The sequence below is a fragment of the Hominisplanchenecus faecis genome (assembly GCF_020687205.1).
In the GTDB taxonomy this organism is placed as follows: domain Bacteria; phylum Bacillota; class Clostridia; order Lachnospirales; family Lachnospiraceae; genus Hominisplanchenecus; species Hominisplanchenecus faecis.
In genome coordinates, this window is sequence record NZ_JAJEQE010000008.1 from 1 (window position 1) to 57671 (window position 57671).

General features: G+C 45.8%; 49 protein-coding genes, 1 tRNA gene and 2 pseudogenes (1 of these 52 running past the window's edge). 7 read left to right on the top strand and 45 right to left on the bottom strand.

Annotated elements, in window-relative coordinates:
* The 6 genes and pseudogenes from LKD42_RS03815 to thiE all read right to left on the bottom strand — a co-directional run.
* Positions 1-72: pseudogene (locus LKD42_RS03815) on the bottom strand (IS607 family transposase); the annotation flags it as partial.
* A gap of 211 nt (positions 73-283) precedes the next feature.
* Positions 284-1342 (bottom strand): annotated as a pseudogene (locus LKD42_RS03820) (3-deoxy-7-phosphoheptulonate synthase); the annotation flags it as partial.
* 157 nt (positions 1343-1499) lie between these two features.
* The gene (thiM, locus tag LKD42_RS03825; protein ID WP_248834849.1) at positions 1500-2333 is read right to left on the bottom strand and encodes a hydroxyethylthiazole kinase; all 834 of its coding nucleotides are present in this window, start codon (positions 2331-2333) and stop codon (positions 1500-1502) included.
* Positions 2334-2339: 6 nt separating this feature from the next.
* On the bottom strand, positions 2340-2879 hold the full coding sequence (gene thiW, locus LKD42_RS03830; protein WP_173865557.1) for an energy coupling factor transporter S component ThiW: 540 nt from the start codon (positions 2877-2879) through the stop codon (positions 2340-2342).
* A gap of 31 nt (positions 2880-2910) precedes the next feature.
* Complete coding sequence (gene thiD / locus LKD42_RS03835) at positions 2911-3705, bottom strand: bifunctional hydroxymethylpyrimidine kinase/phosphomethylpyrimidine kinase (RefSeq protein WP_248834906.1); 795 nt, start codon at positions 3703-3705, stop codon at positions 2911-2913.
* A gap of 48 nt (positions 3706-3753) precedes the next feature.
* On the bottom strand, positions 3754-4392 hold the full coding sequence (thiE, locus tag LKD42_RS03840) for a thiamine phosphate synthase (RefSeq protein ID WP_147631109.1): 639 nt from the start codon (positions 4390-4392) through the stop codon (positions 3754-3756).
* Between the two features lie 169 nt (positions 4393-4561).
* Between thiE and LKD42_RS03845 the strand changes: the two genes are divergently transcribed.
* Positions 4562-5038 (top strand): precorrin-2 dehydrogenase/sirohydrochlorin ferrochelatase family protein, encoded by a 477-nt coding sequence (locus LKD42_RS03845; protein ID WP_173865542.1) that lies wholly within the window; start codon positions 4562-4564, stop codon positions 5036-5038.
* A 52-nt stretch (positions 5039-5090) separates the two neighbouring features.
* On the opposite strand, the gene xerD is transcribed toward LKD42_RS03845, so the two are convergent.
* The 19 genes from xerD to LKD42_RS03940 form a co-directional block, all read right to left on the bottom strand.
* Entirely contained in the window at positions 5091-5978 is an 888-nt protein-coding gene (gene xerD / locus LKD42_RS03850) for a site-specific tyrosine recombinase XerD (RefSeq protein WP_248834850.1), read from the bottom strand.
* A gap of 300 nt (positions 5979-6278) precedes the next feature.
* Positions 6279-6872: a hypothetical protein gene (locus tag LKD42_RS03855; RefSeq protein WP_147631106.1), complete on the bottom strand. Its 594-nt coding sequence runs from the start codon at positions 6870-6872 to the stop codon at positions 6279-6281.
* 279 nt (positions 6873-7151) lie between these two features.
* On the bottom strand, positions 7152-8705 hold the full coding sequence (rny, locus tag LKD42_RS03860) for a ribonuclease Y (protein WP_022118903.1): 1554 nt from the start codon (positions 8703-8705) through the stop codon (positions 7152-7154).
* A 280-nt stretch (positions 8706-8985) separates the two neighbouring features.
* Positions 8986-9846, bottom strand: coding sequence for a Cof-type HAD-IIB family hydrolase (locus tag LKD42_RS03865; RefSeq protein ID WP_248834851.1), 861 nt, complete (start codon positions 9844-9846; stop codon positions 8986-8988).
* Positions 9847-9935: 89 nt separating this feature from the next.
* Positions 9936-11618 carry a glycoside hydrolase family 13 protein gene (locus LKD42_RS03870; protein WP_248834852.1) on the bottom strand — a complete coding sequence of 561 codons (1683 nt, stop codon included), beginning with the start codon at positions 11616-11618 and terminating at the stop codon, positions 9936-9938.
* Between the two features lie 24 nt (positions 11619-11642).
* A complete protein-coding gene (locus LKD42_RS03875; RefSeq protein WP_248834853.1) occupies positions 11643-12473 on the bottom strand; it encodes a PTS system mannose/fructose/sorbose family transporter subunit IID in 831 nt (276 codons plus the stop codon).
* Positions 12470-13282: a PTS mannose/fructose/sorbose/N-acetylgalactosamine transporter subunit IIC gene (locus tag LKD42_RS03880; RefSeq protein WP_178089145.1), complete on the bottom strand. Its 813-nt coding sequence runs from the start codon at positions 13280-13282 to the stop codon at positions 12470-12472. The genes LKD42_RS03875 and LKD42_RS03880 overlap by 4 nt, the downstream gene beginning before the upstream one ends.
* Positions 13283-13363: 81 nt before the next feature.
* Positions 13364-14362, bottom strand: a complete 999-nt coding sequence (locus tag LKD42_RS03885) for a PTS sugar transporter subunit IIAB (RefSeq protein WP_173865537.1) — start codon at positions 14360-14362, stop codon at positions 13364-13366.
* A 464-nt stretch (positions 14363-14826) separates the two neighbouring features.
* On the bottom strand, positions 14827-15846 hold the full coding sequence (locus LKD42_RS03890; protein ID WP_022118905.1) for a LacI family DNA-binding transcriptional regulator: 1020 nt from the start codon (positions 15844-15846) through the stop codon (positions 14827-14829).
* 14 nt (positions 15847-15860) lie between these two features.
* Complete coding sequence (locus tag LKD42_RS03895) at positions 15861-16463, bottom strand: regulatory protein RecX (protein WP_248834854.1); 603 nt, start codon at positions 16461-16463, stop codon at positions 15861-15863.
* Positions 16460-17578, bottom strand: coding sequence for a recombinase RecA (recA, locus tag LKD42_RS03900; protein WP_147631098.1), 1119 nt, complete (start codon positions 17576-17578; stop codon positions 16460-16462). The genes LKD42_RS03895 and recA overlap by 4 nt, the downstream gene beginning before the upstream one ends.
* 495 nt (positions 17579-18073) lie before the next feature.
* Positions 18074-18757, bottom strand: a complete 684-nt coding sequence (locus LKD42_RS03905; RefSeq protein ID WP_248834855.1) for an acyltransferase — start codon at positions 18755-18757, stop codon at positions 18074-18076.
* A complete protein-coding gene (locus LKD42_RS03910) occupies positions 18744-20780 on the bottom strand; it encodes a DNA topoisomerase (protein ID WP_248834856.1) in 2037 nt (678 codons plus the stop codon). Before LKD42_RS03910 ends, LKD42_RS03905 begins: the two co-directional genes overlap by 14 nt.
* Positions 20781-20795: 15 nt before the next feature.
* On the bottom strand, positions 20796-21599 hold the full coding sequence (locus tag LKD42_RS03915; protein WP_248834857.1) for an ABC transporter permease subunit: 804 nt from the start codon (positions 21597-21599) through the stop codon (positions 20796-20798).
* Positions 21592-22479, bottom strand: a complete 888-nt coding sequence (locus LKD42_RS03920) for an ABC transporter ATP-binding protein (protein ID WP_022118911.1) — start codon at positions 22477-22479, stop codon at positions 21592-21594. Before LKD42_RS03920 ends, LKD42_RS03915 begins: the two co-directional genes overlap by 8 nt.
* Positions 22480-22743: 264 nt before the next feature.
* The gene (asd, locus tag LKD42_RS03925) at positions 22744-23829 is read right to left on the bottom strand and encodes an aspartate-semialdehyde dehydrogenase (RefSeq protein WP_248834858.1); all 1086 of its coding nucleotides are present in this window, start codon (positions 23827-23829) and stop codon (positions 22744-22746) included.
* 124 nt (positions 23830-23953) lie between these two features.
* Positions 23954-25342, bottom strand: a complete 1389-nt coding sequence (gene argH, locus LKD42_RS03930) for an argininosuccinate lyase (protein WP_248834859.1) — start codon at positions 25340-25342, stop codon at positions 23954-23956.
* Positions 25343-25801: 459 nt separating this feature from the next.
* Positions 25802-29284 carry a glycoside hydrolase family 3 N-terminal domain-containing protein gene (locus tag LKD42_RS03935; protein WP_248834860.1) on the bottom strand — a complete coding sequence of 1161 codons (3483 nt, stop codon included), beginning with the start codon at positions 29282-29284 and terminating at the stop codon, positions 25802-25804.
* Between the two features lie 348 nt (positions 29285-29632).
* Positions 29633-31171, bottom strand: a complete 1539-nt coding sequence (locus LKD42_RS03940; RefSeq protein WP_248834861.1) for an ABC transporter substrate-binding protein — start codon at positions 31169-31171, stop codon at positions 29633-29635.
* A gap of 57 nt (positions 31172-31228) precedes the next feature.
* Between LKD42_RS03940 and LKD42_RS03945 the strand changes: the two genes are divergently transcribed.
* Positions 31229-32932: a sensor histidine kinase gene (locus tag LKD42_RS03945; protein ID WP_248834862.1), complete on the top strand. Its 1704-nt coding sequence runs from the start codon at positions 31229-31231 to the stop codon at positions 32930-32932.
* Between the two features lie 92 nt (positions 32933-33024).
* Positions 33025-34257 (top strand): response regulator transcription factor, encoded by a 1233-nt coding sequence (locus tag LKD42_RS03950; protein WP_248834863.1) that lies wholly within the window; start codon positions 33025-33027, stop codon positions 34255-34257.
* Positions 34258-34278: 21 nt separating this feature from the next.
* Here LKD42_RS03950 and LKD42_RS03955 read toward each other — a convergent pair whose 3' ends face one another.
* Complete coding sequence (locus LKD42_RS03955; protein WP_248834907.1) at positions 34279-35076, bottom strand: ABC transporter permease; 798 nt, start codon at positions 35074-35076, stop codon at positions 34279-34281.
* A complete protein-coding gene (locus LKD42_RS03960) occupies positions 35069-35836 on the bottom strand; it encodes an ABC transporter ATP-binding protein (protein ID WP_147631089.1) in 768 nt (255 codons plus the stop codon). The genes LKD42_RS03955 and LKD42_RS03960 overlap by 8 nt, the downstream gene beginning before the upstream one ends.
* Positions 35837-35971: 135 nt before the next feature.
* Here LKD42_RS03960 and LKD42_RS03965 point away from each other — a divergent pair, with 135 nt between their 5' ends.
* Positions 35972-36616 carry an epoxyqueuosine reductase QueH gene (locus LKD42_RS03965; protein WP_248834864.1) on the top strand — a complete coding sequence of 215 codons (645 nt, stop codon included), beginning with the start codon at positions 35972-35974 and terminating at the stop codon, positions 36614-36616.
* 12 nt (positions 36617-36628) lie between these two features.
* Here the strand turns inward: LKD42_RS03965 and LKD42_RS03970 are convergent, their stop codons facing one another.
* Complete coding sequence (locus LKD42_RS03970; protein WP_248834865.1) at positions 36629-38677, bottom strand: HelD family protein; 2049 nt, start codon at positions 38675-38677, stop codon at positions 36629-36631.
* Between the two features lie 288 nt (positions 38678-38965).
* Here LKD42_RS03970 and LKD42_RS03975 point away from each other — a divergent pair, with 288 nt between their 5' ends.
* A complete protein-coding gene (locus tag LKD42_RS03975) occupies positions 38966-39454 on the top strand; it encodes a GNAT family N-acetyltransferase (protein WP_248834866.1) in 489 nt (162 codons plus the stop codon).
* Positions 39455-39582: 128 nt separating this feature from the next.
* Here LKD42_RS03975 and LKD42_RS03980 read toward each other — a convergent pair whose 3' ends face one another.
* From LKD42_RS03980 to LKD42_RS04020, 9 genes are all read right to left on the bottom strand, one after another.
* On the bottom strand, positions 39583-40326 hold the full coding sequence (locus tag LKD42_RS03980) for an amino acid ABC transporter ATP-binding protein (protein ID WP_022118772.1): 744 nt from the start codon (positions 40324-40326) through the stop codon (positions 39583-39585).
* Positions 40323-41156 carry an amino acid ABC transporter permease gene (locus LKD42_RS03985; RefSeq protein ID WP_173865554.1) on the bottom strand — a complete coding sequence of 278 codons (834 nt, stop codon included), beginning with the start codon at positions 41154-41156 and terminating at the stop codon, positions 40323-40325. Before LKD42_RS03985 ends, LKD42_RS03980 begins: the two co-directional genes overlap by 4 nt.
* A 35-nt stretch (positions 41157-41191) precedes the next feature.
* Positions 41192-42091 (bottom strand): transporter substrate-binding domain-containing protein, encoded by a 900-nt coding sequence (locus tag LKD42_RS03990; protein ID WP_022118774.1) that lies wholly within the window; start codon positions 42089-42091, stop codon positions 41192-41194.
* A 156-nt stretch (positions 42092-42247) separates the two neighbouring features.
* Positions 42248-42964, bottom strand: a complete 717-nt coding sequence (locus LKD42_RS03995; protein WP_147631085.1) for an SH3 domain-containing protein — start codon at positions 42962-42964, stop codon at positions 42248-42250.
* A gap of 336 nt (positions 42965-43300) precedes the next feature.
* Positions 43301-44290 carry a 2-hydroxyacid dehydrogenase gene (locus tag LKD42_RS04000; protein ID WP_147631084.1) on the bottom strand — a complete coding sequence of 330 codons (990 nt, stop codon included), beginning with the start codon at positions 44288-44290 and terminating at the stop codon, positions 43301-43303.
* Between the two features lie 165 nt (positions 44291-44455).
* A complete protein-coding gene (locus tag LKD42_RS04005; protein ID WP_022118777.1) occupies positions 44456-45055 on the bottom strand; it encodes a cytidylate kinase-like family protein in 600 nt (199 codons plus the stop codon).
* Positions 45055-47049, bottom strand: a complete 1995-nt coding sequence (locus LKD42_RS04010; RefSeq protein WP_248834867.1) for an ABC transporter ATP-binding protein — start codon at positions 47047-47049, stop codon at positions 45055-45057. Before LKD42_RS04010 ends, LKD42_RS04005 begins: the two co-directional genes overlap by 1 nt.
* A gap of 15 nt (positions 47050-47064) precedes the next feature.
* Positions 47065-48858, bottom strand: coding sequence for an ABC transporter ATP-binding protein (locus LKD42_RS04015; protein WP_248834868.1), 1794 nt, complete (start codon positions 48856-48858; stop codon positions 47065-47067).
* 50 nt (positions 48859-48908) lie between these two features.
* On the bottom strand, positions 48909-49571 hold the full coding sequence (locus LKD42_RS04020; protein WP_022118780.1) for a TetR/AcrR family transcriptional regulator: 663 nt from the start codon (positions 49569-49571) through the stop codon (positions 48909-48911).
* Between the two features lie 364 nt (positions 49572-49935).
* On the opposite strand from LKD42_RS04020, the gene LKD42_RS04025 reads away from it, so the two are divergent.
* Together LKD42_RS04025 and LKD42_RS04030 are read left to right on the top strand one after the other, a co-directional pair.
* Complete coding sequence (locus tag LKD42_RS04025) at positions 49936-50604, top strand: DUF4352 domain-containing protein (RefSeq protein WP_248834869.1); 669 nt, start codon at positions 49936-49938, stop codon at positions 50602-50604.
* Positions 50605-50691: 87 nt separating this feature from the next.
* A complete protein-coding gene (locus tag LKD42_RS04030; RefSeq protein WP_248834870.1) occupies positions 50692-52743 on the top strand; it encodes an aryl-sulfate sulfotransferase in 2052 nt (683 codons plus the stop codon).
* Between the two features lie 113 nt (positions 52744-52856).
* Here LKD42_RS04030 and LKD42_RS04035 read toward each other — a convergent pair whose 3' ends face one another.
* The 8 genes from LKD42_RS04035 to LKD42_RS04070 all read right to left on the bottom strand — a co-directional run.
* Positions 52857-53654, bottom strand: coding sequence for an SDR family oxidoreductase (locus LKD42_RS04035; RefSeq protein ID WP_248834871.1), 798 nt, complete (start codon positions 53652-53654; stop codon positions 52857-52859).
* A gap of 165 nt (positions 53655-53819) precedes the next feature.
* Positions 53820-53892: transfer RNA gene (locus tag LKD42_RS04040), tRNA-Leu, on the bottom strand.
* A gap of 114 nt (positions 53893-54006) precedes the next feature.
* Positions 54007-54885, bottom strand: coding sequence for a peptidoglycan recognition protein family protein (locus LKD42_RS04045; RefSeq protein ID WP_248834872.1), 879 nt, complete (start codon positions 54883-54885; stop codon positions 54007-54009).
* 85 nt (positions 54886-54970) lie between these two features.
* A complete protein-coding gene (locus LKD42_RS04050; RefSeq protein ID WP_248834873.1) occupies positions 54971-55699 on the bottom strand; it encodes an ORF6N domain-containing protein in 729 nt (242 codons plus the stop codon).
* Positions 55700-55821: 122 nt separating this feature from the next.
* Positions 55822-56010 (bottom strand): hypothetical protein, encoded by a 189-nt coding sequence (locus LKD42_RS04055; protein WP_248834874.1) that lies wholly within the window; start codon positions 56008-56010, stop codon positions 55822-55824.
* 92 nt (positions 56011-56102) lie between these two features.
* Positions 56103-56531, bottom strand: a complete 429-nt coding sequence (locus tag LKD42_RS04060; RefSeq protein ID WP_248834875.1) for a phage holin family protein — start codon at positions 56529-56531, stop codon at positions 56103-56105.
* Between the two features lie 21 nt (positions 56532-56552).
* A complete protein-coding gene (locus tag LKD42_RS04065; protein ID WP_248834876.1) occupies positions 56553-57215 on the bottom strand; it encodes a hypothetical protein in 663 nt (220 codons plus the stop codon).
* 10 nt (positions 57216-57225) lie between these two features.
* Positions 57226-57671, bottom strand: the 3' portion of a protein-coding gene (locus LKD42_RS04070; RefSeq protein ID WP_248834877.1) for a hypothetical protein. Its footprint extends 325 nt past the window's final position; the window shows 446 of its 771 coding nt (coding positions 326-771); its start codon lies off the right edge, out of view; the stop codon is at positions 57226-57228.

Here is a 57671-nt window from a genome sequence, read left to right on the forward strand (position 1 = left end):
GTCCCAACGCTGTAATGTTTTCACAGAAACACCTATTAATTCAGCAAAATCTTTTGGTTTATAATTCGTGATATTTGGCGTGTTCATAATAATACCTCCATAGGTATATTTAAACACATTTAACCATATTAAGCAATATATTTAGTCACTTATAAATTCCTCCTACTAAAATACTTTTCTAAGATAAGGTCACAGAAAGCCGCCAATCCCCGGGACGGCGGCTTTCTTTTCAAAGACCTGGGATATCAGGAAGCTATCCTTTCCCAGTCCTCTTACATACTCTTTAGCAAAGATCATAAATAGAGTAGATCAGTTTCTCGGAATCATCCCATCCAAGGCATGGGTCTGTGATGGATTTGCCGTAGATGTGCGGTACACATCCGATCTTCTGATTTCCACCTTCGATGTAACTTTCGATCATCACACCTTTTACCAGTGTTTTGATGTGTGGATTCAGGTTGCGGCTGTGAAGCACTTCGTTCACGATACGAACCTGTTCTGCATACTGTTTGTTGGAGTTGGAGTGGTTTGCATCCACAACAACAGCCGGGTTTTTGAGATTTCTCTCTTTATAGAGACGGTCTACCAGGTTCAGGTCTTCATAGTGGTAGTTCGGGATGCAGTTGCCGTGTTTGTTTACAGCTCCACGTAAAATGGTATGTGCCAGTTCGTTTCCGGTTGTCTTCACTTCCCAGGAACGGTAAATAAAGCTGTGGCTGCACTGTGCTGCAACAACAGAGTTGAGCATAACGCTTAAGTCGCCGCTGGTCGGGTTCTTCATACCGGCCGGTACGTCCATGCCGCTGACTACCAGACGATGCTGCTGGTCTTCTACAGAACGTGCTCCAATCGCTACATAAGAAAGCAGATCAGATAAGTATCTGTAGTTTTCCGGGTACAGCATTTCATCTGCTGCGGTAAGACCGGTCTGCTCGATTGCATGAATATGCATTTTACGTATTGCCAGAAGTCCTGCCAGCAGGTCCGGTTTTTTCTCCGGGTCCGGCTGATGCATCATTCCTTTATATCCTTCACCTGTTGTACGCGGTTTGTTTGTATAAATACGTGGGATCAGGATCAGCTTGTCGCCGACTTTTTCATTTACTTTTGCCAGGCGGCCTGCATAATCCAGAACTGCCTCTTCATTATCTGCAGAACAAGGTCCGATGATCACCAGGAATTTATCGGATTCTCCGGTAAACACCTTGCGGATCTCCTCATCTCTTGCTTTTTTGATTGCTGCCAGTTCTTCTGACAGAGGATATTTTTCTCTGATCTCCTGCGGAGTCGGTAATTTTTTGATAAATTCGAAACTCATGTCATTCTCCTCATCTGTTTCATTCTAAATTCAGCTTTCGTGCCTGCTTTTTAAAAGCAGGAATTCTATTTTCCTCTGATACCGAAAGCAGACTTTTCCACGAAACGATATCCACGAAAACAATTCCAGTCTATTATATCACAACTTGTATAAATATCCACCCTGTTTTATTCGCTAAAAATTATGGAATTATGATCTTATTCTTTAAAAATATTTCGTTTTGTGATGAAATAAGCGAAATTGTGTCTATAAATTGTAGGCGAAAGGTCATCGTTCCACCCTGTGCCTGAGCTGTTTTTTCTGCCGCAAGCTCCCCTGCCAAACCGACAAATGCACAGCACGCCGCCACACTTTCCAGCGAATTTTCGATTGAAAGAAAAGCTCCTAAAAGTGCCGAGGACATACACCCGCTGCCTGTGATCCTTGCCATCAGCGGATCGCCGTTCTTACAGTACCACAGACGTTCGCCGTCCGTCAGAATGTCCGTCTCTCCGGATGCCCACAGAAACAGTCTGTTCTGTCTGGCAAATTCCTGCATTGCCTGTGTATCGATCTGCTGCTGCATGGCATCCACCCCGACAACCGTTCTGTCATTTTTGATCAGTGCCGCAATCTCCGAATAATTCCCTCGGATGCAGTCCGCCCCGGCTTTTTTTATCAGCTCAATACATTTTGTCCTGCGGTAAGTGGAGCCGGATACACCGACCGGATCGATCACGATCGGATGCCCCAGCCTTGTTGCCATAAGTGCCGCACTTTTCATCGCTTCATAATCCGCAATCGCCCCGAAATTGCAGACCAGTGCATCACACCCCGTGGAAATCTCAGCAGCCTCCTGCGGATGATGTGCCATGGTCGGGGACGCACCGGCTGCCAGCAGAATGTTGGCACAGTCATTGACGGTCACCGCATTGGTGATGCACTGCACCAGCGGACGCCTGTTTTGTATTTCCTGATGCAGCGAAGCAATCTTTTCTGCAAAAATTCCGGTATTTTTCTGATCTGAAACCTCCATCCGCATCTACACTTCTCCGTTCTGCAGCTTAGCAAGCACACCCATTTTCGCCATCGAAACGGTGATCACAGCTGCCAGGACCGTACCGCCGCAGGTACTGACAAGGAACGGCACAACAAATGTAAACAGTGCTGCACTTTGATTTCCCATGATCAGAGATGCCACTGGATAAGAAAGCATGCCGCCGATGATGCCCGTTCCAAACACTTCTCCGATGTAGGCAAACGGCAGTTTTTTCCCATAGCGATACAGAAGTCCGCCAAGCAGTGCCCCGCACATGCTTCCAGGGAATGCCAGCGGGCTTCCAAGCCCGGTCAGATTGCGGATCAGTGCCGCTAAAAATGCCTGTCCAAGTCCCCACCACGGTCCGACTGTCACTGCACACAGAACGTTGACCAGATGCTGCACAGGTGCACATTTTGACCCGAATATAGGGAAGGAAAACATACTGCCGACCACTGCGATCGCCGTAAACAGAGCCGTCAGTGTCAGCTTTTCAATCCTGCTCCTGCTGTTGTATTTTTCGTTGTATGAATGATTATTCATCTTATTATTTTTCTTTTTTGCGTTATCCATGTTACCACTCTTCCTTTATCGCAAATCCATGATTCATCGGACCGCTGCCAGCTCCAAGATCCAGCATCGCTGCCAGTGCCCCGGAAATATAGCGTTTTGCCGCCTCGACCGAAGTTTCCAGATCTCTGCCTTTCGCAAGATTGGATGCGATCGCAGAAGAAAGCGTACATCCGGTTCCGTGCGTGTTTGGATTGTCGATCCGCACTCCATGGAACCACACCGGCTTCTTATCCTTCTGCCAGAGCAGATCGCTGGCATCGTTTTTCTGATGACCGCCCTTTAAAAGAACGGAGCATCCATACCGTGTTCCGATCACTTCTGCTGCTTTTTCCATATCCTGCACTGTCTCGATCTCCATATCCGCCAGCACTTCTGCCTCCGGAATGTTCGGCGTGATCACCGTTGCCAGCGGGAACAGCTTTTCTTTTAACGTCTCGATGGCCTCCTCACTGATCAGTCTTGCTCTGCTTGTAGAAACCATGACCGGATCGACCACGATATTTTCCGCCTGATACTCCGTCAGTTTCCCGGCGATCGTCCGGATCAGAGCTGCGGAGGCAACCATGCCGGTCTTTACCGCATCCGGCCGGATATCTGTAAAAATGCAGTCCAGCTGCTCTGCCAGAAACTGCGGTGTCACTTCCATAATATCTGCTACTTTTGTAGTATTCTGTGCCGTCAGTGCCGTGATCGCACTCATCGCATACACACCGTTTGCCATCATTGTCTTGATGTCCGCCTGGATACCGGCTCCGCCGCCAGAATCGCTTCCGGCGATTGTAAGTGCTGTTTTCATTTTCATATGCATTCCTCTTTCTGTTTCAGGTGAATTTGCTTTTATCTTTTATTCACAGATCCTGTCTGCTTTCTCTCGCAGATCTTCTGCCGCTTTTTTGATATCTTCACAGGCAAACAGACCACTCACCACTGCCACACCTGCCATTTTCCTGCCTTTCAGCAAAAGAATGTTGCCGCCGTCAATGCCTCCGATTGCCACCACCGGGATCTTCACGCTCTCGCAGATCTCCTGTAAAAGTGCATGATCCATCGGTTTTGCATCTTTTTTGGTGCTGGTTCCAAACACGGCTCCGCTGCCAAGATAATCTGCCCCGGCTGCTTCCGCTGCCTTTGCCTGCTCCACCGTCTTTGCCGTCACACCGATGGTCTTTTCCTTTCCAAGGATGGCTCTCGCCTTTTCCACCCCCATGTCCGACTGACCGATGTGCACGCCGTCCGCCCCGACTTTTGCCGCCAGTGCCACGTTGTCATTGATGATCAGATTTACGTTGTATTTATGGCAAAGCTCCAGCAGTTCTTTTGCCTCCTGCTCAAAATCCGCTTCCGAAAGTTCCTTTTCCCGCAGCTGCACCAAAGTCACGCCGCCTTTTAATGCCTTTTCCACCTGTTCATACAGGGTTTCTCCATGAAGCCAGCTGCGGTCTGTCACTGCATAGAGTCTTAAACTTTTTTTTGTAAAATTCACGCCATCGCCTCCCGATTTTTCTGCTACTCCGTTTCATTTTATACCGCAGCCCTCCTTTCTGTCCACAGAATTTTCCGCAAAAAACTTTGACCAGTACTTTTTTTTATTATATAATGATGCCAGGGTTAAAAGCTCAAAATGCCCATATTATGTAACACAGGAGTAGAACATGTCAAACGATAAAAAACCTTATTTTCCGCTTTTTGTAGATTTAAATGAGAAACAGATCGTCGTAGTCGGTGCCGGAACGATCGCCAAGAGACGCATCCGCACACTGGTTTCTTTTACCAACCATCTCACAGTCATTGCACCGGAAGTCAACCGGGAGCTTCTGGATATGGAGAAAGCCGGGATGCTCAGGATCAAAAGAAAAAACTACGAACGCGAAGATATTTATGATGCCGATTATGTGATTGCTGCCACAAACGACCATCAGATCAATTCAGACATCTACAGTGCATGCAAATGCATGGGGATCACCGTAAATGTCTGTAGTGATAAAACAAAATGTGATTTTTATTTTCCGGGCATCGTGCAGAACGGCAACGTTGTCATCGGCGTGACCGCCAGCGGCTCCGACCATAAAGAAGCCCGCAAAACCGTCGAAAAGATCCGCAGCCTTTTCCCGGAAGAAGAATTAAAATAATTTCCGATATCCATTACTATCTGTAACTTTCTGTTTATGGCTCATCCAGGCATTAATCTGCCCGCGGATGTGCCTTCTTATAGGAAGCTCTGACTTTTCCTGCTGCCATCTCCATATAGATCTGCGTTGTCGAGATGTCCGAGTGGCCCAGCATCTCCTGCACATCGCGAAGGTCGGCTCCGTTTTCCACCAGATGTGCCGCAAAACTGTGACGGAAGGTGTGCGGCGTAATATCTTCTTCAATCCCAGCTTTCCTTGCATACTCTTTCAGATTTTTCCAGAATCCCTGTCTGCTCATCGAATTTCCCTGACAGTTCACAAACAGATAATTTCCTTTTTTTCCGCAAAGTAGCCTGTCTCTTGCTTCTTTCAGATAAAATTTTAGTGCTTCTTTTGCTTTTCTGCCAAGAGGGATCACCCGCAAACGCTCTGCATCACGGCAGACAACATACTCCAGGCTGAAATTGACATCTTCCATCTGCACTGCGATCAGCTCCGACACCCGCATTCCGGTTGCATATAAAAGCTCCAGCATCGCTTTGTCACGGATGCCTTTGGCTGTGTTTCGTGACGGCTGCTCCAAAAGCCGTGTCACCTGCTCCTGCGTCAGCACGCCCGGCACCCGCTTCTCGATATGCGGTGCCTTGATTGTTCTGGTCGGATCTTTCTCGATCAGCCTGCGTCCAAATGCATAGTGAAAATATGCCTTCATGGATGCCACATTTCTGGATACAGTTGAAATCGAAAACCCCTCTTTCTCCAGATAAAGGATGTAAGAATTCAAACTGATCGGCGTGACATCATCCGTCTTTTTGATGCCTTTTCCGTCGAGAAACTGAAACATTCTTTCCAGATCCCGGCAGTAAGAAGACACAGTACTTTTGGATGCATTCCGCTCATTTGTCAGATATGTAATAAAATCCGGCATTACCTGTTCCATCGTTTCCCTCCCTGTTGCATAAAATCTCTGTTTTTGTGATGTGCTTCTCAAAAAATGCCATTCAGACTGTTCCGTTCTTTGCACTCACATGGCACTCTGCGTTCACATAAACCACAATGCAAGGTCACAAAAACACTAAATTCCAATCTATTCCATATTTCCAAGTATAATCATTTTTTTGTTGCTTGCAAATAGGGAAAAATGCCGAAATTTTGGGTTTTTTTGTTCCTACAACATCCTGATTCTCCCTTTGTTTTTCTACCAGATATAGTGATTATTTTACATAACTTTGCTGTTCTTTTAGTAAACAATTCTTAAAATCATCTGAACAAGCCCGGAGCCTGCGTAACTTTCCGTCAAAATTCCCAAAAAAAGTACCGACAAAGCCACAAAAAAGCACAGAAAATACCGCCTGTTGTTCTTCCCTGCCGTCCCGATCTTCCGAAGATACGCAAACTGTCTGCTTTTTTTGTCTGCTTCTTCCATCATCCACAGGAACAGCGGCACATAAATCAGGATCTGCGGCACCTGAAATAAAAGTCCAAGTCCGATCCCGGCAATCCCCATACTGGCAAACGCCTGTGCCAGAAATAAAGTCCCGATCACGCCCCAGACTGCCGGAAACAGATAAATACAGAATCTTCCAACCGTGCTGAATCCGAGCGCCCACAAAAGTAGCAGCCATTTCCCCCTCTCTTTTGCCACGATCAGCATCAGTTTTCTGCGATCAATATCCAAATAGGCATATTCTTTTAAATAGTACGGACTGAAAATCCCGGCTGCACCGTTGCCGGTTCTGCATTTTACTGCAAGAAAAATCCCCGCCAGAATCCCTGTCAGCATCGATATCGCACACAAAAGAAGAAATTTTTGATCCGGCTTTTTCAATCGCATGATCTGCACCCTGCTTTCACTGTTTTATAGCTTCTCCGTTCCGGTCGATACAAAGCCATTGTCCGTGGAACATTCAAGAATGCCTTCGGCCTCCTTGCGAAGCGTTTATCTTTCCTTCTACTTTATACAGTACGCTGCATGTTTTATGCCTGAAACTGTGCAAAACTGCTTCCTTCATTGCAAAACAACTTCAAGTCAAACACATGCAGAATCTGATGCAATCAGCACAAAAAAATCCCGCAAACCATATCGCTATGGTATGCGGGGTATGTTTAAATGCTATTTTGCGTAATCAACCGCTCGGCTTTCACGGATCACGCTGACTTTAATCTGTCCAGGATATTCCAGCTCTGCCTCGATCTGTTTTGCAACATCTCTTGCCAGAAGAACCATATCAGCATCGCTGACCTGTTCCGGAACTACCATGATACGAATCTCTCGTCCTGCCTGGATAGCAAACGATTTGTCTACTCCCTTGAAGGAGTTGGTAATATCTTCTAACTGTTTCAAACGATTTGTGTAAGTCTCAAGTGTCTCTCTTCTCGCACCCGGTCTTGCTGCTGAAATCGTATCAGCTGCCTGAACGATGCATGCGATCAGACTCTCAGGTTCTACATCTCCGTGATGTGCTTCCACCGCATTGATGACAAGCGGAGATTCTTTGTATTTCTTACAAAGATCTGCACCAATCTGGATATGGGAACCTTCAACCTCATGGTCGATGGATTTTCCGATATCATGCAGAAGTCCGGCACGTTTTGCCATGCGGACATCCACACCGATCTCACCTGCCAGAAGTCCTGAAAGCTGTGCCACCTCGATGGAATGTTTCAGTGCATTCTGTCCATAACTGGTACGGAACTTCATACGTCCAAGGAGACGCACCAGCTCCGGATGGATGCCGTGCACACCAACTTCAAGTGTTGCTGCTTCACCTTCCTCACGGATCATGTTCTCTACTTCTTTCTGTGCTTTCTCAACCATCTCCTCGATCCTTGCCGGATGAATCCTGCCATCTACGATCAGTTTTTCGAGGGCGATACGAGCCACCTCACGGCGGATCGGATCAAAGCCGGATAAGATCACTGCTTCCGGAGTATCATCGATGATCAGATCCACACCCGTCATGGTTTCCAGTGTACGGATGTTTCTGCCTTCTCGTCCGATGATCCTTCCTTTCATTTCGTCATTCGGAAGCTGTACTACAGAGATCGTAGTCTCTGCAACATGATCTGCCGCACATTTCTGAATGGCATTGACCACATATTCTTTGGCTTTCTTGCCGGCTTCCTCTTTTGCTCTGCTCTCAAGCTCTTTATAAAGCTTGGCAGTGTCATGTTTTACTTCATCTTCAACCGTTTTTAAAAGATATTCTTTCGCCTGCTCGGAGGTCAATCCTGAAATTCTTTCAAGTTCCTGTACTCTCTGTTCTGTCAGCTTTTCCACTTCATTGCTTCTCTTTTTGATTTCCTCTTCCTTTGCCGCTAAGCCTGTCTCTCTTCTTTCGATTGCGTCCGCTTTTTTGTCCACTGCTTCTTCTTTGGACAGTACACGTTTTTCGTAACGCTGCAGCTCTGCTCTACGTTCCTTTGTTTCCCTTTCCAGTTCATTCTTGGTTTTCAAGGATTCCTCTTTCACTTCGAGCAGTGCTTCCCGTTTCTTTGTCTCTGCAACCTTTAAGGCGTCATCTACAATCTGTCTTGCCTTCTCGTCGGCATTGCCGATCTTTGTCTCTACCACTTTCTTGCGGTAAGAGATCGCTACGACAGCTGTAACAGGGACGGCGATGATGAGAGTCACCAGAACAGCAATAGCAATTACTACTGGGCCCACAGGAGCACCTCCTTATAGAATTTTCAAGTAACGGACGGATTTAAAGCATCTGTAACTGCTTTATCTTCACAGCTGCAATGTTTCTTTAAATGCCTTTTGTTACTCGCATTGTACAAGTACAACATATTAATTTTACATTGCTTTGTGCATATTGTCAAGTAATTGTGAAGTGCTTTATCCTATTTTGCATCAACAATTCGCTTCTGCATTTACCGGACGATTTTCAGTTTCGCAAGTGCCCGGTAAATGCCCGTCGTGATCGTTGTCCGAGGTGTGCTCTTTATAGTTTCAGAAATTTTTCCAGAAATTCTGCGGCTCCGTCGTGGTCATTATCCGCAGCCACAAAATCTGCCTGCTGTTTTACCGGATCTTTTGCATTTTCCATCGCAACGGAAATCCCTGCTTCTTTGAACATCTCCACATCGTTTTCGTTATCCCCGATCGCAATGATCTGCTCTTTTGGAATCGCAAGACGTTCTTTTAAAATGGCAAGTCCTCTGCCTTTATTTATCCCTTCCGCTGTAAATTCCGCATTTCCGGCTACTGAGGTTGTCGTGTAGATTCCTTTTACTTTCTGCCATTTTTCCCGGATTTTCTTTGAAAGTAAAACATCCTCAAAAAAGATATTGATCTTTTCTGCTTTTTTCAGGATTTCACTCTGGTCTTCTAATCTTTTCACATACGCGTGGTTTGAAAGCATATATTCTGCAAAATTCCCTTCGATTTCTGCCGTAAGGAAATATTCTCTGTCGAGACTGTCCGCATAGACTTTTCCATCTGAGATAACTTCTGCATAATAACGTGATTCTTTCCCTGCTTTTTCCTGATGCACCCGGTACATTTCCCGCACATCCTTTAAGATCTGTTCTGCCGATCCTTCCGGAAGACATTTTTTATATAATGCACATGTCTTTTTCCAGTCCCAGACAACGGATCCGTTTCCAAGAACCGCATACGAAATTCCCGAAAGATTTTTGATTTTTTCCGGAAGAAGCGGCAATGCCCTTCCCGTAGCGGGAAGGACATGGTTCCCCTGATCCAGACATTTTTGCAGAACAGCACAGGTTCGCTCTGAGATCTGTCCCCTGCTGTTCAAAAGTGTGCCGTCCATATCGACGGCGATCCAATATCTGTCTGTCATAGATTTTGTTCCTTTTCCGCCTGTAATCTAAGATGAAATCGTTTCGTTTTTCGTATGTCTTATGTTTTCATCTCTTTACAAGCTGTGTTTCACTGAATTTTCATCATAAATGCTTCGTATGGGCGAAGTGCTTCTGTTAAATCTTTTCGCTCTGCATAGTTTGCGATCTTGACTTCCTGCACTCCTTTCGCATAGGACTTCAAAATTTCTGCCGGAATCGTCTCCTCTGAGAGATTTGCTGCCACCATCCAACATTCATCTGCTGTTTTGCGAAGATAGGCAAAAATGTGTTCCTCTTCAGCAAGGATCAGCTCGTAGCTGCCTTCTGTCAGAAGTGGTTCCTGATGACGCATCTCGATCAGTTTTTTATAATAATAGAAAATGGAGTCTTTGTCTGCAAGTGCTTCTTTGACATTGATTTCCCTGTAACGGTCAGACAGTGCAAACCATGGCTTTCCGGTTGTAAATCCTGCATTTTCACTGTCATCCCACTGCATCGGGGTTCTGGCATTGTCACGGCTCTTGTTCCAGACTGCCTTTTTGAACTCTTCTTCGGAAATGCTTTTTCCATTTTCCACCAGTTCTTTGTATGCATTTCGCACTTCGATATCTTCATACTCATCAAGCGGAAAATGGACATTTGTCATACCGATTTCCTCACCCTGGTACACATACGGTGTTCCCTGCATTCCATGAAGAACGGTTGCATACGCTTTCGCACATTCCCTGCGGTAAGTGGTATCATTTCCCCAGCGGGAAATAATCCTCGGCTGATCATGATTTTCAAAATACAGAGCATTCCATCCCTGGCCGCTGAGTTTGTCCTGCCAGTTGGACATGACACGTTTCAGTTCTCTCAGGTCAAATGGTTTTAATGCCCACTTGCGGTTGACCGATCCCGGAATGCGGTCGATGTTCATATGCTCAAATGTAAAGATCATATTCAGCTCTTTTCGCTTCGGATCGGTGAAAAGTCTTGCCACTTCCGGTGTAGAACCAGGTGCCTCACCGACAGTCATGCAGTTGTATTTTGAGAGGACTTCCTGATTCATCTCCTGGATAAATTCATGAAGTCTTGGCCCGTTGCTGTGATATTTTCCGGTATAATACTTTCTTCCCGGCTCTGTTTCTTCGTAGTCCGAGAAATTCTGGTCTTTTGAAATGGAAGCGATCACGTCCATACGCCAGCCGTCTGCCCCTTTTTCCATCCAGAATTTCATCAGATCATAAACTTCCTTTCGGACAGTCTCGTTTTCCCAGTTCAGATCCGGCTGTTTTTTGCTGTAGAAATGCAGGTAATACTGTCCGCGTTCTTCACAGTACTCCCAGGCACTTCCGCAGAAACTCGAACCCCAGTTGTTCGGCTCGCTGCCGTCTGCTTTTGGATCTTTCCATATGTAATAATCGCTGTATTTGTTATCTTTTGACTTGCGGCTCTCCACAAACCAGGCATGTTCGTCCGAAGTATGGTTTACCACCAGATCCAACACAACTTTGATTTTTCTTTCGTGTGCCTGTCGGATCAGCTCTTCCATATCTTCGTTTGTTCCGAATTTTTCGTAGATGCTGCGATAATCACGGATATCGTATCCGTTGTCATCCTGTGGAGAATCAAATACCGGGCTTAACCAGATCACATCGATTCCCAGTTCTTTCAGATAATCCAGCTTTTCGATGACTCCGCGAAGATCGCCGAAGCCATCTCCGTTCGAGTCCTTAAAGCTTCTTGGATAAATCTGATATACAACAGAATTTTTCCACCAGTCTCTCATTTTTCTTTACTCCTTCTCTTTCCCTTATGCAATTCCAAGTAACGACAATACAATGCCAAGAACGATGACACCGATGATCAGTACGGTGATGCTGACGTTCTTCTTTTTCAGAAGGTAATAGCACAAAAGAGTCAGTCCCAGCGGAACGATTCCAATGAAAATCTGATCCAGCATAGACTGCAGATTCAGAATGGATTCTCCCTGCATACTCAGTTCAAAAGTAGAATTAAAAGTTACCATGCTCGCTGTCATACCGCCAACCATGATCAGACCTACGGTACTTGCAGCTTTTGTAAGAATATTCATCAGACCGCTTGCATAAACTTTCTGGATATATTCGGAACCCAGTTTGTATCCCAGAAAGGTTCCATAATATTTCACAAGAAGGGACGAAATGTTAAACAGCAGTAAGAATACGATCGGTGCCAGAATATTTCCGGTCATACCAAGTCCAACTGCGATACCGGCTGCGATCACGCGAAGAACGCCCCAGAAAATGGAATCTCCGATACCTGCCAGTGGTCCCATCAGACTGGATTTTACTGCGTTGATGGAATTTGCATCAAAATCTTTCTGCTCGCTGTTCTTTTTCTCCATGGAAGCAACCAGCCCCATGATAAAGGTCGAGCAGGTGATCGTGGTATTGAAGTAAGACATACTTCTTACCAGTGCTTCTTTTTTGCCTTCTTCATCATTTTTGTAGAATTTATTGATAAACGGCATCAGTGCGTAACAGAAGCCGGACGCACCCTGTTTTGCCGGGCTTACGGCTGCATATAAGGTAAAGGAACGCCAGAATGCCTTTTTTAACATTTTCCGTTCATCTGCCGGAATGGATTTTGTCAGATTACTCATGAGAAAAATTCCTCCTCTTCTTCATCAAATTCACTGGACTGGTTACCTGCCGGTGCAGCCACACGCTGCATAGACAGCTGATTGATCTTGTAGTCGTTCATGCCAATCGAGATGGCAACGATCACACCGATCACTGCGATTGCGATCAGCGGAAGGTTCATGTATGCAGAAAGGACAAATCCAAGGAAATAGAACATACAGATTTTCTTGTCCCACAGCATTTTCATCAGCATTGCCATGCCGACTGCCGGAAGAAGCCCGCCGCAGACAGTCAGTCCGTTCATAACCACATCCGGGATTGCATCCATCAGAGTACTGACTGCATCGGAACCGAACAGGATTCCAAGGAATGCAACCAGGGAATACAGTATCCAGTTGACCGCCCACAGTCCATAGTGCAGAAAAACGATCTGTTTTTCTTTTCCTTCTGCTGCCAGCTGGTCAAATTTCTTTGCAAACATACCAACCAGAAAGATGTACAGGAATGTTTTGATCTGAAGTCCCAAAATACCGATCGGCAAAGCCAGTGTCAGGGCAACTTCACTTCCCTTACCCAGCATGATTGCAAATGCCGTACCGACTGCTGTTGCAATTCCAGGTTCTGCCGCTGAAGCACCGCCGATATTTACAACTCCCATAAACACGGCTTCCAGTGAAGCACCGATCATAACGCCTGTTTTTACATCTCCCAGGAACAGACCAACCAAAGGTCCGATGACGATCGGTCGGTTTAACATCGTAAAACCAATCAATTCTGCACCGCCGACACAGATAAATACGGCCAGTGCCACTAAAAATGCATTTAACATAATCTCTTTCTCCTTTTCAATGATTTTAGGATCAAACGTCATCAACTACGATACCTACGGATTGTTCCGTGCTTTGCACTCTCACAATCCCTTGGTATCTTTTAACTTGTCCAGCACATCTTTGACAAGTTTCTGCTCATCATTCGGAACCTGCTGCATGCAGGTCTTTGGATCGATTGCCACCAGTTCTCTTAAGTTCTGCACTTCTTCGTCTGTCAGCATGATGGTCGGGGAAAGCAGCTGTTTTTCAGATACATCGATTCCGTCGAATCTTCCGGTGTTTCCGATGTTCAGAAATTCAATCTCACCTACCTGTCTGCGGATCTTCAGTGCATCCTTGACGGTTCTTGTCAGAACGAGGATCCTCATTTTTGATGCACGCGGATCATTCAGAACACGGATGGCTTCATCTACCGGTTTGATCAGTGCCTTGATGCCTCCCGGAACTGCCATTTTCAGTGCCATTTTCTGCGTGTCATCGTTTGCCGCATCATCATTTGCCACCACGATCCCCTGTACACGCAACTGTTTGGTCCAGGTCATCGCCACCTGTCCGTGGATCAGACGGTCATCTACACGCAGTGCGGAAATCTTTGCTGTTGAATTTTCATAGTTTGCAGGCTGTGCGGCTTTTTTCTCCTGAACCGCAGCCGCTTTCTTCTGACTCTGTGCCGCTGCATCTGCTTCCTTTTTCGGTTTTGCATGCATCTGCACCATCTGAAGTTCTCCTCTTGCTTCCTCAATGTAAGTTTCGATCTCTTCTTCGCTCACATCATCATCCGCAAGCATGACCTGCATCAGTACCGGGAGATTTGTTCCGGTCACCAGTGTGACGTTGTCCTGCTTTGCGTACTCCATCAGCTTCTGGTTTACGCTTCCTCCCATCAGGTCGGTAAACACGATGATGCGGTCTTCTTTATGCTTCTCAAAAAATTCTTTAAACTGCTCTTCCACATTGTCTTCCGGTGTTACATAAGCATCAATCGTCGTGATCTCTGCCAGCTGACCGACGATCAGCTCGGCCGTGTAACGGATTCCGGAGGCCATTTTTCCATGTGTGGCAATCAAAATCTGTTTCATGTGATCCTCCTTTGAAGTGTCTGTTCTGCGTCATATTTCGTTAGGTTATGTACATAACTTCTATGTACACACTATAGCATTTGTCGTTTTGTCTGTAAATAGGTTATGTAGATAACCGTCTTTTTGTATAAGTTCAGATGGGGGATTTTTGTGCATTTTGATAGATTATGAAAGGATTTATTGAAAAAGGGAAGGTTCGTATAATAAAAACGCCCTGATTTTGGAAAACAAATGCTCTGACACGCTGCGTTTCCTGTTCGGTGTCCTCTGGCAAGCCAGGAACCTTTGTCAATGTGCAAAATGAACAATTCCCCAGTAGGTACTATCTGATGTACCGCTGCCAATGTGAGGTAGCGAGAGCGTGCCTTCGGGGAATTCGTTCATTTGCACATTTTCATTTTTTTTGTGTGGATGTCATTTTTCTTTATCACGCAAAATCAAACAATATTGCTGAATCTTGCTTTTCAGTCTCTCTCCACCGACTTCCTTTTCACCAGTGTCACGGACAGTTCTACTTCCCGCTGCGGATATTCTTCGCCTTCTTCGATCCATTTCAGAAGGATCTCCACTGCTTTCTGTGCTTTTTTCTGCACGTCCTGCTTTATGGTGGTAAGTCTCGGTGTGGAGTACTGTGCATAGCTGATATCGTCATAGCCTGCCACGCCGATCTGCTGCGGCACGGCTACTTTTTTGTCAGCACAGAAGCGGATTGCTTCCAGTGCATACATATCGGAGAGGAAAAACAGTGCCGTTCCCGGCAATCTTCTCTGTACCAGCCAGTCATAACTTGCTTTTCGTTTTTCATAGTTCATGCCAAGTGCCACAAACTGCAGTTTCTGACCTTCTGCCGCACACTCCTGCATGGCTCTCTGTGCACCGACATAACGCAGATGATCGACACCGTTGTCTCTTCCGGCACAGACTTTGATGTGCTCATATCCGCATTCCAGCAGATATTTCACCATCTGATAGCCGCCACTTTCGTCATCCAGACCGATATTGACCAGATGGCTGTCTTTGGCTGCGTTTCCGTAGGCATCGATCGACACGATCGGTTTTTTGATCAGCTGATAGATTTTTTCACAGTTGTGCCGGCTGAAGGAGATGGCGATCACGCCGTCCACATCCCAGCCTGCCACCATCTGAAAAATCTCTTCGATGTCTTTTGTGGAATACAGCATCAGGTAATAGCCCTGTTTCTGCACATATTCTTCGATAAATCCGATGATCTTCCCATAAAATGGATCTCCGAGAATGGAATCTTTGAATTCTTTATGATAGTTGATGACAACTGCGATCAGCTGAGACTTCTCGTTATTCAGCACTCGCAGTCCTCTTTTCTGCACGTAACCAACTTCTTTGATCAGTGCTTCGATCTTCTGGATCGTTGCAGGTGATACTTTTTTTGTTTTCCCGTGAATGACGTTGGAAACGGTTGTGGTACTGACACCTGCCTTTTCTGCTATTTCTTTGATTGTTGCCAAAAATATTCTCCTAATTATTCGAGCCCCCGCAGAACCTTGCGTACCGCAGCATAGGAAAATCCTTTTCTCATAAAAAACGCATAGTATTTCTGCTGTTCTTCCGCTGTTGGATTCTCCAGGTTCATGCGTTTCTTTTTCGCAAGTGCGAGGATCGTTTCTTCTTCGCTGTTTCCTTCTGCCTGTTCGTATGCCGCTTCAATATCTTCTGAAAAAACGCCTTTTGCTTTTAACTCCTGTACGATCTGGCGTTTGCTCTTTGTCTGGCTGCGGCTCTCGATATAGTATCCGGCATAACGTACATCATCGATATAGTGGAAGCTTCGCACATACTCGATAGCGATATCTTCGATCTCTTTCGGGTATCCTCCCTGACGGAGCTTTGTTCTCAGCTGCCATTCGGTCTTATCTGCACTTTTTAAGATATTCATGCAACGCAGCCTGGCCCGTTTGGGCAGGATCTCCTGCATGATCTCTGCATATGCCTGCTCTGAAAGGGATTCCCCTTCACGGATCCCCATCCGGTAAGCCTCATTCCGATACAGGACAAAAGCTTTTTCTCCGTCTAAAAAGACCTGCACTCTCGTCTTGCCGACCGGCTCTAATGCAGTGACGATCATGCTTCATCCCCGCTGCCGTCCGGATCTGCTGCCGGAGTTTCTTCTTTTACGGCATCCTTTTTCGCAGTACTGCTCTTTGTTGCTTTTTTGTCTTCTTTTTCATCATCTGCGGCTGCCGCACCGTCAAATCCATACTTTTCACGCACCAGTTTTTCGATCTCTGCCATCGTCTCCGGATTGTTCTTCAGGTAAATCTTGGCATTCTCACGGCCCTGTCCGATCTTGATACCGTTATAGGCAAACCATGCCCCGCTCTTGTTTACAATCTCATTTTTCACTGCCAGATCAAGGATGTCACCTTCTCTTGAGATGCCCTGACCGAACATGATATCAAACTCTGCCTCTTTAAATGGCGGTGCGATCTTGTTCTTGACGATTTTGACACGCACACGGTTGCCGACGATCTCGCCGCCCTGTTTGAGTGTCTCGATACGGCGTACATCCATACGGATGGAAGAGTAAAACTTCAGTGCACGGCCACCGGTTGTAACCTCCGGATTGCCGAACATGACACCGACTTTTTCACGCAGCTGGTTGATAAAGATCACGGTACAGCTGGATTTGCCGATGATACCGGTCAGTTTACGAAGTGCCTGAGACATCAGTCTTGCATGCAGACCTACGTGAGAATCTCCCATATCGCCCTCGATCTCTGTTTTTGGCACCAGTGCTGCCACAGAGTCCACGATGATAATGTCCACTGCTCCGGAACGCACCATGGTCTCTGCGATCTCAAGCCCCTGCTCACCGTTATCCGGCTGTGAAATGTAAAGATTATCAATGTCTACGCCGATATTCTTTGCATAGACCGGATCCAGTGCATGCTCTGCATCGATAAATCCTGCGATACCGCCGCGTTTCTGGACTTCTGCTACCATATGCAGTGCTACGGTCGTCTTACCACTGGACTCCGGTCCGTAGATCTCCACGATCCTTCCTTTTGGAACACCGCCAAGTCCCAGTGCCACATCCAGGCTCAGAGAGCCGGTCGGAACGGTCTCCACGTTCATATGGTTTCCGGAATCACCCAGTTTCATAATGGCACCTTTTCCGAAATCTTTCTCAATTTTTGTGATAGCCGCTTCCAGTGCCTTGATCTTATCATCCTGTCCCATTTTAATATCCTCCTTAATCTTCTATTTGCTCTATATTGTTCCACTTGTCTTCCCGTATCAGGTAAATATCTGCAAAACTGACACGAATCGCCTGCCAAGTCTCACATGTGTTCGACTTGAAAATACTCAACTGTACTGACCACAAGCGTATACTTTCGATACAGATTATACCAATCTGATACCTGGTTTCTGTAATGCCAATGGTTTTCTCGTTTCTTCTGTGCACCTTTGCAATACGCAAAAGGGCTTGCTTACGAACTTATGTTCGTTCTCTCCCCATATTAATATATATTTTTGAAAATGTCAACCAAAAAGCGTGTCCATGCTTGGAAATTTGCAGCAGAAGTGCTGCCTGCTGTTTATCGAATTCAAGAACGCCAGAGTCGGAAGTCACCTCACATCTGATGTCATTCTTCTCTGAGTGAAATGAAATGTCAAAAGGAAGGACAAAATTATCCTCCCTTTATTATAGTTTACTCTTTACTTATTGTCAATTTATTTCTCGTTCTGTTTTCTCTTTTCTGCGACTTCGCCGCGTTTTTTGTAGATGCTGTGTGCCGGGATCACTTCACGCACAGAGGAAAGCGGATAGATATTGCTGTCCGGTCCGACTACGGTTCCCGGATTTAAGATGGAGCCGCATCCTACCTCTACGTTATCGCCGATCATGGCACCGAATTTTTTCAGTCCGGTCTCGATGCGATTGCCTTTGTCATCTTTTACCACTACCAGTTTTTTATCGGATTTGACATTGGATGTGATCGAACCGGCTCCCATATGTGCCTTGTATCCAAGAATGGAATCACCGACATAATTGTAATGCGGAACCTGTACTTTGTTGAACAGGACCACATTTTTCAGTTCGGTGGAGTTGCCGACAACGGCTCCTTCACCTACGATCGCATTGCCGCGGATGAATGCACAGTGGCGTACTTCTGCTTCTTTTCCGATGATTACCGGTCCGTGAATGTAAGCGGTCGGTGCTACGGTTGCGGATTTTGCGATCCAGATGTCTTCCCCGCGTTTTTCGTATTCTTCTTCGCTTAAGGTCGCTCCCAGTTTTTTGATAAAATCGCTGATCTTCGGAAGTACTTCCCACGGATAAACAGCTCCTTCAAACAGATCTTTTGCAATCGTTTCCTCGAGATTATAGAGATTTTTGATTTTACATGTTTCCATCTTTCTTACCTCCTGTTAGTCGCCTCTGCGGCTTTTGCTGTTTTTTATAGAAAACTGCCGATTCGTCAAATAGTTTCCGCAAAGCATAGGAACTATTGCTGCCAAGTACGGCATCGGTTCTTCTTTTTATAAAGCCCTCTAACTTTTCCATATATTCTTCGGAAGTGATCGTGCCCTCCGCCACATAGGTAAGCCCTTTTTCCCAGCTTGCCGTAAGCTCCGGGTTTAACAGAGAACGGATTGAATTGTTCACCACATCAAAGATCATCTCCCCCAGGTGTGTCGGTGTCAGAACCTGCGTTTTTTTATTCAGGGCAATGTATTTGTTTGCCTGAAGCTTCTTCAGAATCTCTGCCCTGGTTGCACTCGTTCCGATGCCGCTTCCTTTGATCTGGGCACGCAGTTCTTCATCCTCGATCAGTTGACCGGCATTCTCCATTGCCAGAATCATCGAACCGGATGTATAGCGTTTCGGCGGTGAAGTTTCGCCTTCTTTGATGGAAAAGCCCTTCACCGGAAGTATATCACCTTTTTTGCATTTCTGCAGTGCCTGAAGCAGATTTTCGTCACATTTCACATCTTCTGTATCGTCTTTTTTCTTATTTTCTTCCGGCATGCCTGCCACTTTAAGGTATCCTTCGGACAGAAGCAGACGGAAACTTGAGAAAAAGGACTCCTGCTGTACTTTTGAAACCAGTGTCGTTTTCTGGTAAATGGCCGGCGGATAAAAAATACTGAGGAACCTTCTTGCAATCAGCTCATAAACCTTTACCGAAAGGGCACTTACGCTCCGCAGTGCCAAAAGTCCCTGCCCGGTCGGGATGATCGCATAATGGTCGGTGATCTGTTTGTCATTGACGTAACGTGTCGATGCGATCTTTTTCCAGGCCGTGCCTTCTAAAACTTCCGCCGCATAAGACTGCACGTTTGCAAACCCGGAAAGTCCGCGGATATTTTTGTGGATCTCTTTTGCTACTGCCGTTGACAGCACTCGGGCGTCCGTTCTCGGATAAGTGACCAGCTTTTTCTCGTAGAGTTCCTGGACAATCTTTAAGGTCTCGTCCGGGCTGATTTTGTAACGCTTCGAGCAGTCATTCTGAAGTTCCGCCAAGTTATAAAGCAGCGGCGGATTTTTGTTTTCTTTTTTGCGTTCCAGCTTTTCGATCACAGCCTGCACCGGTTTTGGATTGCTCAGCTTCTCTATCAGCTCTTTTGCATCTTCTTTATGCGAAAATCCATTCTCTTTGTAGAGCTTCGGAGACTGGAAATACGCGGAACCTTTGACGGCACGGAACTCGCCTTCGATCGTGCTTTCACCGCATACCATGGAAGACAGTACACGGTAGAACGGCATTTTCACAAACTGACGGATTTCACGTTCCCTTCTGACGATCATGCCAAGCACACAGGTCATCACACGTCCGACTGAGATCACCGTGTATCTTGTTCCCATGCAGCTTGAAATGGACTGCCCGTATTTCAGACTTAAAAGTCTGGAAAAATTGATGCCCATCAGATAATCCTCTTTTGCACGCAGATAAGCGGCACTTGCAAGATTATCGTATGCGGAAAGATCTTTTGCTGTCGCAATCCCGTGCAGGATTTCTTCTTCTGTCTGAGAATCGATCCACACACGCAGCCTTTTCTTGCCCTGAACATGTGCTTCCTGCTCCACCAGGCGGTAAATATATTCTCCTTCCCGTCCGGAGTCGGTACAGACATAGATCACATCAATATCTTTTCGATTTAAAAGAGTGCTGACCACTTTGAACTGCTTTTTCGTCGCCGGGATCACTTCGTAAAGAAAGTTCTCCGGCAGAAACGGAAGCGTCGCAAGGCTCCACTTTTTATAAGAAGCATCGTAAACTTCCGGGTAGCTCATCGTCACCAGATGTCCGACACACCAGGTCACAACAGCCTCTTCTCCCTCCAGATAGCCATCTTTCCTTGCCGCCCGGATCTTCAACGCTTTCGCAAATTCCTGTGCAACACTCGGTTTTTCTGCTATGTATAATTTTTTCAATTATTTACTCCTCTTTTAAAGCGGCAGATCCCGCTTCTCAAATATTCGCATGGAAAGCCAGTAAAGCAGAACGCCCGCCAGGATCAGTACCGGATATTTCCATATAAAAAACATGCCCCCGTCGATCACATCGTCCGCCAGATACATGGAGAAGATCGTCACATATTTCAGATATCCGAAAATCCCCCCAAGCGAAGCGAGCATTTTCAGGATATAAAATAACAGTACGATCCCTGTCATGATCATCACTGCCAGTGCTTTCTCATCACACATTGCAGATATCACAAACAGCAGGCCCCCAAGGCAGAAATGCAGACAGAATCCGCCAAGGCACATCAGTAAGAACTCGGAAATCACAAAATACGATCCGCAAAAGGCCAGGCCGCACACTATTCCGACCAGACAATTTACAAAAAACAATGCAAACAGGGCAAATGTAAAAGAATAAATCTGAGTAAACAAAAGCTTTTCACGCTCCACAGGTGCCGACAGAATCCAGGCAAAAGCACCGCTTTCCAGTTTGCCTGCAACGAAAGATGCCGCCACCGGGATACTGACTACAAATGGTACCAGTGTAAAGATATTCTCCCAGAAATAGCCTCCCAAAATGCCACTTAAAGACAGTCCGTAATTGCCTGCCCCAAGTGCTGTCTGAACTGCGGACGGCAGCCCGGAAAATAAAAGGATCACACCGGCTTTTCCATCTGGTGCGTATGTCCCCAACAGCAGAAACAGATAAAGTACCAGTACAGCGGTGACGATGCCCCACAACCAGATATGTTCTCTGAAATTTTTCTTCAGTATTGGAATATTAATCACTCAGGTCACCTCCATACAGATAGGTAAAGGTCTCTTCCAACGTCTGCGGAATGCTCTCCATGGTCAGCACTTTATACCCTGACAGCACTTTGATAAAATTCTGCAGTTCTCCGGAAACCGAGACGGTAAGCTGAGTCGCATTTTTATTTAAAACATCAAATCCTGACTCTCTGACAAAACGGACTGCTTCCAGCTCACTTCGAAATCCGATGCAGAATACCTTTCTGGAGGCCTCACGGATCACGGAAACATCATCCAGGTTGACCAGCATGCCACGCCGCAGGATCCCGATGCGGTCACAGAGCCGCTCCGCCGTCGCAAAACTTCCGGTAGCGATCAGGATCGTCTTTCCCCTGCTTTTTTCTTCCAGGATCAGGTTCATGAACTGCACTTTTGCCTTTTCGCCAAGATCACTCTCCGGTTCATCGAGCAGAAGCACCTCCGGATCATGAAGAAATACACCGGCGATCGCCAGCTTTTTTTTCTCTTCCTGATTCAGATCACGGATCTTTTTTGAAGTGTCCAGCTCAAATGCATCTGCGGTGCGGATCGCTTTTTCCAGGCTTTTTCTGTTTCTTAAATCTGCCAGAAAGCGAAAAAACTGAAGACCGGTCATCGACTCCGGCAGTGTGATCTTCTGCGGCAGATATCCGGTAAAATTCTTAATACCGGTACTTTGTTTCCAGCAATGTTTGGCGTTGATCGTGCAGCGTCCCCCGGAAAGGTTTGAAAATCCCATCAAAATCTGCAGAAGTGTCGTCTTGCCGGCACCTTCCATCCCCAGCAGTCCAAACGTCTCCTGATCCTGTACTTCAAAAGAAAGATCAAAAACACCTTTATTGCTGCCATAATCCTTTGTTACGTTTTTTATCCTTATCATTTACCCAAACCCACCTGTAAAAATTCGAAATGTCATATTTATGATGCCAGGGTCAAAAGGTCTAAATCCACATGAGCTTGCTCACAGGTGGATGAAAGACCTTGGGACCCCAACATCATATCTATTATTAAGAATGTCTCTGACATTCTTGCTGCGTTCCTGAATATTGTACAAAATGGCAAACAAAAATGCAAGAGCAAAAAGAGATGCCGGCGTTTCTTTTCGCTGACATCTCTTTGAGCCTGTTTTTTAAACCGTTTTTCTTTATTTCTTTGTGATATATCCTTTTGCTGTCATGGTCTCTGCACACAGAACGGCTCCGCCTGCTGCTCCTCTGACGGTGTTATGGGACAGTCCCACGAATTTCCAGTCATAAACTTTATCTTCTCTTAAGCGGCCAACCGATACGCCCATGCCGTTTTCGTAGTTGACATCCAGTTTTACCTGCGGACGGTTGTCTTCTTCCATGTACTGGATGAACTGCTTCGGTGCACTTGGCAGATCCAGTTCCTGAGGAAGTCCTTTGAAGTTCACCAGTTTTTCGATCAGCTGTTCTTTGGTCGGTTTCTTTTTGAACTTAACGAAAACTGCTGCGGTATGTCCGTTCAGAACCGGAACACGGATGCACTGGCAGGTGATGACCGGGCTCTGTGCCGGAACGATCACGCCGTCTTTCACTTCGCCCCACAGACGAAGCGGCTCCATCTCGCTCTTTTCTTCTTCGCCGCCGATGTACGGGATGATGTTCTCTACCATCTCCGGCCAGTCTTTGAAAGTCTTGCCTGCTCCGGAGATTGCCTGGTAAGTGGTAGCTACGACTTCGTATGGCTCAAACTCTTTCCATGCAGTCAGTACCGGTGCATAGCTCTGGATAGAGCAGTTCGGTTTTACTGCTACAAAACCTTTCTTGGTTCCCAGACGTTTTTTCTGAGATTCAATCACATCGAAATGCTGTGGATTGATTTCCGGAACAACCATCGGTACATCCGGTGTCCAGCGATGTGCACTGTTGTTGGAAACAACCGGTGTCTCTGTCTTTGCATATTCTTCTTCGATCGCTTTGATCTCATCTTTTGACATATCAACGGCTGAAAATACAAAGTCTACGTTTGATGCAACTTTTTCTACTTCATTTACATTCATGACAACGATCTTCTTTACAGCTTCCGGCATCGGAGTGTCCATTTTCCATCTTCCGCCGACTGCTTCTTCATATGTCTTTCCTGCACTTCTCGGGCTTGCTGCCAGTGTGGTCACTTCAAACCATGGATGATTCTCAAGAAGAGAGATAAAACGCTGACCTACCATTCCGGTTGCTCCAAGGATACCGACTTTTAATTTCTGTTCCATTTTTCAAATCCTCATTTCGTAATTTATTTACAACGGACAATTTATCGTTCGTGTATTTTGTGTGCGGACATTTGTCTTTACTCGAACTATCCTATCCTATTTCAGCAAAAAAATCAAGCGGTTTTTATAAATTTTCTGCTTCTTCCAGGTATTTTTTTTCGAGCATGATGACTTTTTTCATGGCTTCTGCCCCAGGAGCACCGATCGTCAGACGTTTTTCCACGCAGGTTTTCAGGGAGATTGCCTCGTAAATATCTTCTTCAAAGACCGGGCTGATCTCTTTGTACTCTTCCAGTGTCAGGTCATCCAGGGCAATGCCTCTGTCAATGCACAGAAGTACCAGACGGCCTACAATACCGTGTGCGTCACGGAACGGTACGCCATGGTTTACCAGATAATCTGCGGCATCGGTCGCATTGGTGAAACCGTTTTTTGCACTCTTTTCCATGATATCTTTGCGGAAGCTCATCGTAGAAACCATGCCGTTAAACAGGGCAATACAGCCTTTTACGGTGTCGATCGCATCAAAGGTCAGCTCTTTGTCTTCCTGCATGTCTTTGTTGTATGCCAGCGGGATGCCTTTCATCGTGGTCAGCATGGAAGTCAGTGCTCCGTAAACACGGCCGGTCTTTCCTCTTACCAGCTCTGCGATATCCGGGTTTTTCTTCTGCGGCATAATGCTGCTGCCGGTGCTGTAAGCGTCATCGATCTCCACAAAGCGGTATTCATTGGAATTCCAGAGGATGATCTCCTCGCAGAAACGGCTCAGATGCATCATGATCGTTGACATGGCAGAGAGCAGCTCGATCAGGTAGTCACGGTCGGATACGGAATCCATGCTGTTTAAGGTTGGTCCGTCAAATCCAAGCAGCTGTGCCGTCATCTCACGGTCCAGAGGATACGTTGTGCCTGCCAGTGCACCGCTTCCAAGCGGGCAGAGATTCATTCTCTTATAAATATCAGCCAGTCTCTGTCTGTCACGTTTGAACATTTCAAAATAAGCCCCGAAATGATGTGCCAGCGTGATCGGCTGTGCTTTCTGTAAGTGGGTAAATCCCGGCATATAAGTCTCAATATTTTCTTCCATAATGCCAAGCAGTGTCTCAAGAAGTTTTTTCAGCAGTTTGTCGATCTCACCGATCTCATCTCTTGTATAAAGCTTCATATCCAGTGCAACCTGGTCATTGCGGCTGCGTCCGGTGTGCAGTTTTTTGCCGGCATCGCCGATGCGGTCGATCAGATTTGCCTCCACAAAGCTGTGGATGTCTTCGTATTTGTCTGTGATCTTAAGTGTTCCGTTCTCAACATCACGCAGAATGCCATCCAGGCCTTCCAGGATCTGATCACGCTCTGCCTCAGTCAGAATGCCCTGTGCTGCCAGCATTTTCACATGTGCCTTGCTTCCTGTGATATCCTGTTTGTAAAATTTCTGATCAAACGATATGGATGCATTAAAATTATAAACCAGCTGATCGGTCTCTTTGGTGAAACGTCCACCCCATAACTGTGCCATAACAATTCCTCATTTCTTATAAAATATAGTGGATAGAAAGGGCAGAACCCGTCTGCCCCAGATTATTTCCGGCAAAATTCCTGATTTTATGCCGAATTCTGTAGTTCAGTGTATCACAGGCGACTTTTCCTGGCAAGAAAAAACGGCGGATCACTCAAACTCCGCCGTCTTTCCCTGTTGCTATATAGTAAGAGGTTTCTTACTTACTTTTTAATCTTTACTGCCTTCTTTGATTGATTGTGATGCTATTATATCTAATTACCGTTCACGAAACCACTCATTTTCCGACATAAATTGTTCATTTTCCGTCCTGTGTGTTCATATTATGTTCATCTTTTTCAGCCATTCATCTGCTTCAATAGCTGCTACTGTTTATGTTTTGTGATCTCGAACACGATAAAAAAGTGGGAGGACGCCTTCCGGCATCCTCCCGAGTGTGTTTCAAGGTTTGGGATAATTTTATTTTACTTTTACCGTTTTCTTTGCAGAGTACTTGGTGTAAACTTTCTGACCGTTGATGGTCTTGTAAGCTCTTACACGTACATAGTATTTGCTGCCTTTGCTCAGTCTCTTCAGAGTAACGTTCAGTTTCTTTATGTTTGCTTTCTTAGCACTCTTGAAGTTTGCTTTCTTGGAGTACTGTACCTGATAACCGTCTGCTCCTTTTACTTTTTTCACTTTGACAACTGCAGCTTTGCTCTTTCCGGTTACTTTCTTAACGGCTGCTTTTTTCGCTCTAAATGCATTCTTTTCAAGTTTTACATTTGCGGATGCTGCTTCTGCTTTTGCTGCATCTGCCTCTGCTTTTGCTGCTTTTGCTGCGGCTTCTGCTTCTGCTTTTGCTTTTTCTGCTGCTGCGATCTGAGCTTTTACAGCTGCATCTTCTTTTGATTCATAGCCTAAGTCATCCAGAACTTTCTGTGCTTTGTTCTTTGTCAGGATTGCTTTTGCCTGTTTTGCTTCTGCTGCTGTCACTGCATCATCACTTGTTGCCAGTTTGTCCAGCATATTTTCAAATACTGCACTCTTTGCGATAACATTCAGCATATTAACTGCGGATTTCTGCAGGTCACCAAGTCTTAATGTCTTGTCTGTATTCAGTGCTGTCAGCATATTCTTTACGTTTCCGCCAGGCATCTCACAGTCATTTCCTGCCCACATCAGCAGTCCCTGTACGTTTTTGCCTTTGTTTGCACCATTGACACGGCTTATGGAATACCAATCTGTCATTACAAATCCTTCAAATCCCCATTCATCTCTTAACATCGTTGTCAGCAGACCATAGTTTTCAAAGGTCGGATAACCGTTTACCATGTTGTAGGAGCTCATGATGTAATCCGGCTGAGCTTCTTCTACGCCGATTTCAAAGCCTTTCAGGTAAATCTCTCTTGCTGCTCTCTCAGATACAACAGAGTTGCTTCCCATACGCTGCTGTTCCTGGTTGTTGAATGCGAAATGTTTCAGAGTAACACCGATTCCGGAGTATGTTCCGTCTGCTTTTGTCTGAACACCTTTTGTCTCAGCGGCAGCTGCTTCACCGGAGATCAGTGGATCTTCTGAGTAGTACTCAAAGTTACGTCCGCAAAGCGGGTTTCTGTGGATGTTCATGCCCGGTGCAAGCCAGGATGTAACGCCATATTCCAGCATTTCTGTACCGACTGCACGGCCTACTTCTTCAATGACAGCCGGATCCCATGCCTGTGCAAGCAGAGTACCGATCGGCATTGCTGTACAGTACTGATAGTATTTGGTGTTATCGGTTGTATACAGTTTTTCGCCATCTGTAAGAAGTTTTTTGAATTCTGTCTCATTGGCAATTGCTTTTTCTGTATAATTCATGCCGCTCCAGCTGTACTTGCCTGTATAGTAAGTCTGGTTTGCATCAAATGTTGCATCTGCACCGACCAGTTCGTACTGGATGTACTCTTTTGTGATACGGATACCTGCAGGTCCATCGGACAGTACGATGTTCGGGATGTATCTGGAGTTGTACAGGTTGCTTGTTGTCTCACCGGCTGCTCCATATACGGAATCTGCCTGGGAACCGATAACTGCTGAGCTTGAAGATCCTGCTGACAGTCCGTCGTAGGTACCGCCTTCCACCAGGTCAGCCAGCTCTGTGCTGCTCATGTTTGCTACCAGTTCTTCCATGGTAAGTTTGCCGTTCACAACATCTACCAGAGTTGCATCTTTTGCTGCTTTTACGGTTTTCTTTGTTTCTTTTTCCAGATCTGCATTCTTGCTGTATGCATTAGAATCAGAATCTTTATCCTCACTTATGTAGGAAGTTACTTTTCCGTCTGTGTACGCATGCGTTTCTGTTTTTTCAAAGCTGGAAGCTGCAAGACTTAAGGATGCTTTTGCTGCACTCAAACCTTCTGTGGTTGGTGTGATGCCTGTGCCGTATCCTGTGGATTTCTCATCCAGGATATCCATCTTGTAAGCTCCGCCTTCTGCTACCACATGATCAGCGGTGTAAGTACCTGTCTGCATTTTATCTTTTGTCATTCCCAGAGCATTTTCTGCTTTTTCGGTAACAACATCTTTGTCCAGTTTGATATCAGCTGCCTCTACGGTATTTCTGGAGCTGTTGCCCACACGGATCTTGTAGGTTCCGTCTTCCAGTACATACTGTTCATTATTTTCATCGTAGCTTGCCATCTCATCGGTGTCAAAGGAAAGGGTTACTTCTTTGGTTTCACCTGCTTTTACTTCAACTTTCTGGTATGCTGCCAGTTCCTGATACGGTTTGTCCAGATTGCCTTCCGGTGCGGAGAAATAAACTTCTACAACTTCTTTACCGGTAACTTTTCCTGTATTTTTAACTTCTGCTACCACGCTGATATTTTCTGCATCTGCTTTTACTGTTTTTACTTTAATATCAAAATCCGTATAGGATTCGCCGTAACCGAATTCATAAGCTACTTTCTTTCCAAAGGTATCGAAGAAACGATAGCCTACATAAATATCATCGTTGTAAACTTCTTCTGCGGTTGCTGCAGTATTTGCTGCATTGCTTTCTTCTTTTGTCTCCCCGTCTTTATGTACGGCATCGTTCCAGGAGAAGGTTGCAGATGATGGATAATCATTATAATCAACTGCCCAGGTATCGGTCAGTTTACCGGATGGATTTACTTCACCGTTCAGGATCTGAACCAGGGCACGTCCTCCGTTCATACCTGCCTGTGACATCAGTACCAGAGAATCCAGTCCTTCGATCTTGCTGCGGTTCAGAGAATCATTTGCTGCGTATCCGCCTTTGCCGTTGAAGAAGTTGGTATCAACAATACCGCCTGTATTGAGGACAACAACTACATTTTTAAATTTCTGCCCCAGCAGTTTCAGGTTGGCTGCTTCGTTGTCTGTCAGATAATAATCGCCTTTTTCTGCTTTACGGTCAGCACCTTCGCCTGAGTTACGTGCCAGCACATAGATTGCGGTGTCTGTTTTTCCGGCTGCTGCCGTTACATCTGCTTCTGCATAAGCTTCTTCTTTATATACGAAGCTGCTGAACATACCGCCACTTCCTGCTTCTGATTCTGCTTTTTCATATGCTGTGTTCTGAGCTGTCAGGAAATCCTGGTTTACCACATCGTATCCGGCATCTTCAAAGCCCTGTTCTACCGTAATGTTTGCACCGTCCTTCAGGTAAACATCACCGGATCCGGTACCGCCTTTGATCGTCTTATAGGAACCTACACCAAACAGTGCTACTTTCGTTCCTTTTGTCTGGGCGATCGGCAGGGAGTTATTGTTGTTCTCCAGAAGAACCATACCCTGTGTAGCTGCCTTCTGGGAAATTGCTGCGTTTGTTGCTTCACGCTTTGCACTTGCATTTGGATCGGTAGAAGCTGCAAATGTCGGCATTACGCTCGTTCCGACCATAGCTGCTACCAATGCCATGGAAATCGCTTTCTTTGACCATTTTTTTGAGTGATTCATAAGTTACCTCCTTAACACATACCATATAATTCGTTCAAACAGGCTCAGGGATTTTCACGTTCCAGAACTCTGTTTCAATGTGCCTATATGATATCGCTTTTTTCTTTCCCAAACCACTCATTTTCCGTCCTATTTGTTCATTTTCAGGCATAAAATGTTCATTTTTCATTCATTTATATACTATGATGCCAGGGTCAAAAGGTCTAAATCCACATGAGCTTGCTCATAGGTGGATGAAAGACCTTGGGACCCGCCCCGATATGAGCATAAAAGTGGGAGGATAATCCCACGATATGCGAATACTTGGGAGGATTGTGGGAGTGCAACGCACGGAACAATCCGTAGGCATCATAGTTGGGGACTTTTGACACCCACATCATACTCTTTTTTCGTCTTCCATGCCTGATACTGATCCCGCACTTCTTTTACCAGCTCTTCACTTCCGGCTTCCCGGAGCTCTTTTCGAAATTCTTCCAGGTAAGTATCGACATCTTTGCCGTCGTCTCCAAGCCCGATATTCAGGTTCTTTTTGTAACGAGATACGATCTCTTTCAGTTTCTGGATATCCACCGTGATCTTGCTCTCATCCAGCCAGAATCCATACGCCGGTGAAATATTTGCGGAAGCGATAAAGGTTTTAAAATCTCCCTCCAGATCATCGGACATGCCGCTCCAGATACCGGCTTTTGGCGTATTGAACTGCCATTTCGTGGAACAGAAATATCCGACGTTGCTGCTGTTGATGCCGGACGGGAATGCAAAACTTCCATCTTCCTGCACTTCGTAGTGCATCCCCTCTACACCGTACAGGATCGTATTCAGCACATCTTCATCCGAATACAGAAGACCTAGCACTTTGACGGCCTCTTCCGGATACTTTGTCTCCGAAAAAATGCTCCAGACAGTCACCCAGTCATCCTCGGTATCCAGAACCGGCCGATTGTCAAATGGGATAATAATGACTTTGTCTCCGTAGAGGCTCTCTTCGTACTGCATCTCATCCGGTTTGATGACAAATTCTGCCGCAAATGCATCCCCGGCGATCACCTGTGACTGTCCTGATTCAATGTTTGTGATCACATCTTTTGCCAGATAGCCCTTCTCCTGCCAGCGTTTTGCCAGTTCCACCCGTTTTGTGTAGGCATCGCTCTCGTAAATATTGCAGACGGTATCATCCGTTCCTTCATATAATATACCTGCCAGACACCCGTCCAGTATATCGGCGATCGGGGAACGCTCGACCACGGCATTTCCCCTTTTTTCCAATGCCCACGGCACAACATCCGGGCGTTCTTTTTTTATGATGTCAAGCAGCGGCTCCAGATCTTCCGGTTTATGGATATTGGAAATGTCCATATGATACTTCTCCACATAGGTGCGGTTCAGGATCACGCCGTTCGTATGGATATCACTTAACGGCTTTGGGATCCCATAAACGCCTTCTCTTTCATCCTCCGGCAGATCTGTTTTCTCATCCAGCACTTCCTGCAGGGCGAGTGCCTCTGCCATATACGGCTCCATATCCAGCAGCAGGTTTTTCTGACGGTAGTTTTCAAACTGATTGAAATAAATGTTGAGGATATCCACACCGAGCTGCCTGTTTTTATAATAACTGTTTCCCTGGCTGCTGTTCAGTCCGGTCCAGACAAGCCGGGCACGCACGCCGATCTTTTCTTCCGTCAGATCTCCAAGCGTCTGATTGACTTCCGAAAGGTTTTTGCTCAGTCCGGTTCTCGCCGAAATACCGATGTTGATGGTCGGGATGGAATCTGCACTTTCGCTTTCCGGCTGCTGTTTTTCACATCCGGACAGCACAAAAAGTATTACAGCAAGAAACGCTATCATATAAAAACATCTTTTTTCGGACATTCTTTCGTGAATTTTCATAATTTTTTCTTCCTTTCTAAGGGTAAATACGGTAAAATAAGACCATTGGAGGTCTTTATGAAAAAACATAAAAGCTTATTTTTCAAATCTGCCACAAAGAAACGGCTGCTCTGGGTTTATCTGGTCACCAGCATCCCTCTGCTTGTCTGTATTCTGCTCGGAAGCGAGTACGGCAAACGTCTTCTGCGGCAGCAAAGTATACAGTACAATCATAACACGCTTTCTCTGCAGCTGGCAACTGTGGATACTTCGCTTGACCATATTTCGAACTATCTGGCTTCGTTTCTTCTGGATGAGAACAACTACCACGGACTGCAAAGCGGGGAGGATGCTCCGGATGAGCAGCGTGCGATCCTTGCCGATTTTACGGATTACCTGGACACGTACACCAGCACTGCCAGCCTGTTTTTCTATATTCCGGATCAGGATATCCTGATCTTTCAGAGTGCAAACTATGATTCTTATCCGGAACGCATGGAGATGCGGCAATACATCCGCCAGGCCTGTCTTTCTCGTACGTTTCCGGTCACAAAACCGCAGATCAGCGGCTGGACCTTCCTGCGTATGACGCAGAAAAGTTATCTTATAGATCTGATGGAATACAAAAATGTCTACGTCGGTGCTTTTGCATCCAGCGAATACGTGTTTGAAGATTTCAGGGATCTGACTGCCAGCACGCATGGTGCCCTGATTCTCTCCAACCAGGATGCCGGGGAAGATTTCCTTTACGGTGCAAAGGAGCTGGACCGCAGTCGTTGCGTGAAGGTCCCGGTTGATTCTGCCAGAAACCATTACCGGATCATCCTCTATATCCCGACTGCTTACGTACTGGGAGCTTTCTCCTGGTTCCAGTATGCGATCCTGATCATCGCACTTGTCAGTTTTTCGTTTGTTACGGCAATGCTGATCATCACCTGGCGACAGATGGTTTCTCCGGTGCTTCGAATCATCAAAGCAATGGAGGCTGTCGAACAGGGAGATTTCGACAGCCATCTGCCGATCCCGGATACTCATGATGAATTTGCAGAGCTGACGGAAACCTTTAACTATATGATCGGGCAGATTCATGATCTGAAACTGCAGATCTACGAAGAGAAGCTGAACCAGGCTTACGCCGAACTTCAGTACCTGACCTTACAGATCAAGCCGCATTTCTTTTTGAACTGCCTGAACCTGATCTACAGTCTTGGGCTGAGTGGCCGCTCTGAGCTGGTCGTGGATTTTTCTTCTACCCTGATGAAGTATTTCCGCTACCTTTTCAAAAGCTCCGACAGCATGGTCGTCCTCTCTGAAGAGCTAAAACATGTGCAAAATTATCTGCACATCCAGCAGATCCGCTTCCAGAATGATCTTGATACTGATTTTAAGATCGATCCGCAGGCAGAAAAAATGCAGATTCCGGTGCTGACTTTGCATACTTTCGTAGAGAATATTTTCAAACATGGCTGTTCCGACTCTGCAAAGATGCAGATCATCATCCATGCCGCACCGGTCATAAAAGACGGGAAACTTTATCTTTCTCTTTGCATTGAAGACAATGGAATCGGATTTTCCAAAGAATCCCTGGAGAAGCTCTCCAAACCGGAAGTTCCTTCTCAAAAGACCGGTGAAAAGCACATCGGCATCCGCAATGTAAGACAGAGACTTTCTTATATATATGGAAGCAATTATGTTTTACGTTTTGAAAACCGCTCACAGGGCGGAGCAAAGATCAACCTGCTTTTGCCGCAGAATGGCAAATTTCATGTAAGTTCAGCCTGAAACCAAAAGGCAAACAGAAATATTTGTTACTCACCATTTATAAAAGCTGGAGTCTTCTCCAACTATGAGAAATCAGATTGGAGTGTAATCTTATGAATTTACTTCTTGTAGACGATGAAGCATTTGCCCTTGAGGCACTGGAACATGCAATCAACTGGAAATCTCTTGGAATTGATCAGGTCTTTACCTGTGGTAATATCAAAGCTGCCAGACAAATCTGTCAGGAATCGGATATCCAGATCATGATCTGTGATATTGAGATGCCAAACGGAACCGGGCTTGACCTCGCAAAATGGCTGTCAGAGAACTATCCTGACCTTCTGATCCTGTTCCTGACCTGTCATTCTGACTTTTCTTTTGCAAAAGAGGCCATCTCCTACCATGCGTTTGCCTATCTCTTAAAACCGTTTGATATCGAAGAGATTAGCCAGGCAGTAAAAGAAGCCGTCCAGCAGTCCAGAAACCGTCAGAAACTGAACCGCTCGCTCTTTGCCTCCCAGCCGCCGGAACGTCTGCTCGCTTCGGAGCACTTCTGGCTGCAGCTGGTCAGCGGTTCCTATCAGAACAGCGATGCCGACTATATTCTCTGGGATGCCTCCAGAAACAGCGTCTTTTTTGATAAGGATGCTCACTATGTTCCCTGTCTGTTTTACATCAGCTCGCTTCCGTCTGAAAATACGGATCTTGGCGTGCTCTCTTACTGTGTGAAAAATGCCCTGAACGAATTTTTTGTCGAAGATCCGGGCTGGCCTCCGGCAATCGAGCCAAAGCCTTGCTTTTTCCTGTCTTTTGTATCTCCGGATCTCTTTCTTGACCGGGAAGCCTTTGACAAACACTGCAGTGATCTGATTCAGTTTTTTCGTCAGAAATTCGGTGCATCCCTGCAGATCCTGACCGGTGAGGAGGGCGATTACCTGACGCTGCAAAAGCAGGCGGATCTGCTTCTTGTGCAGGCTTCTTCTGCCACAGAAAGCCTTGGTGATGGAGATGATACAGAAAAATCTGCCATGATCGTCAAAAAGATCTTTGAACTGGTGAAAGAAAACAAGGCGATCACGCGTGAAGAGCTTGCCAGCCAGGTATTTTTAAGCCCGGATTACATGGCAAAAATTTTCAAAAAAGAGACCGGCAAGCGGATCAGTGATTATTTATCGGAAGTGCGACTACAGGAGGCAAAATGTCTTCTGACCGACACTACAAGAAGCATCAGCGACATTGCCTCCTCGCTTTCGTACTCCAATTTTTCCGGCTTTTCCCGGATGTTCAAAAGTGAAACCGGGCTTTCTCCAGCGGAGTACCGCAAAAAGCACCGCAAAGCACTCTGATTTTTCTGTATATCATACCTTTTATAATCTTTTCAGGCAGGCTGCTTCCAGCCTGCCAAGCAGTGCATATAAAAGCATGGCGATCACGCAGAGGATCACGATCGACATCAGCACCCAGTCCAGTTTAAACACCTGGGAGCCGTAGATGATTAAATAGCCAAGTCCTCTTCTCGCCCCGATAAATTCCCCGATCACGACACCGACCAGACACAGTCCGATGTTGACTTTCATAATGCTTAAGATGTTCGGCACCGTTCCAGGCAGCACGACTTTCAGAAGCGTATCTTTTTTTGTTCCTCCAAGCGTATAGATCAGTTTCTCTTTCTCCGGTGAACTCTGCGAAAAGCAGGTATAAAGATTTAAAATCGTCCCGAAAACAGCCACCGACATGCCCGCCAGAATGATCGTTTTGATGTTGGCACCGAGCCACACGATCAGAAGCGGAGCCAGTGCAGATTTCGGCAGGCTGTTCAGCACCACAAGTGCCGGCTCCAGGATCTCCGATACCATCGGCAGCATCCACAGTAGAATGGCAAGCAGGATTCCGCAGATAACCACCAGGGCAAAGCTGATCAATGTCTCAGAGAGCGTCACACCGATGTGCATGGTCAGGCTTCCATCCTGAAGCATCTGCCAGGCGGTTTTTGCGATTCGCAGCGGACTGCTGAAAATAAAGCTGTCGATCCACGAAAATTCTGCGGCCACTTCCCATAAAACCACAAAAAACAGGAAAAGAAAAAGACGCATGAACTGCACGGTGCGTCTTCTCCTTCTTACCGTCCGGATATAGTTTTTCTGCGATTCGGAAGGCTTAGTCATGTTCATTCAGCTCCTTCCAGATAAGATTGAAATAATCCCGAAACTGCGGTGCATTTCGAACCTGCATCGGCGTGCGTTCTTTCATATTAAAATCAAGTTTGATTTCTTTTTTGATCTCTGCCGGGCGTTTGCTCAGCACAAAAATCCGGTCTGCCATGCTGATCGCCTCAGAGAGATCATGCGTCACCAGCACCGCCGTCTTCTGTTCTTTTTTGATGATCCGATAAATATCTTCACAGACCGAAAGTCTGGTCTGATAATCAAGTGCCGAAAATGGCTCATCCAGAAGCAACAATTCCGGCTGAAGTGCCAGTGTGCGGATCAGTGCCGCCCTCTGCCGCATCCCGCCGGAGAGCTGCGACGGCCTTACATCCCGGAAGTCCCACAATCCATAGTCTTTTAACATCTGATCCACGCGTTTCGTATATTTTTCACTCTTTTTCTTCTGGATCTCCAGCCCCAGCATCACATTGCTGTAAATGCTCCTCCACTCAAACAGATAATCTTTCTGCAGCATATAGCCGATCCGCTCTTTTTCGCCTGCGATGCTTTTGCCATCGAGCAGGATCTCGCCTTTTTCCGGCTTTAAAAGTCCGCAGATCAGTGAAAGCAGCGTGGATTTTCCACAGCCGCTCGGACCCACGATTGCTGCAAATTCCCCTTCTTTTATATGAAAAGAAATATCCGCCAATGTTTCCGTCTCGCCATCTATGCTGTGATAGGCATAGCTGACATGATTCACTTCCAAAAGCTCTGACATCACGGTCTCCTTCTCTTTTTTTTCTAATTTATTTTATGATGCATGAGGAAGTTTTGATTATGAATTGTCTGCTTTCCGGGATTGTGATAAACTAAGAATAGCAGGGGCAAAAGTATTACAGAAAGGATGGCTTTTATGGCTAATAAGATAAATTTTCAGAAAGAACTGGATAAACTGCTGGAGCAGAACCAGTGCGAAGGCAGAATCCCTTCTCTTTTTCTGCACAGCTGCTGTGCACCGTGCAGCAGTTACGTGATCGAATACTTATCCGATTATTTTCAGATCACGGTTTTTTATTACAATCCGAATATTTACCCGGACGAAGAGTATCTGCACCGTGTAAAAGAACAGCAGCATCTGATCTGCCAGATTCCGCAGAAGTATCCGGTCTCGTTTCTCGAGGGAGACTTTGACAAGGAACGATTCTATGATATGGCAAAGGGACTGGAAAAGATTCCGGAAGGCGGCGAACGTTGTTTTCAGTGCTATCGGCTCCGTCTGGAAAAAACGGCACAGCTTGCAAAGGAACATGGATTTGACTATTTCTGCACGACACTCTCGATCAGTCCTTTAAAAAACGCCCAGAAATTAAATGAAATCGGAGAGGAACTTGCAGATACTTACGGTATCCCATGGCTTCCTTCCGATTTCAAAAAGAAAAATGGTTATAAACGTTCCGTCGAGCTTTCAGCTCTTTATGGTCTGTACCGGCAGGACTACTGCGGCTGCGTGTTCTCAAAAAAAGAACGAGAACGCCAGATTGCATCTGAACTTATTTGATTTTGCCTTTCTTTAATCCTGACTTGCTTTTACTTCATACATATACAATTCATGCAGTGCCCTTGTCGCACAGATGTATCTGGCCTGCCGGTGCAGCGGCGTATTGTCCTGCGTCGTATAAATTGCAAATACCTGGTCAAATTCCAGACCTTTTGCAAGATAGAAGGTCGTGACGGTCAGTCCCTTTTTGAAGTGAGTGCTGTCACGATCTACCACGGAAAAACGATTCTCTGTATCCATGCCAAGCTCTTCCATCCGCTCTTTCAGATAAGCGGCACTTTTCTTTGCACGCTCCTGTGTCATCTCGATCACAGCGGCCGTCTCAAACTCTTCCAGACGCAGTTTCTCAAGAACGGCTTCCAGTGCCGCCTTTCTGTCTGAAAATGTCTGCTCTTCCACTGGTTTTCCATGACGCTCAAACAGCTCCATATCGGATACATCTGAAATGGAATTGGCATAAGATGCGATCTCCATGGTGTTGCGGTAACTCTTGTTCATATTGATCTTTCGGATGCCGCGGCCAAAAACACGCGGCAGGAAACTTAAAACATCCCTCGTTTTCTCCTCCATGGTCTGGGCTTTATCTCCGAGGATCGTCATCTTGCAGGAGAACATCTTATCCAGGATCAGATACTGCATGTAGGAATAATCCTGCATCTCATCGATCACCAGATGACGGATGTTTCGGTCCATCCTGCGACTTTTTAGAAGATATTTCAGATACAACATCGGATAAACATCTTCATATTTCAGAAAGCGTTTCTCATAAGAAACCTGCGGCAGTGTCTCATAGCCGTATTCTTTCAGGAACCAGTTATACAACACGTACAGATCCGTACTGCGGTACATTTTCATGAATTTGCCACGTACGATCTCGATCTCGTCATCGCCGAGATCTCTGCCGATCAGCGTTTCGTACTCATCAACCACGTAATCCATGACAGCCTGCATACGCTCCAGCAGCGGAATATCCGGAAAGCGATAATAAAACATCTCCGTCAGCTGACGTTCGCTCTTTGTCATGCCCTTGTATTTCAGGTCCGAAAAACGCATCAGGCGGTCTTCCAGTCCCAGCACAAACTCATTAAGCTGCAATACAAAATCGATCGACTGTTTTTTGCGGCAACTTTCTGCATATTTTTCATCGAGAAGCTCTTTTTCGATCTGGTCACAGCGGTCTTCGCAGTCGCTGACCGTATCCCGGAGCTCCCTGTAGGCAAACATATCAAAACTCATCTCCCGGATATTCTCCTCGCCAAGCTCCGGAAGGATGTGGGAAATATAATCTGAGAATACACCGTTTGGTGAAAGCACCAGCACATTCGAAGACTTGAGATTCTCCCGGTCATGATAGAGCAGATAGGCAATGCGGTGCAGTGCCACGGAAGTCTTGCCGCTTCCGGCCACGCCCTGGATTGCCAGGATCCGGTCCTGTGTGTTGCGGATGATCGCATTCTGCTCTTTCTGGATCGTCTTGATGATGTTTTTCAGTTTGACATCCCCGTGGCTGCCAAGCTCCTGCTTTAAAACCTCATCATCGATCTTGACATCACTCTCAAATGCATAAATCATCTTCCCGCCACGGATCTTGTACTGCCATTTGGAAAGTACTTCGCCCTCCATGCGTCCTGCCGGGGCATCATAGTAAGCTTCTCCTTTGTCGTAGTCATAAAACAGGCTGGAAACCGGGGCACGCCAGTCATAGACCAGCGGGAGTCTTCCGGATTCTTTTGAAAAATTGCCGATGCCGATATAAAACGTTTCTGCCTCTTCTTCGCCGTCGTAGATGAAATCCACCCGCCCGAAAAACGGGGAATCCAGCATCTTTTTGAATCTCCGGCGAAGATCCAGCTTCTCCTTGTTGGCATTGACCTGACCAAGCAGTGCCTGCTGATTATCAAAATCTTCGTAGCCATACTGGTCCATCTCCGTGTAGTTTTCCCAGTAGTACTCATGCATATTTTCGATTTCTTTCTGTCCGTGCAGGATCGCATCATCCAGTTTGCGGATACGCTCCTGCAATTTATCTAAAACATAGTTCAGATACTCTCTGCTGTCCATGTTATCATCCTTTTTATCCTTTTAGTCGGAGAGACATCCAGTTGTAGAAACGGTGCGTCATTCTTCCGCATTTAAGCATTATACTTTATTTTTTCCTGCGATACAAGGCTTGTTGCATATTTCTCAAAATCGGCAGCAGAGTGCCTGTGCTCTCTTTACATTCTTCTGTTTCCATGCTATCATTTATAATTATTTCCGTAGGAAAGATGCGGATTTTGAATGTTTACAAAATCGAATGCATCCGTCTGCAATTTTTTTTGTGGATTTTTTATACTTTGGAGGTTTTTTATGGTACGAAAAGCTGTTATGGATGACTTTCCTGTCATCCTGAATATTTATGCAACTGCCCGGGCTTTTATGGCAAAAACCGGGAACCCGACCCAGTGGGCAGACGGACATCCTTCCGCCGATCTGCTCCGGGAATGTATCCTCGCACAGAAGCTGTTTGTCTTCACGGATCCCGATGATTTTTCGCAGATCCACGGCTGTTTTTATTTTGCCATCGAAAACGATCCGACTTATGCACAGATCTCAGAGGGCAACTGGTTATCCGCTGCCCCTTACGGCGTGATCCACATGGTCGCAAGTGACGGGCAGGTGCACAGATTTCTGCGAAAAGTGCTGGATTTCTGCGAGCCGCAGACTTCCCATCTTCGCATCGACACACACCACGACAACAAGATCATGCAGCATGTGCTTGAAAAAAACGGATTCCGCAAATGCGGCATCATCCATCTTGCAAACGGTGATCCGCGTCTTGCCTATGAAAAATGCTGATCCGACTCACGTTCTGATCTCTTTGCCGCCTGCACACACGCAAAAAGCTCCCCGGCTTTGTCCCTATGACATTGCCTGAGAGCTTTTTCTGGTTTTTCTTTTTATATTTCTCTTTTTTGTCTCTGTTTTTATTTTGCACGGAATCTGGCCAGGAAATCTTTTGTCCTTGCATTCTGCGGATTTTCAAAAATATCCGAAGGACTGCCTTCTTCGCAGATGACACCGTCCGCCATGTAAACGACATGGTTGGAAACGTCCCTTGCGAATGCCATCTCGTGTGTAACGACCAGCATGGTCATGCCTTCGTTTGCCAGTCCACGCATAACTTCCAGTACTTCACCTACCATTTCCGGGTCCAGTGCGGATGTCGGCTCGTCAAAGAGCAGGATCTCCGGCTCCATCGCCAGAGCACGGGCGATCGCCACACGCTGTTTCTGTCCGCCGGAAAGCTGACGCGGCTTCGCATTGATGTACGGGTTCATGCCGACTTTTGTCAGATACTGCATGGCCTTTTCTTTTGCTTCTTCTTTGTTTCTTTTCAGAACTTTTGTCTGTCCAATGATGCAGTTCTCAAGAACCGACATATTGTTGAACAGATTAAAAGACTGAAATACCATGCCTACTTTTGCACGGTATGCTGCCGCATTGACCTTTTTATCCACCACGCTGTCTCCATGAAATACCACATCCCCGGAGGTCGGTGTCTCCAGAAGGTTGATGCAGCGAAGCAGTGTGGATTTGCCGGAACCGGAAGAACCGATGATCGATGTCACATCGCCCGGATGTACAACAAAATCAATGTCTTTGAGAACGGCGTTGGCACCAAAAGATTTGGACAGGTGTTTTACTTCCAGAATCGCATCTCTATTCATTTGTCTCTTCCTCCGTTCACATCAGTTTCGATATTTCTCTCTTTGTCAAAGCTTCCTTCTCCCGGATAACTGTAATTTCCGCTCGTATGTGCCAGCTGATCGGTCGTTGCCAGATCAAAACTTGCCGGTCCGTCCAGTTTGGACTCCCAGAAGCGCAGAAGTCTTGAAAAGACAAAGGTCATGATCAGATAGAGGACCATCGCTACAGTCATTGCCTCAAACCACCAGTAATAAGCTCCGGCTGTCTGTTTTGCCGCATAATACAGCTCGATAACACCGATTACGGACAGTACCGAGGAGTCTTTGATGTTGATGATCAGGTTGTTGCCGATCTGCGGAATGATGTTTCGCAGCGTCTGCGGGAAAATGACGTACAGCATTGTCTGAAAGTGCGTCATACCGATTGCTTTTGCACCTTCGGTCTGTCCCGGATCGATCGATAAGATACCGCCTCGCACGGTCTCTGCCATGTAGGCTCCGGTGTTGATCGACACGATAAAGAATGCAGCGAACCACATTCCCATAGTGATGCCGAGATACTGCATGGCACCAAAATAGATAAACATCGCCTGGACGATCATAGGTGTTCCGCGGAATACTTCCACGTAGATGTTCAGAATCAGTTTTACGATAAACAACAGGGCTCTTTTGATGATGGAATCCTGTTTGGACACCGGAATGGTCTGCACGATGCCGACCGCAAAACCGATCAGACATCCGACAAAGGTACCCACCAGGGCGATCAGCAGGGTGCTTCCTGCCCCGCGAAGGAAGGATGCACTGTAGTGTGTGACCAGATAAACGACTCTGGCCCAGTAGTCTGTTGGCAAAGTACTGCTCATAATACATTTCCTCCCATACGTGTTTATTCAGACAATGGCTGTACGGAGATCGCTTCGTTCATCATCTGCTCATAGTCTTCTTTTGTCATTTTTTCCAGAACGCTGTTGATCTCATCCACCAGTTCCTGATTGCCTTTCTTTACAGAGATACCGATGTTGATCTCTTCGTCTGATACCTGATAATTGTCATCCGAAGAGGAGAAATCCAGCATTTCCATATCCGGATAAGCCACACAAGCTGCCATTGCAGTCGGCTGGTCGGTACAGATCAGGTCACATGCTCCGGATTCCAGAGATACCAGCATCGTTCCTGTGGTTTCATAAGCCGGCAGTTTGTTTACATCTTCGATCTGATCAAGGCAGGTATCATACCATACGGTGTTGATCTGAGAAGTAGCCGTTGCACCCTTTAAGTCTGCCAGACCTTTTGCATCTTTATACGGTCCGTCCTTTTTTACCAGTGTCACGATGGATGCATAATAATACGGGTCTGTGAAATCTACGGATTCCAGACGTTTTGCGGTAATAGACTGTCCTGCGATCGCACAGTCAATGGCCCCGGAACTTACCGATGTCGGAAGGCTGTCCCAATCCATCTTTACGATCTCCAGATCCCAGCCAAGCTCTTCACAGATGTGTTTTGCCATCATAACGTCATAGCCGTATGCATAATCAGAAGAACCTGAAATCGGAACGGCTCCGTTGGAATCATCGCTCTGTGTCCAGTTGTACGGTGCATAGGCACATTCCATGCCGACACGCAGGGTTTTCTTTTCTCCGGAATCCGCTGCTGCCGCATCGCTTCCTGCTTCACTTTCTGTTTTGCTTCCGCCGTCTGTGGATGCTGCCTGCTTGCTTCCGCATCCTGCCATAGACATCGTTACTGCTGCTACAAGTACTGCTGCTAATGCTTTTTTCTTCATTGTTCCGCTCTCCCTTTCAATCCAGGAAACCTGCCGTGACAGTTTTCCTTTACATTTTAAATTTTAAATTTGATAAAAAAGGACAGAGAAGTCCAGAATCCGACCTCTCTGTCTTCTTGTTATCATACCTCAGCCATGCTGCTTTGTCAACGTCTGTCAGTTAAAAAATCTGGCTCCCATATAGCCCACCTGGCCATTTACGGAAACCTTGTACCATCCGCCCTCATCTCCTAAGAACTCTACGGTCGTACCTGCCTCAAACTGACCGATGATGTTGTCACCGTAGTCCGGGTAAGAACGCATGTAGCATGCGGAATTGATCGTCATGTAAACCGGCTGGGCAGCATCCGTCTGCGGCGTTGTCACATCCTGCGTGTCATTGCTGTAGTCACTGCCATCGGTCGTTGCATCATTGCCTGCATTATCATATGTACCGTCGCTGCTCTGTGAGCCATTACTGTATGTGCCGCCACTGTTCTGTGAAGCATTGTTTGCGGAATTGCTGCCATTTTGGCTGTTATCTGCTGTACTTCCTTTACTGTCTGTACCTGCATTGGAAGATGTTGAACTTTCGGTCTGCTTTTCTGTCGCTTTTTCCGTCTGTTTTTTGGTTTCTTTTTCGGTCTGTTTTTTGGTTTCTTTCTCTGTCTGCTTTTTCGTTTCTTTTTCAGTCTGTTTCTTTGTCTCAGTTTCTTTTCCGGTCTCTGTCTGTGCCTCTGTATTTTTACGGATCACAGCCGGATCACTGTTTCCATTGACCTTTGAAGAATAAATCTTCAGTCCCAGGATTGAACCGCCGATGATCAGTATCACGACAACACCGACCAGGAAATAACGCAGGTTATCCGATAACCATTCTTTAAAATCTCCCATTTGGATCCTCCTTGTTTTTGATTTTATGCTGCAGCCTTTCACAGATACTGCTTTTCACTGTGCGAAATAACTGCACTGTCTGTAAGTATATCATGCTTTCCTGCTATAATCCAGTGAAATATTTTTCCAGATGCTCCCTTTTTCATCCGATTTTTCGGATCACATCTCTTTTTACCGGATTCTGTACTCTGTATACAAAATACTGGCTTTCACGTGTATTCTGCCTGAACAAAAATAAGAAGAAAGTAGAACTCTTCTTCAAAAATTCCTCTTTCTTCTTATTTTATATCATTCTATTTCATATTGTTTCTGTCATCCGCTTTCAGCAAACGCACCTTACAGTTCGTTTCCGTTCGGTGTGCCTTTCAGATAACTCATGGCATTATCCAGTGTCACTTCACTGATCGCTGCCAGTGCTTCTTCGGTAAAGAATGCCTGATGGGATGTCACCATAACATTCGGGAAAGATAACAGCCTTGCAACGGTCGAGTGCTCCAGGATCGTCTCGGACATGTCTTCGTAAACGGAACCGTTCTCTTCTTCGTACACATCCAGACCAACGGCAAAGAATTTGTTCTCGCGGATTCCCTGGATCAGGTCATCTGTCTTGATCAGTCCGCCTCTTGAGGTGTTGACCAGAATCACACCGTCTTTCATTTTCTGGATCGTGTCGATATTGATCATGTGATGTGTCTCTTCCATTAACGGGCAGTGAAGGGAGATCAGGTCAGACTGGGAAAGCAGCGTATCCAGATCAACATACTCTACGAAATCCAGATCTTTGTTCGGGTACATATCGTAGCCGAGCACTTTCATACCAAATCCGTGGCAGATACGTGCCATTGCAGCACCGATTTTTCCGGTTCCGACGATACCTGCGGTCTTTTTGTAGAAGTTGACACCCATCAGTCCGTTCAGGCTGTAGTTGTTTTCACGTACTTTGATGTACGCTTTGTGCGTGTGGCGGTTTGCCGTCAGAGCCAGTGCCATCGCATGCTCTGCAACAGCTTCCGGTGAGTAGCTCGGCACGCGTGTGACGGTCATGCCGTATCCTTTTGCTCTCTCGAGATCCACGTTGTTGAAGCCTGCACAACGCATCAGGATCAGTTTTACCTTGCATGTATTTAAAATATCGATTGTCTCCGCACTCAAGTCCATATTTACGAATGCACACACGGCTTCATAACCGGCAGCCAGCATTGCTGTCTGAGGAGTAAGATTCGGCTCAATGTATACAACATCCAGATCTTTGTATTCTTCTTTGTCCAGATACGCATCAAAAGATTTTATGTCATAACTTTTCGCACCAAAAAACAAAATTTTCATAATTTTATTGCCTCCTTTTCTTTTCTTGTTAGTATGAACTTACAGCCATATTATATACAAAAAGCAGAGTAATGTAAAGGAAACAATTTCTCATCTGGAACCTCTTTCATCCGTTGAAAGCCATATCAGATGCAAGACCATATCCCGTCACTGATAAATGAGGTCTTATTTTGCGGCAGCTGCCAGGATCTCTGCCGCTTTCTCATAACCTAATTCTGCGGTATTCAGGCAAAGGTCATAATGATTACGGTCACCCCAGGTTTTTTTTGAAAAATAATGATAATAATTGCCCCGCTGAACATCTCTTTTATGTAATTCCGTGACCGCATTGCTCTGTGCAACACCATCCACTCTTATGATGCGTTCTGTTTTTGCATGCTGGTCGCTACTGTAGATAAAGACATTTAAAAGCTCTGTTTTGTCTTTCAAAATTTCAGCCGCACATCTTCCAAGAAAAATGCACGGTCCTTCAGACACCAGCTGACGCATGACTTTTGCCTGAGCCTCGTAGATCTCATATGGTTTTGTGATCTTGTCAAAATCGCTGGCATAGCTGGTCGCCATGGCAATACTGTACAGGATGCTTCCCATACGTTTCTCGTCGTAATCTTTCATCATGCCAAGGTCAATGCCGTATTTTTCGCTGGCAAGTACCAGCAGTTCACCGTCATAAAACGGGATTCCAAGTTTCTCTGAGAGAAGCTTTGCGACCTCCCGGCCGCCGCTTCCGTATTCTCTGTCAATTACGATCGTTTTTCCTCTCATTATGCCTGTACCTCACTTTGTTCAAACTGGCTGGTATACAGATCTGCATAGAATCCGCCTTTTGCCAGAAGTTCTTCATGATTTCCCTGCTCTACAATGTCACCGTCACGCATGACCAGGATGATATCCGCATTCTTGATCGTGGACAGGCGGTGTGCAATCACAAAACTGGTTCGTTTCTGAGTCAGCTGATCCATCGCCCTCTGGGTCAGAAGCTCCGTTCTCGTATCGACGCTTGAGGTTGCCTCATCAAGGATCAGCATCGGGCTGTTCTGGATCATTGCCCTTGCGATCGTGAGCAGCTGTTTCTGTCCGGCTGAAATCGAAGTATTGTCTGTCAGAATGGTATCATAGCCCTGCGGCAGTGCTTTGATGAAGCTGTGGATGCCACACGCCTTGCAGGCATTTATCATCGTTTCTTCGGATACATTTTCATTATTATATAGAAGATTCTCACGCACACTGCCCTCGAACAGCCAGGTGTCCTGGAGCACCATGCCGAATTTTCTGTGGACATTTTCTCTTGTCATATCTTTTGTGTCCACACCGTCAATCGTAATGGTACCGCCGGTTGGCTCAAAGAATCGCATCAGCAGGTTGACAAGTGTCGTTTTTCCGGCACCGGTCGGACCGACGATGGCTGCTTTCTGTCCCGGTTTTACGTGAACGGAGAAATCGTGGATGATTTCTTTGTCCGGCACGCTCGGGTAGGAAAATTTCACATGGGAGAATACCACATCGCCCTCTACTTCTTCTACATTTGCCATCTTTGCAGACTCATCTTCCAGCTCTTCCTCGGAAAGGAACTCAAAAACTCGCTCGGAAGCGGCTGCCGCGGACTGGATGTTTGTCATACCCTGGGAGATCTGACGCAGCGGCTGTTCAAACAGACGCACATAGATCAGAAATGCCGTGATCACGCCAAAGGTGATCTGACCTTTCATAACGAGCAGGGCACCGATGATGCAGACTGCCACATAGCCGAAGTTTCCGATAAACGTCATCAGCGGCTGCATCAGTCCGGATAAGAACTGTGATTTGTAGTTTGCCGTTCTGACAGCTCCGTTTAATTTTTCGAAACGTTCTCTGACTTGTCCCTCTGCTCCGGAAATACGGATCACATCATGACCGGCATACATTTCTTCGATGTAGCCGTTCAGCTCACCCAGGCTTCTCTGTCGGTCGGTGAAGTAGTGCTGGGAGTGTTTCATGATCAGCACCATCAGCACCAGACCGAGCAGTGTGGTCACAACAGTGGTCGTTCCGAGGATCCAGTTGGTGTAGTACATCATGATCAGACAGCCGATAAACTGTGCCGCTGCTGATACGATCGCTGCAAGGCTGTTAGAAAATGCCTGACCGATCGTGTCTACATCGTTCGTCACACGGGAGAGCACATCCCCATATGAATGTTCTGAGAAATACTTCAGTGGCAGGCGGTTGATCTTTCCGTCAATATCTTTTCGCATACGCTTGGAAAGTTTCTGTGTCACCGTTGCCATGATAAAGTGCTGTGAGAAACTGCACAGTGCACTGATCAGATACAGTCCGAGAAGAAAAACTGCCACTTTGAAGATGCCGTTCATATCGATGCCGTCATCCTGATGGGCTGCCCGGAACTCATCGCTTAAACGAATGTTGTTCACGATGTTCTGTGCAAGCTCGGAGTTTTTGTCCGTCAGGTCGAGATTCTGAAAATCAATACTTGACGGATCGGTTCCCTCCGGCAGATAGTCCATGATATTGATCTGTCCGGACTGGATCTGTTTCTGGATGTCTTCCTGGACTGCTTCGCTGGAAATCCCGCCGGTCAGTCCGTTATATATATAATCTGTGATCTTACTGATCTGATTCGGTCCTGCGATCGTCAGAACTGCACCTAATGCCGCCATGATCAGTGCAAATAAAATGATACCTGCTTCTTTTTTGCAGTAAGAGAACAGATTGCTCAATGCGGCTTTCAGATTCTTTGGTTTTTGTCTTTTTTTATGCATGATTCCGCATCTCCTTTACGCAAGTTCCGCTTTTGAAAGCTGAGAGAAAGCAATTTCCTGATAAACTTCACAGTTTTTCATCAGTTCTTCATGGGTTCCGATACCTGCCATCTTTCCGTCATCGAGTACGATGATCTTGTCGGCGTGGCGGATCGTTCCAATACGCTGTGCCACGATCACGCAGGTGGTACTTTTAAGGTCGGTGGAAAGTCTTCTTCGCAGTTCTTTATCTGTTTTATAATCCAGGGCTGAAAACGAATCATCAAAAATCAGGATTTCCGGATTTCTGGCGATTGCACGGGCGATCGAAAGTCGCTGTTTCTGACCTCCGGAAACATTGCCGCCGCTCTGTGCGATATGGCTGTAAAGACCTTCTTCCATTTTATCAATAAATTCCTGTGCCTGCGAGATATCGATGGCTTTCTTTACATCCCCTTCGGTGATCGCTTGTGCCGCCTCACCAAACGCAACGTTTCCTTCGATCGTATCGGAGAACAGGACTGCTTTCTGTGTAACATATCCCATCTTGTCATACAGTCCGCGGAAACTGTAATCTTTTACATTTTTGCCATCAATCAGCACTTCGCCCTCGCTGGCATCGTAAAGTCTTGCTGCCAGACCTGCAAGCGTTGATTTTCCGGAACCGGTCGCTCCGATGATGGCAAGTGTCTCGCCCTGGTTTACCTGGAAACTGATGTGTTCCAGACAGTTTTCTGCGGCTCCCGGATAGCGGAAGGACACATCGTTGAATGTGATGCTGCCTTTTTCTTCCGTCTGTCTGCCGTCATCTTTTCCTTCTCTGACTGCGATATCGGAGTTCAGCACTTCATTGATACGGCCTGCAGATACCTGTGCTCTTGGCAGCATGACAAAAATCATAAGCAGCAGCACAAATGCCATAACTACATACAGGGCATAGGAATTAAATGCCACTACATCACCAAGCATATCCGCCCTTGAACCGATGGCCGTGAATATTTCTGTCATTGTTCCGTTTAACGGGATCGAAATGTCATCAACCAGTTTGGCTCCCAGCCAGTAAATACCAAGAGATAATGCACTCTGTACAAAAATCATCACCGGGAACAGAAATGCCATGCCACGCATGGTGAACATCTGCGTTTTCATCAGATTTTCGTTGACGTTTTCGAATTTGTCTTCCTGATATTTTTCGGCATTGAATGCACGGACCACTTTCAGTCCGGTCAGATTCTCGCGGGTCACACGGTTGACGTCATCGACCTGTTTCTGTACAGTCTTGAATTTCGGAAGCAACACTGCCATCAGGGTTCCGATCACGACCATAATCAGCACGACTGCTGATGCCGTCAGAACGGATAACTGCCAGCTCTTGCCGACAATCTTCACGATCGCCCAGGCTGCCATGATCGGTGCTTTGATCATCACCTGCAGTCCCATGGCTACGAGCATCTGGATCTGCGTGATATCGTTTGTCGTACGTGTGATCAGGCTTGAGGTAGAAAATTTGCTGATCTCGCCCGCCCCAAAATCAAATACCTTATGGAATACTTTTCCTCTGACATTGTGACTGAAATCTGCTGCAATCTTTGCAGCCAGATAACCGACAATTACCGCCAGCAGGGCACTTCCGAGTGCACATGCCAGCATCTTCCCGCCTGATAACAGATAATCTGAGATCGTATTGCTCTCAGAACTGATCAGAACGGTGATTTCTTTTGTATAGTCCGGCAGTTTCAGATCCAGAAACACCTGACCTGCGATCAGAAGAACGGCAAGAAACGCAAGTCCTTTGTCCTTCTTTCGCATATCTTTCAACAAATGCCACATATGATTCACCTTTCTTTCTTCTTTATCTTCCAGATTTTTTCCGGTATTTTTTATTCTTGCTCTTTTTCATTTTCCGGCTGTTTTTCCACAGACCAGACACTTACCTGATAATCGACCAGCCGCTTTCTCCAGGCCTTGTCATCCAGTGTACTGTGTCCGGTATCGGTAACGCGTTTCATCACATAATGCATCAGAATAGAATTTACGGAAAGGGCTGCCATCTCAAAATCCATTTCTTTGACTTCCCCGGCTTCCATCTTTCTTTTCAGAAGTGTCGGCAGCCACGGAATCCGGTTCTTCCAGATGCTTCTGACCTCTTCTTCTGACAGAAATTCCCTGACACCGTTCTCACGCACCATCATGCGGATAAATTCCAAATGCTCATCGATCACCGTCATAAAATTGATATAGGCTGCATCCAATGCCGCATCCAGCGGCAGTTTTTCGTATACATCCTGCTTTTCCGGCTCCTGAAGCTCCTGAAACATTTCCTGCATATTGCCGGTGATGACTTCTTTGAAAATTTCTTTTTTCCCACCTGGAAAATAATGATACAGAAGTCCGTCCGCCAGATCCACACTGCGGTTGATCATACGGACCGTCGTTCCTTTATAACCATTTTGTGCAAACAGATGTTGTGCCGATGTGAGCAGTTTCTGTCTGGTTGCCGCCGCCTGCTCCTGTCTCTGATTTTTTGTCCCCTGACTGCTCATTTTCACACCTCCTGTAACTTTTCGTTCAACATTTGTTCAACGAGAATATAGCACCCTGCCCGGTATCTGTCAACGACTTTATATTTTTTTCATTTTCTTTCTCTTTTGTTTGTCGCTTTTTGCTGTGTTTGTCACTCTTTACTGGTAAACAACTGAGATTTCTCCATTTTTTTCTCACTTTTTTATCTTATGATAACGTGGTATTTTCTTATGCTTTGTGTTAAAATATCTGCGGATTCCTAATCCTTTACGGCATCTTCTGCCCGCAGCATCATGAGCAGATTTTCCATGATGTCGGGGGCAACAGATGCCCTGTAAATAGTTTCCGAAATTTATTAATTAATAAGAAATGAGGTCTTTTATTATGAAGAAAAAAATTGCTATGCTACTGTGTGCCACACTGTTCTGTGCGTCTGCACTGACCGGATGCTCAAATCTTGACAACGCCGGTACAACCGCTTCTTCCCGTTCTGCTGCCGATTCAGTCGTTGCAACTGAAAGTGCCGCAGAATCTGAAACTGCTGACCATTCCGAGACAGCTGCTGAATCTGAGGCTGCTGATACCGAGGCATCTTCTGAAAATGTGACAGCAACCGAAGCTGCCGCTGATATCTCCGATACCACGGTTGCCGGATGGCAGTTCGTTGTCGAAAAACTGGAAAAGAACAAATCTCTGGAAAACGTCAGCGTTGACCTTGGATACACCGGCGTTGAGACAAATGATTATGTGAAGGAAGCTTCTGACGGAAACGTTTATTATCTGATCAAAATGCAGATCAACAAAGATGGCAGCACGGAAGTCATCGACTGGGCTTCCCTGAAACTGACCGACAGCGACGGAAATGAATACACCCGCATTGATGATGAATTCCTGACCAATCTTGGCATGACACGTATGTCAGGAACCAAACTGAACTTTGGTTCCAACGAAGGCTGGATCGCTTTCGAGATCAAGGAAGATGCTTCCGGTCTTACCTTATCTTACCCATTTGAATCCGAAACTTATTCCTGTGAATTACCGGATCTTCAGTAATTGTTTTTCGGAAGTTCAAGCAAGAACCTGAAACTATGATCTCTATGGCATTTTTGCCTCATATATCATGATACAAGGAGTGTTTTTATGAAAAACAAAGTGCTTTTATCCCGTCTTTGCATCTGTACTCTGGCTGTTTCTCTGCTCGCCGGCTGTTCTTCCGCCGGTTCGACTTCTGAAACAACAAACAACAGTGAAACAGAAAGCATTTCTTCGGAAACAGTTTCTGAAAATGAATCTGCAACGACCGCTTCCTTTGCTTCTCTTGAAAAAACGGATCTGTTTGAGCAACAGAACAGCATTGATGAAGCCCTGCAGCAGGAGGCATCCGCCGGATATTCTTTTGAAGAACCAAATGTGATCGTCAATCCTTACGGCAATTCTCCGCTGACTGCTGTCGCTGCCTTCCACACGGACAAAGAGCTTGGCGGCACGGTCACCGTTAAAGGAAAAGATGAAAAAGATGACATTACCGGAACTTTCGAAGCTGCGACGGATCATCTTGTCCCGATCTACGGGCTGTACAATGGCGATACGACAGAAGTAGTCCTGACACTGGAGGATGGCACTTCCACAACCGTAGAAGTTACCACCGAAAAGACTGAGGTCAATGTCGGCACGATCGAGACAACCATGAGTGATGATTCTGCCTATGATTATTCCAATCTGACATTTGTCTGCTCTTCTGCAGGTATGCTCTACGCACTGGACAGTGCCGGTGACATCCGCTGGTACTTCACAGATGGCGGAGTACTTGGCGTTCATCAGCTGAAGAATGGTCATCTGATGATGCCGACTTCTTTTCTTCTGAAGAGTATGTACTACAAAGCAGGCCTTCAGGAAATCGATCTGAGCGGTAAGATTTATCACCAGTACATGATCCCGGGTGGTATGCACCACGATTTCCAGGAACTGCCGGACGGCAATCTGCTGGTTGCCGGAGACAGTCCGGATCTTTCCACCGTAGAAGATTATGTTGTGGAGATCGACCGTGAAAGCGGCGAGGTTGTCTGGGAATTTAACGCTGCCGATGCGATCGACAAAGAAGACGGACAGTCCGCTTCGATCGCAACCGACGGTTCCGATGAAATCGACTGGTTCCATAATAATTCTCTGTGGTACGATGAGAAAAATGATCTGGTTCTGCTTTCTGCACGCCATAAAGATGCGATCATCGCCATCCACAAATCGGACAAATCTCTTGCCTGGATCCTCGGTGATCCTGCCAACTGGAATGGCGTAGATAAAAAATATTTCTTCACCCCGACCGGTGATGATTTTGAATGGCAGTATGCACAGCATCAGATCACTATGCTTGATAACGGTGATATTATGATGTTTGACAATGGTACTGCAAAAGTAAAATTAAGCGATAATGACAACCGTGTTTCCGGCGATGATATCTACTCCAGAGCTGTCGTTTACCATATCAACACCGATGATATGACAATCGAACAGGTCTTTGAGTATGGAAAAGAACGCGGACCAGAGTGGTATTCTGACTGGATCTCCGGTGTGATTTCCCTGGATGGCACAAAAGACCAGCTCTGGATCACAGCCGGTGCCAACCTCTATGATGAAGAAAACAACCGCTATGATCACTATCCGACCGACATGATGAAGCAGGGACTGATCAAACGCACCCATATCGACCAGGTATCAAACGGCACACTTGCTTACGAGATTCTGATCTCCGGCGATACTTATGCGTCCCTGACTTACCGTTCTCTCCGCCTGCCGCTCTATACCGAAGGAGCCACACTTGATGTAAATGCAAAAGGCGAGCTGCTTGGAACACTTGGCGAAACTGCCACCGCAGATTACACTGCACCGCTTGATGATGCTGCAGCACTTCCGGATGGCTGGGAATTTACCCTGGATGATGCGAAATTCTCTTTGAAAGGTGCGTACACTACAGACAAAGCTTCCGATGCACTGGAAGATGCTTACGTGATCTTAGTAAGCGGAGATGAGACAAAAGCTTACGCACTGACCCAGTATGGCACTGCCGGTGACGATGCAACAAAAGTTACCGTTTCCGGATGGGTTTCCCCGGTTGCTCTGGAAGGCAAGACCTGGGATATTTACCTTTCTGTCGATGGGCAGGTTTATGAAAGCGGATATTCCATCGCATTGTAAAAGATTTGCACAAAACATGAACTATCTGCAGATCATCTCAGAAAGTATGCTTATTTCTGATTGATTCTGTATAAAAGACCGGGGATTTCTCGTGTGAGAAATCCCCGGTTCTATTATTCCCTGTCTTTTGTTAAATGATAATCTTTCAGGCATCGTTTCAGCCCTTCCTTCGCATCACTGAAAAGGATTCCTCTCTCCTTTGCTTTTGTACAGTCCATCCACAGATTATGTGCCGGCGGCACTTCTTCCGGTTTCCTGTCACTTTTCAGGAAGTGCAGCATTTCACAGGTGATATCATACATCGTCTGCTTCGTTTCACTTCCAAAATTGTAAACGCCTCCCGGAAGCATAAAAATCTTCGGCATATTTTCTGCAACTTCACGAAGATAGGTGATCCCCCGGTACTGTTTTCCAAACGTCAGAACCTGCTTTTCGTTTAACAGCATACGAAGATAATTTGACCTTTCTGCCGGATAATCATACATCCACTCTGCCCGCAGCATCACCGCATCCGGCTTCACATCCATAACCCTCTGTTCCATCTCCAGCTTATGCCTGCCGTAAACATTACAGGGACTGGCATCCTCTTCCTTATATGGTCCTTCACCTGCACATCCGCGGTATACCTGATCCGAACTGAAACAGATCAATTTTTGTTCTTTCGCTGCTTTTGCCAGAAACAACGGCAGACGCACATTTGCTTCATAAGATGCCCCCGGATCTTTTTCACACGTCCCGACATCTGAGATTGCTGCTGTATGGATGATAACGTCTGCTCTGCTTTTCTCAATCATGTTTCGGATCTGTTCTTCGCTCATACCTCGCATGGACGGTGCCGCAACCGTATCATCCAGATCCTGCATCAGACGATTGCCCACAAAACCATGAGCACCTGTGATTAATATTTTCATGTTATCGCTCGCTTTCTATATTCTGACAACAGCCAGTTTAATCGTTTCGATTCTTATATACATGTATAAAAAAATGTTAGTCAAATCTTAGTCAATTATAAGAAAGAGCACCCTTTCACAGGATGCTCTTTCTTTTGTTTTTTCCGTATTTTCGGGCTTTTTCTGTCAAGCTGGAAAAGGGACTTGAACCCTCGACCCCTTCATTACGAGTGAGGATGACACTCATCGTTACAGCTTGATTTTATCAGGTTTTCTTTTATCTTTATTGCTTCTGACTACTTTTTTGACTACTTTTTAATCTGCTACTATTCTATATATTTTTTTCTTGTATTGTCAAGCCTTTTCTGACTCTTTATACTCTCTCCACTTTCTTCAGATACACCCATCCTACACCGCTTTTCAGCTTGCCGAATCCATTCTTTTCTTCTACGATCTCGTACTTACCTGGCTGCAAAAATGTTCTGGCAGCACTGTAAGTTTTGGCCGGTCCTGTCCTGATTGGAACATTTGCGGTTTTCGACCGCACCTTGTATGGGAGTTTTGCGGATGTGTACACCTTTTTACCGGCATCGTTGTAGACATGATAACCGGCATGCTGATCTGCACACTGCTTGGCTTTCTTGATCGTCTTAAATGCCCCGATCTGGCTGCTGGCGTTCTTCCAGGTCTTGCGGACACGGTACCATGGTTTCGTGGTTGCCGGAAGAATGTCGCCGGATCCGGCAATTTTTTTCTTGAACTCATTCCACGTCCAACTGGTATTATAGTGGTTGTTGTGCACATACGGTGCCGGGCATACCTTGTTGACAATATCATAATGCCGAAGGACATGGTCTGCAGCGATTCCAAGCTGCCCCATCAGCTGCTTGACCAGCCAAACACACGCCTCCTGAGTTTCCTGCGTGAAATACCATGTTGGATCATTCGCACTTGCGGCATTGCCGTCACACTTGCAACACATCTCGATGCTGATCGTGTTATAGTTGTTGGCTTCCGGGTGCTTCTGTGCATAATAACCTGCCGTTCCTACTGCCCACGGTACCGCATCCAGACTGCAACGCTGGTAGATAGTGCCGTCCCAATAGATATAGAAATGGGCACCACAGCCATCAGATGCCAGATCATGGTTCTGGCCGACCACACCCAGATAATGCACTGCAATATACTTCTTTTTGTTGCCCCATGCCGGGACTCGGTTCGATGATATAGCGTTTGTGATTTTGTAACTCATATTCTCTACCTGCCTTTCGTTTTTGTATACAAAAAGAGAGCCTGTTTCCAAGCTCTCCATTGATTTAAATTTATATATGTCGCTCCTATTTCTGTTTTGCTTTAATATCTAACATACGAATCATCATAAAAGCTGCACGTTCTGCCTGTTCATTATAATCTTTTGCCAAAGGACTATTTATGATATTCCCGGCATTATAATGCACAAAATAATGTGCCAGCTCATATGCCATTTCATAAACCACTTTCTCAAACATCTGATTTTTATGAACTGCAATCCTTTTCCCTTTTAACATGCTGTCATATCCCGGAATGTCCTTAATCTTTAAAACAACATCCTGATCTTCTGCCAATGCCAGCAGATTTTTAAAAATAAATACTGGTTCTTCCATATATGGAATTGCAACTCGTCTTTTAACTGGTTCTGTTTTTACTTGTGCCGGAACTACTTCTTTCTTTTCTGGAATCTCCGGTTCTTTTTCCTTAACTCTGAAATAGAAGTCAACCAGATAATCATATACCTGCCATGCCTTGTCCGTGTTAAGGGATTTCGCATGGAGCAAAGCTCCTTTTTCAGTCCAGAGATACAGGTGTGAAGTTCTATTTTTGACCACCTCGATTTTTTCTAGGTGCTTCTTAACTTCCTTCAATTCATCTCCGGTCAAAGATATATAATGCTTTCCTTCTACGAATCGAACTCTATTATTTTTGAAATTCTGATGTATCTGTATTTCTTTAACTTCGTATGCTTCTGCAATCTGTCTTGTAGTTAATACTCTAATTCCTTTGACTTCTACGATCTGTGGTAAATTCATAATTTAAACCCCTTTCAAATTTTGGTTCTTGAAAGAAGTTTCCACCTGCATTATAATATTTACAGAAGGAAACTTCTGTTGAGAAACAGGTTTGTGTGATTGGTAGTCTGAAACCTGTTTCTTTATTTTTTTCTGTTTATACGACCTGCTATTTGATGAATACTTTCAATTCCTCTGATAATCACATCTGTTTTGGTTGTGTTTAAACTTTCTGCACATTCTGCAAGCATCCTTGCCTGTTCTTCTGTCAAACGAACCTCAAAGCGAATATTTTTAGGATTATCTGTAGGTCTTCCAGTTCTCGGGGACATTTTATCACCTCACTTTTGTCCGTACGTATATACTAATTCATGTACGTACAAAAGTCAAGAGTTATTTTTATTTTTTTTAATCGAGGGAACGCTCACGCGTCCCCCTTCTTGTCTGCTTTCTGTGTCAGTATATCGATCGCCCCAGTAATCACTGCCGGCAGCGGTATGCCCATCAATCCGGCATTTTCGACGATTGAAATCAGTTCGTTGGCAATAAACCCGATGATCACTGCATCTCTAATGTAATCCACACCGATTGCCAAATCCAGCCGGTACGCCACCAGCACGAACAGCAGTGTCATGCATTTCCTGCACAGACCTTTCCAGCCTGTCCGACTTTCTAATGTCCCTGTTGACGTTTTCTTACTGTTGTGGAATACCCCGGCAACAATCAGACCGGATAAGTAGTCGATTGCCATGAAAATAATGAGCGTGTACAGTGCGGAATCCCATCCGCCAAAAAATGACGCAATCGCTCCACCGACTGCTCCTGTAATAGTACAAACCATTTCTTTTTTCATGTTTCGTTTCCTTTCTTGCTGTTATAATCTTAATTTGCTGATGGCAATATTTCCAGCAACATAATTTTCTGTAGTAACCAGCAACAGATTGTATCCTTGTGGTATAGTCACATAATAATCATGCATTCCCTCTTCCAGAGTTACATCCAATCCCCGGAAATCTGAATAGGAACTGTCCGTTCCGGAACCACTTGCAACAGCAATGATATTTTCTGTGTCCTGTTCAGCATTCATTACATAGACTGTTATTCTGTATGTACTACCAGGTGTTGCACTGATTTTTGTGTTCTGATAATAATATCCCCTACTAGGAGATGCCGGCATAGAGGTAAGTATTGACGTTGTTGGATGTTTATACCATCTGCAATCTTTTAATGCATTTATTGTTGCTGCTTCTACTGTTTCGAAAATACCGGCTGTTACGATTGCGATTTTATCTTCCAAGTTTTGGATACTTTTTGTTAACTGATTTTCCAGATCCTGGATTTTGGTACTCGATTCCTTTTCCTTTTTCTCCAGATTCTGTATTTCTGTTGCGAACTCTTGTTCTGCCTTTTCTCGATTGCTGCATTCTGCTTTGATATTCTCATCGCACCCTGCAATCCCATCATGGATTGCCTGCCGGACATCACGCCCGTAAACTGCCGCCAGTATCTTTTTTAAGTTCTCTGTAATACTTGCCATTTTCACCCTCCTATTTCAGTTTCAACCCTTCAATACGCTTGATACTTACCTGGTTCACTGTCCAACCGGATCCAATATTGCGGACATATACACCCACTTTATTGTTGCTGGTATCCCATTTCAACTGAACACGAGCATTATAGGATGCTGTAAGATACAGAGTAATTACTGTCTCTGCCGGATTGCTCCTGTTAAGTGTAACCCAGCCTTTCTGGCCATCCACAATTTCCAGCCATACACGAATTTCATCATAATTCGCCAGGGAACTGATTGCTGAAGAATAGTACCAGCTTCCTGTTGCTGATGGAGTTACTGCTGTTGTTGACAGAACCACTGCTGCATCAATATCCCCGACCACGTACCAATACGATCCGCTGTACACCAGCTCCAATACTGCATACTGTTTGATCAGGTTTGCCGGTATCGCACTGTTTCTGTACTGGATCGCTTTCGCTC

Excerpts from the sequence above, each read along its gene's own strand:
- thiM (WP_248834849.1), bottom strand. The coding sequence starts at position 2,333 with ATGGAGGTTTCAGATCAGAAAAATACCGGAATTTTTGCAGAAAAGATT.
- thiW (WP_173865557.1), bottom strand. The coding sequence starts at position 2,879 with ATGAATAATCATTCATACAACGAAAAATACAACAGCAGGAGCAGGATT.
- thiD (WP_248834906.1), bottom strand. The coding sequence starts at position 3,705 with ATGAAAACAGCACTTACAATCGCCGGAAGCGATTCTGGCGGCGGAGCC.
- LKD42_RS03845 (WP_173865542.1), top strand. The coding sequence starts at position 4,562 with ATGTCAAACGATAAAAAACCTTATTTTCCGCTTTTTGTAGATTTAAAT.
- xerD (WP_248834850.1), bottom strand. The coding sequence starts at position 5,978 with ATGGAACAGGTAATGCCGGATTTTATTACATATCTGACAAATGAGCGG.
- LKD42_RS03855 (WP_147631106.1), bottom strand. The coding sequence starts at position 6,872 with ATGCGATTGAAAAAGCCGGATCAAAAATTTCTTCTTTTGTGTGCGATA.
- LKD42_RS03865 (WP_248834851.1), bottom strand. The coding sequence starts at position 9,846 with ATGACAGACAGATATTGGATCGCCGTCGATATGGACGGCACACTTTTG.
- LKD42_RS03870 (WP_248834852.1), bottom strand. The coding sequence starts at position 11,618 with ATGAGAGACTGGTGGAAAAATTCTGTTGTATATCAGATTTATCCAAGA.
- LKD42_RS03875 (WP_248834853.1), bottom strand. The coding sequence starts at position 12,473 with ATGAGTAATCTGACAAAATCCATTCCGGCAGATGAACGGAAAATGTTA.
- LKD42_RS03880 (WP_178089145.1), bottom strand. The coding sequence starts at position 13,282 with ATGTTAAATGCATTTTTAGTGGCACTGGCCGTATTTATCTGTGTCGGC.
- LKD42_RS03885 (WP_173865537.1), bottom strand. The coding sequence starts at position 14,362 with ATGAAACAGATTTTGATTGCCACACATGGAAAAATGGCCTCCGGAATC.
- LKD42_RS03895 (WP_248834854.1), bottom strand. The coding sequence starts at position 16,463 with ATGATCGTCACTGCATTAGAGCCGGTCGGCAAGACGAGAGTGCAGGTC.
- recA (WP_147631098.1), bottom strand. The coding sequence starts at position 17,578 with ATGGGACAGGATGATAAGATCAAGGCACTGGAAGCGGCTATCACAAAA.
- LKD42_RS03905 (WP_248834855.1), bottom strand. The coding sequence starts at position 18,757 with ATGGAAACATGTAAAATCAAAAATCTCTATAATCTCGAGGAAACGATT.
- LKD42_RS03920 (WP_022118911.1), bottom strand. The coding sequence starts at position 22,479 with ATGATAAGGATAAAAAACGTAACAAAGGATTATGGCAGCAATAAAGGT.
- asd (WP_248834858.1), bottom strand. The coding sequence starts at position 23,829 with ATGGAACAGAAATTAAAAGTCGGTATCCTTGGAGCAACCGGAATGGTA.
- argH (WP_248834859.1), bottom strand. The coding sequence starts at position 25,342 with ATGGCACAGTTATGGGGTGGACGTTTCACCAAAGAGACCGATCAGCTG.
- LKD42_RS03935 (WP_248834860.1), bottom strand. The coding sequence starts at position 29,284 with ATGAATCACTCAAAAAAATGGTCAAAGAAAGCGATTTCCATGGCATTG.
- LKD42_RS03940 (WP_248834861.1), bottom strand. The coding sequence starts at position 31,171 with ATGAAAATTCACGAAAGAATGTCCGAAAAAAGATGTTTTTATATGATA.
- LKD42_RS03945 (WP_248834862.1), top strand. The coding sequence starts at position 31,229 with ATGAAAAAACATAAAAGCTTATTTTTCAAATCTGCCACAAAGAAACGG.
- LKD42_RS03950 (WP_248834863.1), top strand. The coding sequence starts at position 33,025 with ATGAATTTACTTCTTGTAGACGATGAAGCATTTGCCCTTGAGGCACTG.
- LKD42_RS03955 (WP_248834907.1), bottom strand. The coding sequence starts at position 35,076 with ATGACTAAGCCTTCCGAATCGCAGAAAAACTATATCCGGACGGTAAGA.
- LKD42_RS03960 (WP_147631089.1), bottom strand. The coding sequence starts at position 35,836 with ATGTCAGAGCTTTTGGAAGTGAATCATGTCAGCTATGCCTATCACAGC.
- LKD42_RS03965 (WP_248834864.1), top strand. The coding sequence starts at position 35,972 with ATGGCTAATAAGATAAATTTTCAGAAAGAACTGGATAAACTGCTGGAG.
- LKD42_RS03970 (WP_248834865.1), bottom strand. The coding sequence starts at position 38,677 with ATGGACAGCAGAGAGTATCTGAACTATGTTTTAGATAAATTGCAGGAG.
- LKD42_RS03975 (WP_248834866.1), top strand. The coding sequence starts at position 38,966 with ATGGTACGAAAAGCTGTTATGGATGACTTTCCTGTCATCCTGAATATT.
- LKD42_RS03980 (WP_022118772.1), bottom strand. The coding sequence starts at position 40,326 with ATGAATAGAGATGCGATTCTGGAAGTAAAACACCTGTCCAAATCTTTT.
- LKD42_RS03990 (WP_022118774.1), bottom strand. The coding sequence starts at position 42,091 with ATGAAGAAAAAAGCATTAGCAGCAGTACTTGTAGCAGCAGTAACGATG.
- LKD42_RS03995 (WP_147631085.1), bottom strand. The coding sequence starts at position 42,964 with ATGGGAGATTTTAAAGAATGGTTATCGGATAACCTGCGTTATTTCCTG.
- LKD42_RS04000 (WP_147631084.1), bottom strand. The coding sequence starts at position 44,290 with ATGAAAATTTTGTTTTTTGGTGCGAAAAGTTATGACATAAAATCTTTT.
- LKD42_RS04005 (WP_022118777.1), bottom strand. The coding sequence starts at position 45,055 with ATGAGAGGAAAAACGATCGTAATTGACAGAGAATACGGAAGCGGCGGC.
- LKD42_RS04010 (WP_248834867.1), bottom strand. The coding sequence starts at position 47,049 with ATGCATAAAAAAAGACAAAAACCAAAGAATCTGAAAGCCGCATTGAGC.
- LKD42_RS04015 (WP_248834868.1), bottom strand. The coding sequence starts at position 48,858 with ATGTGGCATTTGTTGAAAGATATGCGAAAGAAGGACAAAGGACTTGCG.
- LKD42_RS04020 (WP_022118780.1), bottom strand. The coding sequence starts at position 49,571 with ATGAGCAGTCAGGGGACAAAAAATCAGAGACAGGAGCAGGCGGCGGCA.
- LKD42_RS04025 (WP_248834869.1), top strand. The coding sequence starts at position 49,936 with ATGAAGAAAAAAATTGCTATGCTACTGTGTGCCACACTGTTCTGTGCG.
- LKD42_RS04030 (WP_248834870.1), top strand. The coding sequence starts at position 50,692 with ATGAAAAACAAAGTGCTTTTATCCCGTCTTTGCATCTGTACTCTGGCT.
- LKD42_RS04035 (WP_248834871.1), bottom strand. The coding sequence starts at position 53,654 with ATGAAAATATTAATCACAGGTGCTCATGGTTTTGTGGGCAATCGTCTG.
- LKD42_RS04045 (WP_248834872.1), bottom strand. The coding sequence starts at position 54,885 with ATGAGTTACAAAATCACAAACGCTATATCATCGAACCGAGTCCCGGCA.
- LKD42_RS04050 (WP_248834873.1), bottom strand. The coding sequence starts at position 55,699 with ATGAATTTACCACAGATCGTAGAAGTCAAAGGAATTAGAGTATTAACT.
- LKD42_RS04055 (WP_248834874.1), bottom strand. The coding sequence starts at position 56,010 with ATGTCCCCGAGAACTGGAAGACCTACAGATAATCCTAAAAATATTCGC.
- LKD42_RS04060 (WP_248834875.1), bottom strand. The coding sequence starts at position 56,531 with ATGAAAAAAGAAATGGTTTGTACTATTACAGGAGCAGTCGGTGGAGCG.
- LKD42_RS04065 (WP_248834876.1), bottom strand. The coding sequence starts at position 57,215 with ATGGCAAGTATTACAGAGAACTTAAAAAAGATACTGGCGGCAGTTTAC.